At 63.6% G+C, this 56339-nt stretch carries 53 protein-coding genes (2 of these 53 cut by a window edge); 20 read left to right on the forward strand and 33 right to left on the reverse strand.

Annotated elements, in window-relative coordinates:
- The 3 genes in view from DNK49_RS07305 to DNK49_RS07315 are tightly spaced (at most 47 nt apart) and all read left to right on the forward strand, a layout consistent with a single transcriptional unit that may run on beyond the window.
- Positions 1–164, forward strand: the 3' end of a protein-coding gene (locus tag DNK49_RS07305) for a glycosyltransferase family 2 protein (RefSeq protein WP_207806914.1). 907 nt of this gene lie to the left of the window's left edge; only the last 164 of its 1071 coding nucleotides appear in the window; the start codon falls outside the window, past its left edge; its stop codon occupies positions 162–164.
- A gap of 47 nt (positions 165–211) precedes the next feature.
- Positions 212–1810, forward strand: coding sequence for a hypothetical protein (locus tag DNK49_RS07310; protein WP_110523688.1), 1599 nt, complete (start codon positions 212–214; stop codon positions 1808–1810).
- 2 nt (positions 1811–1812) lie between these two features.
- Positions 1813–2217 (forward strand): GtrA family protein, encoded by a 405-nt coding sequence (locus tag DNK49_RS07315; RefSeq protein WP_243632266.1) that lies wholly within the window; start codon positions 1813–1815, stop codon positions 2215–2217.
- Between the two features lie 213 nt (positions 2218–2430).
- Here the strand turns inward: DNK49_RS07315 and DNK49_RS07325 are convergent, their stop codons facing one another.
- From DNK49_RS07325 to DNK49_RS07345, 5 genes are all read right to left on the reverse strand, one after another.
- Positions 2431–4458, reverse strand: coding sequence for a methyl-accepting chemotaxis protein (locus DNK49_RS07325; protein WP_110523690.1), 2028 nt, complete (start codon positions 4456–4458; stop codon positions 2431–2433).
- Positions 4459–4621: 163 nt separating this feature from the next.
- The gene (locus DNK49_RS07330) at positions 4622–5266 is read right to left on the reverse strand and encodes a response regulator (RefSeq protein WP_110523691.1); all 645 of its coding nucleotides are present in this window, start codon (positions 5264–5266) and stop codon (positions 4622–4624) included.
- On the reverse strand, positions 5263–6684 hold the full coding sequence (locus tag DNK49_RS07335) for a HAMP domain-containing sensor histidine kinase (RefSeq protein ID WP_110523692.1): 1422 nt from the start codon (positions 6682–6684) through the stop codon (positions 5263–5265). The genes DNK49_RS07330 and DNK49_RS07335 overlap by 4 nt, the downstream gene beginning before the upstream one ends.
- A gap of 9 nt (positions 6685–6693) precedes the next feature.
- The gene (locus DNK49_RS07340; protein WP_110523693.1) at positions 6694–7647 is read right to left on the reverse strand and encodes a quinoprotein relay system zinc metallohydrolase 1; all 954 of its coding nucleotides are present in this window, start codon (positions 7645–7647) and stop codon (positions 6694–6696) included.
- Positions 7644–8423, reverse strand: coding sequence for a quinoprotein dehydrogenase-associated SoxYZ-like carrier (locus tag DNK49_RS07345; protein ID WP_110523694.1), 780 nt, complete (start codon positions 8421–8423; stop codon positions 7644–7646). The genes DNK49_RS07340 and DNK49_RS07345 overlap by 4 nt, the downstream gene beginning before the upstream one ends.
- A 479-nt stretch (positions 8424–8902) precedes the next feature.
- Here DNK49_RS07345 and DNK49_RS07350 point away from each other — a divergent pair, with 479 nt between their 5' ends.
- Positions 8903–10702 (forward strand): PQQ-dependent methanol/ethanol family dehydrogenase, encoded by a 1800-nt coding sequence (locus DNK49_RS07350; protein WP_110523695.1) that lies wholly within the window; start codon positions 8903–8905, stop codon positions 10700–10702.
- 113 nt (positions 10703–10815) lie between these two features.
- On the opposite strand, the gene DNK49_RS07355 is transcribed toward DNK49_RS07350, so the two are convergent.
- The 3 genes from DNK49_RS07355 to DNK49_RS07365 all read right to left on the reverse strand — a co-directional run bounded on the left by DNK49_RS07355 (position 10816) and on the right by DNK49_RS07365 (position 13895).
- Positions 10816–11310, reverse strand: a complete 495-nt coding sequence (locus DNK49_RS07355) for a c-type cytochrome (RefSeq protein ID WP_110523696.1) — start codon at positions 11308–11310, stop codon at positions 10816–10818.
- A 24-nt stretch (positions 11311–11334) separates the two neighbouring features.
- On the reverse strand, positions 11335–12006 hold the full coding sequence (locus tag DNK49_RS07360) for a pentapeptide repeat-containing protein (protein WP_243632267.1): 672 nt from the start codon (positions 12004–12006) through the stop codon (positions 11335–11337).
- A gap of 77 nt (positions 12007–12083) precedes the next feature.
- The gene (locus DNK49_RS07365; protein WP_243632283.1) at positions 12084–13895 is read right to left on the reverse strand and encodes a methanol/ethanol family PQQ-dependent dehydrogenase; all 1812 of its coding nucleotides are present in this window, start codon (positions 13893–13895) and stop codon (positions 12084–12086) included.
- A gap of 264 nt (positions 13896–14159) precedes the next feature.
- On the opposite strand from DNK49_RS07365, the gene DNK49_RS07370 reads away from it, so the two are divergent.
- The 3 genes from DNK49_RS07370 to DNK49_RS07380 are packed head-to-tail and all read left to right on the forward strand — an operon-like array spanning position 14160 to position 16562.
- Positions 14160–15506, forward strand: a complete 1347-nt coding sequence (locus DNK49_RS07370) for a sensor histidine kinase (RefSeq protein WP_165843288.1) — start codon at positions 14160–14162, stop codon at positions 15504–15506.
- Complete coding sequence (locus DNK49_RS07375; protein WP_207806915.1) at positions 15481–16128, forward strand: response regulator; 648 nt, start codon at positions 15481–15483, stop codon at positions 16126–16128. The genes DNK49_RS07370 and DNK49_RS07375 overlap by 26 nt, the downstream gene beginning before the upstream one ends.
- 50 nt (positions 16129–16178) lie before the next feature.
- A complete protein-coding gene (locus tag DNK49_RS07380; protein WP_110523699.1) occupies positions 16179–16562 on the forward strand; it encodes a c-type cytochrome in 384 nt (127 codons plus the stop codon).
- 70 nt (positions 16563–16632) lie between these two features.
- Here DNK49_RS07380 and DNK49_RS07385 read toward each other — a convergent pair whose 3' ends face one another.
- Positions 16633–17067, reverse strand: coding sequence for a CBS domain-containing protein (locus DNK49_RS07385; RefSeq protein ID WP_110523700.1), 435 nt, complete (start codon positions 17065–17067; stop codon positions 16633–16635).
- A gap of 440 nt (positions 17068–17507) precedes the next feature.
- Here DNK49_RS07385 and DNK49_RS07390 point away from each other — a divergent pair, with 440 nt between their 5' ends.
- Genes DNK49_RS07390 through dctP form a run of 3 tightly spaced genes read left to right on the forward strand, consistent with a single transcriptional unit; the run spans position 17508 to position 20349 of the window.
- Entirely contained in the window at positions 17508–18029 is a 522-nt protein-coding gene (locus DNK49_RS07390; protein WP_110523701.1) for a TRAP transporter small permease, read from the forward strand.
- A gap of 1 nt (position 18030) precedes the next feature.
- Entirely contained in the window at positions 18031–19347 is a 1317-nt protein-coding gene (locus DNK49_RS07395) for a TRAP transporter large permease (protein WP_110523702.1), read from the forward strand.
- Between the two features lie 30 nt (positions 19348–19377).
- Positions 19378–20349 carry a TRAP transporter substrate-binding protein DctP gene (gene dctP, locus DNK49_RS07400; protein ID WP_110523703.1) on the forward strand — a complete coding sequence of 324 codons (972 nt, stop codon included), beginning with the start codon at positions 19378–19380 and terminating at the stop codon, positions 20347–20349.
- A 75-nt stretch (positions 20350–20424) separates the two neighbouring features.
- On the opposite strand, the gene DNK49_RS07405 is transcribed toward dctP, so the two are convergent.
- The 6 genes from DNK49_RS07405 to DNK49_RS07430 all read right to left on the reverse strand — a co-directional run bounded on the left by DNK49_RS07405 (position 20425) and on the right by DNK49_RS07430 (position 27663).
- Positions 20425–21990 (reverse strand): MFS transporter, encoded by a 1566-nt coding sequence (locus DNK49_RS07405; RefSeq protein ID WP_110523704.1) that lies wholly within the window; start codon positions 21988–21990, stop codon positions 20425–20427.
- Between the two features lie 122 nt (positions 21991–22112).
- Entirely contained in the window at positions 22113–22763 is a 651-nt protein-coding gene (gene leuE, locus DNK49_RS07410) for a leucine efflux protein LeuE (protein WP_110523705.1), read from the reverse strand.
- A gap of 111 nt (positions 22764–22874) precedes the next feature.
- Entirely contained in the window at positions 22875–23546 is a 672-nt protein-coding gene (locus DNK49_RS07415; RefSeq protein ID WP_110523706.1) for a LutC/YkgG family protein, read from the reverse strand.
- The gene (locus DNK49_RS07420) at positions 23547–24986 is read right to left on the reverse strand and encodes a LutB/LldF family L-lactate oxidation iron-sulfur protein (protein ID WP_110523707.1); all 1440 of its coding nucleotides are present in this window, start codon (positions 24984–24986) and stop codon (positions 23547–23549) included.
- A complete protein-coding gene (locus tag DNK49_RS07425; RefSeq protein WP_110523708.1) occupies positions 24983–25825 on the reverse strand; it encodes a (Fe-S)-binding protein in 843 nt (280 codons plus the stop codon). The genes DNK49_RS07420 and DNK49_RS07425 overlap by 4 nt, the downstream gene beginning before the upstream one ends.
- A 140-nt stretch (positions 25826–25965) precedes the next feature.
- Positions 25966–27663 carry an L-lactate permease gene (locus DNK49_RS07430; protein ID WP_110523709.1) on the reverse strand — a complete coding sequence of 566 codons (1698 nt, stop codon included), beginning with the start codon at positions 27661–27663 and terminating at the stop codon, positions 25966–25968.
- 365 nt (positions 27664–28028) lie between these two features.
- On the opposite strand from DNK49_RS07430, the gene DNK49_RS07435 reads away from it, so the two are divergent.
- Entirely contained in the window at positions 28029–28799 is a 771-nt protein-coding gene (locus DNK49_RS07435) for a GntR family transcriptional regulator (protein ID WP_110523710.1), read from the forward strand.
- Between the two features lie 117 nt (positions 28800–28916).
- Entirely contained in the window at positions 28917–30047 is a 1131-nt protein-coding gene (locus tag DNK49_RS07440; RefSeq protein ID WP_110523711.1) for an aminotransferase class V-fold PLP-dependent enzyme, read from the forward strand.
- 187 nt (positions 30048–30234) lie between these two features.
- Here the strand turns inward: DNK49_RS07440 and DNK49_RS07445 are convergent, their stop codons facing one another.
- Both DNK49_RS07445 and DNK49_RS07450 read right to left on the reverse strand, forming a co-directional pair.
- Positions 30235–30747: a DUF4124 domain-containing protein gene (locus DNK49_RS07445; RefSeq protein WP_110523712.1), complete on the reverse strand. Its 513-nt coding sequence runs from the start codon at positions 30745–30747 to the stop codon at positions 30235–30237.
- Positions 30748–30824: 77 nt separating this feature from the next.
- Entirely contained in the window at positions 30825–31697 is an 873-nt protein-coding gene (locus DNK49_RS07450) for a LysR family transcriptional regulator (protein WP_243632268.1), read from the reverse strand.
- A gap of 165 nt (positions 31698–31862) precedes the next feature.
- On the opposite strand from DNK49_RS07450, the gene DNK49_RS07455 reads away from it, so the two are divergent.
- Positions 31863–33077: an MFS transporter gene (locus tag DNK49_RS07455; protein ID WP_110523714.1), complete on the forward strand. Its 1215-nt coding sequence runs from the start codon at positions 31863–31865 to the stop codon at positions 33075–33077.
- 53 nt (positions 33078–33130) lie between these two features.
- On the opposite strand, the gene DNK49_RS24080 is transcribed toward DNK49_RS07455, so the two are convergent.
- A complete protein-coding gene (locus tag DNK49_RS24080; RefSeq protein ID WP_165843289.1) occupies positions 33131–33280 on the reverse strand; it encodes an RSP_7527 family protein in 150 nt (49 codons plus the stop codon).
- 136 nt (positions 33281–33416) lie between these two features.
- Between DNK49_RS24080 and gcvA the strand changes: the two genes are divergently transcribed.
- Positions 33417–34382: a transcriptional regulator GcvA gene (gene gcvA, locus DNK49_RS07460; RefSeq protein WP_110523715.1), complete on the forward strand. Its 966-nt coding sequence runs from the start codon at positions 33417–33419 to the stop codon at positions 34380–34382.
- 10 nt (positions 34383–34392) lie between these two features.
- On the opposite strand, the gene DNK49_RS07465 is transcribed toward gcvA, so the two are convergent.
- The 11 genes from DNK49_RS07465 to DNK49_RS07515 all read right to left on the reverse strand — a co-directional run bounded on the left by DNK49_RS07465 (position 34393) and on the right by DNK49_RS07515 (position 47937).
- The gene (locus tag DNK49_RS07465) at positions 34393–34572 is read right to left on the reverse strand and encodes a hypothetical protein (RefSeq protein ID WP_110523716.1); all 180 of its coding nucleotides are present in this window, start codon (positions 34570–34572) and stop codon (positions 34393–34395) included.
- A gap of 141 nt (positions 34573–34713) precedes the next feature.
- A complete protein-coding gene (locus DNK49_RS07470) occupies positions 34714–37872 on the reverse strand; it encodes an efflux RND transporter permease subunit (RefSeq protein WP_110523717.1) in 3159 nt (1052 codons plus the stop codon).
- Between the two features lies 1 nt (position 37873).
- A complete protein-coding gene (locus tag DNK49_RS07475; protein ID WP_110523718.1) occupies positions 37874–39493 on the reverse strand; it encodes an efflux RND transporter periplasmic adaptor subunit in 1620 nt (539 codons plus the stop codon).
- On the reverse strand, positions 39490–40776 hold the full coding sequence (locus DNK49_RS07480) for a TolC family protein (RefSeq protein WP_110523719.1): 1287 nt from the start codon (positions 40774–40776) through the stop codon (positions 39490–39492). Before DNK49_RS07480 ends, DNK49_RS07475 begins: the two co-directional genes overlap by 4 nt.
- 129 nt (positions 40777–40905) lie before the next feature.
- Positions 40906–41253, reverse strand: coding sequence for a copper-binding protein (locus tag DNK49_RS07485; RefSeq protein WP_110523720.1), 348 nt, complete (start codon positions 41251–41253; stop codon positions 40906–40908).
- Positions 41254–41350: 97 nt separating this feature from the next.
- Complete coding sequence (locus tag DNK49_RS07490) at positions 41351–41839, reverse strand: cupredoxin domain-containing protein (protein ID WP_110523721.1); 489 nt, start codon at positions 41837–41839, stop codon at positions 41351–41353.
- 45 nt (positions 41840–41884) lie between these two features.
- Positions 41885–43273, reverse strand: coding sequence for a multicopper oxidase family protein (locus DNK49_RS07495; protein ID WP_110523722.1), 1389 nt, complete (start codon positions 43271–43273; stop codon positions 41885–41887).
- A gap of 4 nt (positions 43274–43277) precedes the next feature.
- The gene (locus tag DNK49_RS07500) at positions 43278–44594 is read right to left on the reverse strand and encodes a TolC family protein (protein WP_207806916.1); all 1317 of its coding nucleotides are present in this window, start codon (positions 44592–44594) and stop codon (positions 43278–43280) included.
- Positions 44595–44744: 150 nt separating this feature from the next.
- Positions 44745–45191, reverse strand: coding sequence for a Cu(I)-responsive transcriptional regulator (gene cueR / locus DNK49_RS07505; RefSeq protein ID WP_110523723.1), 447 nt, complete (start codon positions 45189–45191; stop codon positions 44745–44747).
- A 4-nt stretch (positions 45192–45195) separates the two neighbouring features.
- A complete protein-coding gene (locus DNK49_RS07510) occupies positions 45196–47667 on the reverse strand; it encodes a heavy metal translocating P-type ATPase (RefSeq protein WP_110523724.1) in 2472 nt (823 codons plus the stop codon).
- Between the two features lie 69 nt (positions 47668–47736).
- Positions 47737–47937, reverse strand: a complete 201-nt coding sequence (locus DNK49_RS07515; protein WP_110523725.1) for a heavy-metal-associated domain-containing protein — start codon at positions 47935–47937, stop codon at positions 47737–47739.
- A gap of 79 nt (positions 47938–48016) precedes the next feature.
- Between DNK49_RS07515 and ampC the strand changes: the two genes are divergently transcribed.
- The 6 genes from ampC to DNK49_RS07545 all read left to right on the forward strand — a co-directional run bounded on the left by ampC (position 48017) and on the right by DNK49_RS07545 (position 52598).
- On the forward strand, positions 48017–49228 hold the full coding sequence (gene ampC, locus DNK49_RS07520) for a class C beta-lactamase (protein WP_165843290.1): 1212 nt from the start codon (positions 48017–48019) through the stop codon (positions 49226–49228).
- 98 nt (positions 49229–49326) lie between these two features.
- A complete protein-coding gene (locus tag DNK49_RS07525) occupies positions 49327–50010 on the forward strand; it encodes a heavy metal response regulator transcription factor (RefSeq protein ID WP_110523727.1) in 684 nt (227 codons plus the stop codon).
- Positions 50007–51428, forward strand: coding sequence for a heavy metal sensor histidine kinase (locus DNK49_RS07530; protein ID WP_279386410.1), 1422 nt, complete (start codon positions 50007–50009; stop codon positions 51426–51428). Before DNK49_RS07525 ends, DNK49_RS07530 begins: the two co-directional genes overlap by 4 nt.
- A gap of 40 nt (positions 51429–51468) precedes the next feature.
- Positions 51469–51933, forward strand: coding sequence for a DUF411 domain-containing protein (locus DNK49_RS07535; RefSeq protein WP_110523728.1), 465 nt, complete (start codon positions 51469–51471; stop codon positions 51931–51933).
- A 142-nt stretch (positions 51934–52075) separates the two neighbouring features.
- Positions 52076–52363, forward strand: a complete 288-nt coding sequence (locus DNK49_RS07540; RefSeq protein ID WP_110523729.1) for a BrnT family toxin — start codon at positions 52076–52078, stop codon at positions 52361–52363.
- The gene (locus DNK49_RS07545) at positions 52353–52598 is read left to right on the forward strand and encodes a BrnA antitoxin family protein (RefSeq protein WP_243632269.1); all 246 of its coding nucleotides are present in this window, start codon (positions 52353–52355) and stop codon (positions 52596–52598) included. The genes DNK49_RS07540 and DNK49_RS07545 overlap by 11 nt, the downstream gene beginning before the upstream one ends.
- Positions 52599–52603: 5 nt before the next feature.
- On the opposite strand, the gene DNK49_RS07550 is transcribed toward DNK49_RS07545, so the two are convergent.
- From DNK49_RS07550 to DNK49_RS07565, 4 genes are all read right to left on the reverse strand, one after another.
- A complete protein-coding gene (locus tag DNK49_RS07550; RefSeq protein ID WP_110523731.1) occupies positions 52604–53344 on the reverse strand; it encodes a hypothetical protein in 741 nt (246 codons plus the stop codon).
- A gap of 188 nt (positions 53345–53532) precedes the next feature.
- The gene (locus DNK49_RS07555; protein ID WP_110523732.1) at positions 53533–54345 is read right to left on the reverse strand and encodes an ABC transporter permease; all 813 of its coding nucleotides are present in this window, start codon (positions 54343–54345) and stop codon (positions 53533–53535) included.
- Positions 54346–54379: 34 nt separating this feature from the next.
- Entirely contained in the window at positions 54380–55558 is a 1179-nt protein-coding gene (locus DNK49_RS07560) for an ABC transporter substrate-binding protein (protein WP_110523733.1), read from the reverse strand.
- 202 nt (positions 55559–55760) lie between these two features.
- Positions 55761–56339: the 3' portion of a PQQ-dependent catabolism-associated beta-propeller protein gene (locus tag DNK49_RS07565; RefSeq protein WP_110523734.1), read on the reverse strand. It continues 408 nt past the right edge of the window; only the last 579 of its 987 coding nucleotides appear in the window; its start codon lies beyond the right edge, outside the window; the stop codon is at positions 55761–55763.

A 56339-nucleotide genomic window follows, 5' to 3' on the forward strand; every position in this document is an offset into this window, starting at 1 on the left:
TCTCCATCATGGTCTCTGGCCTATTCCTGTCCGGAATACAGCTGATCAGTCTCGGGGTGTTGGGTGAGTACATTGGCCGGATCTTCACTGAGGTCAAGGGCAGGCCGTTGTTTCTGGTATCCGAGCGCATTGGCTTTGAGCGCGAGCCGGGGCCGCAGGGGTGAGCTTGTTGTCTTTGCTCCGTGGTCCTGGGTCAGTGGCAGATACGGACATGGCCGGCTGTGCGCAATGGGCTCGCTACCTTGCGGTGGTGGTGTTGCTGGCTGCCGGCTGCTATGTGCTGTTGAGTCATGCCGACCATGGCATCAGCAACGACGAGGAGGTCCAGCATGTATACGGCCGCCTTCTGTTCGATTTCTATCTGTCGGGCCTGACCGATCTGCGCGCATTTGCGTACAAGAATCTCTATCTTTACGGGGGGCTGTTCGATCTGATCGCCGCGAGCCTGGAGCGGCTCTTCGGGTTTGATCCGGATGGCGAGGCCGTCTGGACGATGCGGCACCTCTTGTCCGGCATCTTTGGTCTGGCTGGTTTGGCTGGCTGCTGGATGTTGGGGCGGCGTGTCGGAGGGGAGTGGGTAGGCTTGCTCGCATTGATCCTGCTGCTGATTACCGGGGCATGGACGGGAGCGATGTTCACGCATACCAAGGATATTCCGTTCGCAGCCGCAATGGTATGGGTGCTGTACTTTACGCTCGGGGTGTTGCGCGGCATGCCAACACCCGGTCTGGGAGAGCGGATCGGGCTTGGCGTTGCGCTTGGCTGCGCCTTTGGACTGCGTGTCGGCGCGGTGTTTGGAGTGTTCTACCTTGGCGTTGGCATACTCGTGACGGCTTGGTTGCGTGCTGAGGGTAACTGGCGGCTGTCAGCGGGCATGGTGGTGCGCTCAGCGCTGGCCTTGTGGCCTTCGGTGGTATTGGCCTTCGTCCTGATGGGCGTGTTCTGGCCATGGGCGGTCAGGTCTCCGGAAAACCTGTGGACCGCGATGACGACATTCTCGCACTTCTCATTCGAGCTCTATACCGTGCTCGATGGCAAGGTGATGGCCAACGGTGAGGTCCCTCCTTACTATCTGTTGGCGTATCTGCTGGTGCGTCTGCCAGAGGTTTTTCTGCTCGGTCTGGGGTGTGCGTGTGTGGCCGGGTTGTCTGCGCGGTGGCAGAAACATGACGTTCTGCGTCGACCTGACTGGTTGCCGCTTGTGTTGGCCGGCTGCTTTCCGGTTCTCTATACCTTGCTTGCCGCGCCCCCGCTTTACAACGGAATGCGGCACTTTACGTTCATTCTGCCTCCACTGGCTGTTCTGGCTGCGGCAGGATTGGTCGCAGGCTGGCGTGCGATGTCGAAATTCAACGGGGGGCGCCGGGTGGCGGCGCTGAGCTTGACCGTGCTGGTATCCCTCAGCCTTGTCGGGTTGGCGCGTCTTCATCCCTACGAGCACTTGGCTTACAACGCATTGATCGGCGGGGTGGAGGGGACGCCCGGCAAGTGGGAGCAGGATTACTGGGCGGACAGCCTGCGCGAAGCCAGATCCATGCTCGAGGCTCGCCATAAGCACGAACCGGAGCCCGTCCATCCATACAAGGTCGCCGTATGCGCCGAGTCCCTGCAGGTCGCGGTGGGTCTTGACCCGCGATTCGTTGTGACGCGCGACTGGCATGAGGCGGATTTCTTTCTTGCCGCGACCCATATGGCTTGCGATGAAGTGCTTGAGGGCGAGGTGATTGGCCGGGTCGAGCGTGCAGGGGTGACGCTTGCAGTGGTGAAGGATCGACGTAACCTGGTGGGCGAGGCGCGCAAGCCAAGATGAATGTGAAGGCACGATCCGGTTTTTCAAACCTGATGCGCTTTGCCGTCGTCGGTGTGGCAGGCACTTCAGCGCACTACGCGCTCTTGCTGAGTCTGGTGGAAGTGGCGGGGGTGGCTTACCTGTGGGCTGCCGGCGCCGGCTTTCTGCTGGGTGCGCTGGTCAACTATGTACTGAGTCGAATGTTCGTGTTTGCGTCTGATCGGCCTCACGTCGACGCCTTGCCCCGGTTTCTGCTTGTGGCCTTGTCGGGACTGCTGTTGACCGTGATGCTGATGGCCGGACTGGTCGATCTGCTCGGCGTGCATTACCTGCTGGCGCAGGTACTGACCACGGTGCTGCTGCTGTTCTGGCACTACCTTGGAAATGCATTGTGGACTTTTGGGCAGCAGCCACGCCCAGATGCGTGAAGGCATGTCGAGGTGGCGCCAGCGTGGACGGCCGGGTGCGACCGTCGGGCTGGAGGCGTGTGCGGAGTTCAACGTGCTGGGGTTGAGCTTTGATGTCGATTTCAACCGTCCAGCGCTACGCCTGCCTTCGATCGGACGTCTGGCGGAGGACAACCATGATCCCGTGCTTTGGGGAATGGCAGGGTCGTGGTGCAGGGGGAGGGCGGCGACGCCTCAGCGCGTGCGCCCATGGGTCAGATTACGCAGGGTGTCGGCCACAGTCCGGGTGTGGTCGGCGGCGAGCGAGGTCTGGCTGCTGAAGGATTCGATGGATTCGAGCATGCCGGACAGGCCTGAAACATCGTCGGATTGACGCTCGATCGCCTGGGCCACCTGGCCGATGTCGCCGGCCAGCGCAGAGATGTTGCTGCCGATCTCACCCGCGCTCACCCGCGATTTTTCGGCCAGTTTGCGGACTTCGTCGGCAACCACTGCGAAGCCGCGCCCGGCTTCGCCCGCGCGTGCGGCTTCGATGGCGGCGTTGAGCGCCAGCAAGTTGGTCTGGTCGGCGATCTGCTGGATGATCTGCACCACGCCCTGGATGCGGCCACTGGCCTGTGCCAGCTTGCGTGCGCTGTCGGCCACGTCACCGGCCTGGCGGGTCAGGGTGCCGACGGTACTGCCGGCGTCGCCGATCACGGTCTGCTGCTGTTCAAGTTGCAGGGTCAGGCTGTCGACCGAGGTGTACAGGTCAGTGGCGCAGGATTCGAGTTGGGCGGATGTGGCCTGGCGCAGTGCGTGGCTCTGCTGCAAGGTGGTGCCCAGATCGTTGAGGCCGCGTACCACCGGTGCATAGCTGCCGTCGAAGTCGGCAGGATCAAGCGGCTCGTCGAACTGTTCGGCCTTGTAACCTTCGATCTGTTGCAACATGACGCGTGACAGCCCAGCCAGTTTGCCGATCTGGCGACGCAGGAAGAAGGCCTTGAAGGCGCCATAGTGGGCAACGAAATTGTCCACGTACTCGTCGGCAAAGCGGCTGCCGGGGGGCACGCGGAAGAAGAAGACCGCCGCAAGCGTCTGGTTGAGGTTGAGCCCCAGGATCTCGCCAAAGGTCGAGAAACCTGCAATCTGGATGCCGGCGACCAGGCGGTCGATGCCACCCAGCTCGCGGCTGTTGTAGAGCCGCCGCAGGATGCAGTCGTTCATGATGCCGGCAATGGGGCGCCCTGGCTTGTTCTGCAGGAAGGCACGGAAGTCGCGCTCGGTCGCATCGACGAAGCCGGTCCGGCGCACCATCACGATCTCCTCGCCAGAGGAAATGTCGCAGTAGAAATGGACCAGGCTGGTCTGCAGGTCGATCTTCGAGATCGAACGCACGAACAGCTCCTCGCCGACCCGGATGGCAAACGAGTAGTCGGCCAGTTTCTGTTCGAGCTGTTCGGGGTTGCAGTGCAGGGCTTCGCTGAGCGCATCCACCATCGACATGATGCTGCCGGATTTGGTGATGACCTGGGCGACGTGGCGCTGCTCCAGCGAGGCGTGCAGGACGTGGAAGCTGAGTCCGGCAGGTTCGAAGTTCTGGCTCTTGAACACACCGAAGCGGACCGATGGCGCCATTTTCAGGAAGGCCACGACAACATGGTTCTGCAGCGAGCGCTTGCCATCATGCAGTTGGGTGATGCTGAAGTCGAGCTTGCCCCCGGCCGAGCCGCCAACAAACAGGCAAGGGAAGCGGCCAGATTCGTACAGCGCTTCCATGAAGAAGGATTCGGACGCCGACAGGCCGTCGAACAGGATGTAGGCCAGGGTGTCGCGGTGATCGATGTCGATGCTGCTGCGGGTGTTACGGATGTTGCCAATGAGCTTGCGCAGGCGCTCCTGCAGATCGGCAGGCTTGCCGCCGTTGCGCAGGTCTTCACTGGCCAGCGGAATCGCCACCACCTCGGCCTGCCCGATGATGCTGGCGTCGAAACACTGCACCACCACCCGGTCCCAGTGGTTGCCGGTCTCACAGTAGAGTGCGCCACCGCCCTCGCCACACAGCTCACCTGCTGTAGTGCACAGCGTCAGCGGTACATTGGGGAAGCGCCGGCTCAGCTTGCCGGCAACCTGATCGATGTCCACATGCGGGGAGACAAAGGCGGCGATGAAGCTGGGCTTGATCGACACCCGTCCGAGGGTGGCATCCAGATCGCCGGAGCGGCACTGAAAGGTGGTGACGCCGGCAGTGGCCGCACGTGTTTGCTTGCTGAACAGTCCCATGACGTTGTCGCTTATTGCAGGGGTGGTCGGGTGGGTTGGGCTTCATGCCGTTATCGGCAGGATTCAGGTTGACTTGACGCAATGCAGCGCCTGTCTGTGATGTAGTCGGCGCAGGGGCGCCTGCCGGTGGCGGTGCGATGACGGCCGGGCAGATGAAGTCGATTCAGGCATCCACCAGCCCGGCGCGTACCGCGATCAGGGCCAACTCTGCCGCGTTGCTGGCATTGAGTTTTTGCTTGATATGGTAAAGGTGGGTGCCGACGGTGCTGGTGCTCAGCTTCAGGGTTTCGGCGACCTCAGCGACCGAGCGCCCGCGGGCCAGTTGCAGGAATACGCTGAACTCCTTGCCGGTCAGGACATCGACCGGGTTCGTGCCGCCGCCCAGGCGCGCGAGCGCCAGCTTGGGGGCGAGCTCGGGGTCGAGGTAGCGCCGGCCGCTGGCGACATCGGCGATTGCGCGCAACAGGGTATCCGGGTGAGCGCGTTTGGACAGATAACCGGTCGCGCCCGCCTGCAGCGCACGGGCGGGAATCTGCGTGTCCTCGTGCGCAGACAGCATCAGCACCCGGGCTTGGGGGTGATGCGCCAGCAGGCGTTCCAGCGCCCCCAGACCACCGATGCCGGGCATCGAAACGTCCATGATCAGCACATCCGGACGGTGTTCGTTCCAGGCTGCGACCGCCGCCTCGCCACTGTCGGCCTCGGCCACGACATGCGCGCCTGCGCCTTCGACCAGCAGGCGAAAACCCATGCGCACGATGGCATGGTCGTCGGCGAGGACAATGCGCAGGGCGGCGAGCTGGATCATGCTGCTGACGCCTGCAGGTGATCCGCTTGCGCTCCGTGATGGATGTTGGATGCGAGCGGCAAAATGGCGCGGATGCTCAGGCCTCCGCCCGCCGGTGTTTCGAAATGCAGGTCGCCGCCGAGTGCCAGCACGCGTTCGTGCATCCCCACCAGGCCGAAGCGCGGTCGTTCGTCGGCCGGACCTGGGCGTGGAGACAAGCCCCGGCCGTTATCGGTAATCCTCAGTTCGAGTCGGCCCGCGTCACACTGAAGCACGACCTCCACCTGGGTGGCATCGGCATGACGGACGACGTTGGTCAGGCTTTCCTGCAGCAGCCGCTGCACGGTCACGACCTGGTCGCCGGAGAGCTCAGGGTCCAGGTCAGGAAGCCGGTGCTGCAGGCGGATGTTTGGGTAGAGCGCAGACCAGGCTGCGCACCAGTCGGCGATTGCGCCGCAGATGCCGCGTCCGCCCTCGGCTGCCGGGTCGCGCAGGCGGTGCAGGATGGCGCGTACGCCATCCTGCATCTGACCCGTCATGGCGATGATGGCCTGGGCACTGCCGTGGATGCCGGGCTGGTCGCCGCTGCGCTGTTGAATGGCGCCGGCAATGGCGCGTACTGCGGTGATGCCCTGGGCGAGTTCGTCATGCAGTTCGCGGGCGACGATGCGGCGCTCTTCTTCCAGCCGGATCTGGATGGTGCGCTGGAGACCTTGCTCGGCCTCGAGCTGGGCTTTATCCGCCAGAGAGTGGTCAAGACGCTCGGCCAACTGGTTGTAGCTGCGCGCGAGGCGGTCGAGCTCGCGTGCGCCGACCGTTGGCAGGCGGCGGTCGAAATATCCTTCCGCTCCGCGGGCAAACGCGGCATCGACTGCGCGTAGGGGTGCCAGAGCGCGCTGTAGTCCGATATGGCAGCCCAGCCACGCGAGCAACAGGCCGGCGACGCCCCAGCCTGCCATGCTGGTGAGGTCGTCCCACGCGTCCAGCACTGCACGCGAGGCGTCCGGGTACAGGCTGACCTGCACGCTCCCTGCATCAAAGTGGCGGATGGGGAGGTGGGGGGTCAGGCTTTGCGCAAACCATGCCGGTGCTTCACGTCCCGCTTTGTAGGTGGGGGCCGGAGACAGGTACAGGCGCTCGTTGCCGTTGGCGGTCACTTCAAGCGCGTGCGCCCGGATGCGTCCGACAGCCTGCAGCGCAGACATCAGCCGCTCGGCGCCGGCTTCCGGGTCGCGTCGGGTTTCATGCACCAGTACGTTGAGCCATTGTTCCGCCACCCGGCTGGCAGAGGTGATTTCCTCGTGAATGGCACTACGGGTCTCACGCAGCCAGAGTGCGGTGCCGGCAAGCAGTGCGACGGTCACGACCAGTGCCAGCATCAGGCTGAGGCGGGCGTGCAGGCTGGCAGTGAATGCCTTGGTGGGAAGCAGCTTGCGCATGGTCGGTACTCAGCGCCCGCGCTGCAGCGCGGCCTGCTCGGCGGCTGGGTAAAGGTGGGTGACCGAGCGCCGGAACTCGGTGCGTACTTCGGCCAGTCCGGCAAATTTATCGGGCACGGTCAACGCCAGCATTTCGGTCATGTCCAGACCTTGCTCGGCACCGTCGCGCAAGGTCTGATCCAGCCATTGAAGATATTGTCGGGTCTGCTCGATGGCGTCGGTGCCGGTGGTGACTTCGCCGTGGCCGGGGACCAGGCGGTTGAAGCGCAGTGCCTGCAACTGATCGAGCGACTGTAGCCAGCGCTTGATTTCGGCATGTGGCGTGGTCGGCGCGCGTTTGTTGAACACCAGGTCCGCCGCGAACAGCGTGCCGGTGGGGGTGTCGAGCACGGCCAGGTCGGCAACGGTATGCCCGCCCAGCGCGACCAGCTCGAGCTTGCGCCCGCCGGCTTCCAGTGGGCCGGCGGTCAGCGTGCGTCGCGGGATGGCGACTTCCGTATCGCGCATCCAGTCGCCATTGAGGCGGTACATGTTGTCGAGAAAGCCGGCGCCCTCGGCCTCGATCGCACGACGTGTGTCGGCCAGTGCGGCAAGGGTGTCCACGGCGAAAGCCTGGTTGCCCAGGAAGTGGTCGGGGTGATGGTGGGTGTTGATTACCAGCACGATGGGGAGCGGGGTGAGGCGTGCGATTGCTGCACGCATCTGCTCGCCGTAGCGTTTTGATGAGCCGGTATCGATGACGATGACGCCCTCACGACCGATGATGAAGCCGGTATTGACGATGTCGCCACCGTTGTCGAGCGAGAAGTCCTCGGTCTTGCCGATCAGCACGTACACGCCGTCGGCGACCTGCTGCGGGCTCAGGCGGTAGTCGAAGTCGCGCGTCTGGCCGAGTGCTGCGGTGCTCAGGGTGAGCAGCAGCATGCAGGCCAGTCTGCGCAAATTGTGGCTCAAGCCCTTCATGGTGCGATCTCCGCACGGATCGGGTTGCCGTTGTTGTCGCGGCCGGCAACGCGGATGGCACCCTGACCCAGTACGTCAGGCGGAATGTCGAGCGTGAACAGCGGATTCTCCGACACGGGCTCGGATGGCAGGATGCGCATCAGGCGCCGGCCATCCGCCGTGTCGATGTCCAGGGTGTCGATGTGGAACACCGGGATGCCGGCAGCCAGGCCAGTATCCATCGGATGGATGATCTGCAGGCGCAGGCGGGTGCCGCCGTCGATACGCGGCCAGCGTCGGGCGCTGACTTCGTTGAGCCGCTGCTGCCATTCGGGCGAGCCCGTGCCGGTGGAGGGCAGGGTACAGCCGCCACCCGTCGTATTGACCCAGGTGCCACCCACGTGCCAGCGCCCATCCGCGGTCCGGGCGGCGGCACGTACCGGGCTGGACTGTTGCAGCTTCAAGCGGAATGCCAGATTGGCACGGGCTTGTCCGGGTTCGTAGCTCAGCGCCTTGACGATGGGGTTGAAGTCGGCGAACACCAGCACTTCCTCGACGCCTTGCAGGCTGCCCAGGTCGATTGCCACCGGTACGTTGAGCGCGTCTTCTGCCGTGGTGGGCGCGCTGACGCGGACGCGATCGTCGAAGACGACTTCCGCGTCGCGGAAGAACATGCGCTGCATGTCCACCCAACGTGGAGAGGCGAGCGGGTCGCTGTCGGGTTGAGGGGCTGCTTGAAGGGGCAGGGCGAACAGCAGCAGGGTTGCCGCGTTCGCAAGTGTCCGGATGATGCGCATCGTGTCTCCTTGAGGCGCGGTGCATGCCGCGTCGTATTTGTACTGCCGAGTATGCAAGTGATGTGCCATTGGGGCAATCACCTGCTCGTCCTGGGTGTAGGTGCCGATGGTGTGCGACCAGGGAGCGCAAGGGGGTGTAGCAGCGATGCAGTCTGCTGAGCTCGCTGCAGCGTGTCGTCCTGGGGCTTTGGCTTGCGGCCGGTCATTGCGGTGCTATCGTGAAATCGGGGTGCGATACAGGGCTGCACGATGCTGTTGCCCGGGCGCGTGGTGGTGGAGCACCCTGGGCGCAGTGAAGGTGTTCCGTTTTGGAGCAGCTGCCTTGATTTGATACAGCATAAAGCGTGATGAAGGGCTTCAAGGCCTTGCTGGCGGTATGGCATGCGCCTTGCAAACCGGATTCCCGGGCTTGCGTTTCGCCCCTCAAGGCGATGCGGAAGCATCCATCACGTATACCGAGAGACCAAGGAGGAAACCGGATGAACAAAATCAGAACGAAGGCGCCGAGCGTGGTGCGACTGACCGCGGTCGCAGCAGCGATGATGCTGCTGGGAGCGGGTCAGGCCACGGCAAAAGGCGTAACCGATGCCGACATCGTCAACGATGCCACCATCACCACCCAGGTTGTCACCCATGGTCTCGGCACCAAGGGGCAGCGCTACAGCCCGCTGGTGCAGGTCAATGCACAGACGGTCAAGGATCTCGTGCCGGCATGGTCGTTCTCGTTCGGCGGCGAGAAGCAGCGCGGTCAGCAGTCGCAGCCGCTGGTGTTCGACGGCAAGATGTACGTGACCGGCTCCTACAGCCGGATCTACGCACTTGACGTCAAGACCGGCGCCAAGCTGTGGAAGTACGAGCATCGTCTGCCCGACGGCATCATGCCGTGTTGTGACGTGATCAACCGCGGCGCGGCGATCTACGACAACCTGGTGATCTTCGGCACGCTCGATGCCAAGCTGGTGGCGCTCGACAAGGACACCGGCAAGGTGGTGTGGCGCGAGACCATCGAGGACTACAAGGCGGGTTACTCTTTTACCGCCGCGCCCCAGATCGTCAAGGGCATGGTCATCACCGGCAACTCTGGCGGCGAGTTCGGTATCGTTGGTCGCGTTGATGCCCGTGATGCCAAGACCGGCAAGCTGATCTGGAGCCGCCCGACGGTCGAAGGTCACATGGGTCACAAGTACGACGCCGAAGGCAAGCCGGTGGACAACGGCATCTCCGGCAAGACCAACGCGACCTGGCCGGGCGACCTGTGGAAGACCGGTGGTGCTGCGCCGTGGCAGGCTGCCTACTACGATCCGGATGTCGATCTGATCTTCATCGGGACCGGCAACCCGGCGCCGTGGAACAGTTGGCTGCGTCCGGGCGACAACCTGTACTCGTCCTCGACCCTGGCGATCAGCCCCGACACCGGCAAGATCGTCTGGCACTTCCAGAACACGCCGCACGACGGTTGGGACTTCGACGGGGTGAATGAATTCATCTCCTTCGAGTACAACGACCCGAAGACCGGCAAGATGGTCAAGGCAGGCGGCAAGGCGGACCGTAACGGTTTCTTCTTCGTCAACGACCGCACCAATGGCAAGCTGCTCAACGCCTTCCCCTTCGTTAACCGCATCGACTGGGCCAAGGGTTTCGACCTGAAGACCGGTCGTCCGATCACCAATCCGGAAAACCGTCCGGGCAACCCGTTCGCGGATGCTGGCGGCGATGGCAAGAAGGGCAAGGATGTGTTCGTGGCGCCGTCCTTCCTGGGTGGCAAGAACCAGATGCCGATGGCCTTCAGCCCGAAGTCCGGTCTGTTCTACGTGCCGGCCAACGAGTGGGGCATGGACATCTGGAACGAGCCGGTGTCCTACAAGCGCGGTGCGGCCTACCTGGGTGCGGGCTTCACCATCAAGCCGCTGCACGAGGATTACATCGGCTCGTTGCGCGCAGTCGATCCGGTGTCCGGCAAGATCGTGTGGGAAGCCAAGAACAACGCGCCGCTGTGGGGTGGCGTCCTGGCAACCGCGGGTGATCTGGTGTTCTACGGTACGCCCGAGGGCTACCTGAAGGCCGTGCATGCCCAGACCGGTGAAGAGCTGTGGAAATTCCAGACCGGTTCGGGCGTGATTGCCCCGCCGATCACCTGGGAAGACGACGGCAAGCAGTACCTGGCCGTGGTGTCCGGCTGGGGCGGTGCGGTGCCGCTGTGGGGTGGCGATGTGGCCAAGCGGGTGAACTACCTCGAGCAAGGTGGCTCGGTCTGGGTGTTCAAGCTGCACGGCAATTGATCCCCTGCCTGTCCGACGCAGCGCGTCGGACAGCTTGAGGTGACGAACGGCATCTGCGTCAGCGCGCAGGTGCCGTTTTTTCGTCGACAGGGAGGGTGTCACCGGCGTCATGGTCAGCGCTTGCCCGCAGTCTCGACATAGCTGCGGATGGACCACAGGACCTGAGGATCGAGTACGCCTTCCCAGGCGGGCATGTGCTCGATGCCGAGCTTGATCTTGCCCTTTAGCACTGACTGGCGGAAGTAATAGTCGGCGTCCTCGGTGCAGCGCTGTTTCAGCGCAGCGTCGGCGACACGGTTGCAGCTGCGACCGATGCGGCGCAGATCGGGGGCCGGTGCGCGTGAGCCATCCGCATCCGGGCCGTGGCAACGCGCACAGGACTGGTTGTAGGCACTGCGTCCGATGTCGAGGGCTGCGGCGTTGCCGCGCAGGGGGTTGCTTGCATCCCAGGCCTTGCCGATTGCGGGCAGGGAGGATGTATCGACCTGCGGCGGGATGGGGGGTGCCTGATTTGCAGCCAGTGCGGGCAAGCTGACGCCCAGCATCAGTGTCAGCAGCAACATGTGCATCGGGCGGGGCGGGGCGGGGTGTGTCTGGGTCGGGTTCATCGCGTTTCCTGAGGACATGGACGCTTACCAGCCGCTGGGGCAGCCGCGGCAGTTTTCCAGCGATGAGTCGGAAAAGATGGCGAAGCGGGTGACGCACGCTTCCATCACGGCGTCGTTCAGGTTGACCGAAACGAACTTGGTTTCCTGCAGATTGGTGGCAACGAATTTCGCGCCGACGAACCAGGCGAAGTTTGGACGGGCAAACTCCAGGCTGGCGGCAGTGAAGTCCGCGCCGGAAAAGTCCGAGCGCATCAGGCGGGCGGCTTCCAGATCTGCGCCGACCAGGCGCGCATTGCGGAAATTGGTGCTGGCGGCGGTGGCCTTCTGCAGCCGGGCAGCGGTCAGGTTTGCGCCTTCGAGGTTGGCGCCTGCGAGATTGGCCCCGCGCAGGTCGGCACGGCTGAGATCGGCTCCACGGAGATCGGCGCCGGCCAGGTTCTTTCCGGCAAGGCTGGCGTGACGCAGGTCGGCCCCCGGGCACCGGGTGTAGGGCCAGATCGGGCACCCATTGATGACCAGCGTTTCATCTTCCGCAGTGCTGCCTTCATCGGGCGTATTGTCCGCGGCATGGGTGATCGTGGCGAGGCTTGCGCCCAACGCCAGACCGATCGCCATACGGCGCAACATGAGCGAAATCACATCAAGCTCCTTCAACTGGGGCGGGATTGCGTCCTGCCGGAGGACCTGCCGTCGCATCCGGCCGTCTCCTGGGGGTAAGGCCCGCGGATACGGGGGACAGAACCCACCGTATCCGCGGGCGGATGACGCAGTACTCAGTTGCTGGCAAGCTGCTTGGGCAGCTTGAACACCCACATCGAACCGCCCTGAGACACCTGCTTGGTCAGGTCGGCAAGGTCGCCGCCCCATAGCGGCACTGCGCCACCGTAGCCCGACTGGATGGCGATGTACTGTTCGCCATCCATCTCCCAGGTGACCGGGACGGACACGATTCCGGAGCCGGTCTGGAACTTCCACAGTTCCTTGCCGTTCTTGGCGTCGAAGGCTTTCAGGTAGCCGTCCGAGGTGCCGGTGAAGATCAGACCGCCTGCGGTGGTCAGCGTGCCGGCCCACAGCGGGAAGGTCTCCTTGTGCTCCCAGGCGATCTTGCCGGTCACCGGATCGATGGCGCGCAGGATGCCGACGTGGTCGTCAAACAGCTTCTTGATGCGGAAACCCTGACCAAGATAGGCGGAGCCCGCCTTGTAATGCACCTGCTCGGTCCAGTAATCCATGGCCCAGTGGTTGGCCGGGATGTAGAACAGGCCGGTGTCCGGGCTGTAGGACATCGGATGCCAATTGGTGCCGCCAAGGAAAGGCGGCGAGACGAAGATCGATTCGCCCTTGTCCGCCCCATCCTTGGGCAGCGGCGGGCGGTTGCCCTTTTCGACCGGGCGGCCCGTCTTCAGGTCGAAGCCCGATGCCCAGGTGATGCCATCGACAAAGGGCCAGGCACCGATCAGCGAGGTCGGCTTGTTGGGATAGCCGGCGCCCTTGGCCAGCATGTCGCGGTCGTTGACGAAGAAGAAGCCGTTGCGGTCGGCGTGGGCCGAGGCGTTCACCATCTTGCCGGTCTTCGGGTCCTTGTACTCGAACAGCACGATCGAGTTGTTGCCCGAGAAGTCCCAGGCGTCGTTCGGGGTGTGCTGATAGAAGCCCTTCAGCTCGCCGGTGCTGGCATCGACGTAGGCCTGGCCGGAGGTGAACAGGCTGTCCCAGTTCTGTGGGTCGTCACCGGGTGCGGTGCGTGCCCAGGTGTTCCAGGGCGCAGGGTTGCCTGCGCCGATGACGATGGTGTTGTTTTCCACGTCGAAACTGGCGGTCTGCCAGGGGGCGCCGCCGCCGTGGCTCCAGGCCTCGACCTTGCCGGTGGGTGAGTTGGGGTCGTTGGGCCAGCTCGGGGCCTTGGCGTCACCGGTGGTGGTGCTGTCCTTGCCGTTCAACCGACCCATATGACCTTCGACCAGCGGACGTGCCCACACTTCCTTGCCGGTGTCGGGGTCACGGGCATACAACCAGCCGACCACACCGAATTCATCGCCCGACGAGCCGTGCACCAGCAGCATCTTGCCGGTCTTCTGATCCTTCACGATGAAGGGAGCCCCGGTCATGGTGTAGCCGACCTTGTGATCGGCGAACTTCTCGCGCCACACGACCTTGCCAGTCTTGCGGTCGAGCGCGACCATGGCAGCATCCAGGGTGCCGAAGAACACCTTGTCGCCATAGATCGCAGGGCCGCGGTTGACGACGTCGCAGCACGGCCGGATGTCGTCGGGCAGGCGGTGGTTGTATTCCCACAGACGCTTGCCGGTGCGCGCATCGATGGCGAAGAAGCGCGAGTAGGAGGCCGTGGCGTAGATCACCCCGTCGTGCACCAGCACCTGACCTTCCTGACCCCGCTGTTTCTCACCGCCGAAGGAGAAACTCCAGGCCGGCACCAGGCCGGCTACGTTGCGGGTGTTGATCGTCTTCAGCGGGCTGTGACGCTGGGCCTTCAGGCCCAGGCCATAGGAGAGCACGTCGCTGGTGGTCTTGTGATCGTTGGCGATGTCTTCCCAAGTCACATTGGTCACCGCCGCTGCCGGCATGGCGAGGGTTGCCGAGATTGCAAGGGCAATGGCGTGTGGCTTGAATCGGGAAATCTTCAGTTTTTTCATTGTGTACTCCTGGCCTCCTGGGTAGAACGTCTGCCCTCCCACTTCGCGGGTCCGGCTGACGGTGAGCGCAGTATCGAGGCGAGGGCGCTGCCCGGTCGCGGGAGCGCGGCACCGCGATGCCGGGAAAAATTCCCGGTCGGCATCGGGTGTGGCATGTCACTTGCACCAGATCGAACGTTGATCGGGGGAATTGCCGTGGATCTGAGAGTGCGTTTGCTGAGCTTTCTGCTCGGTGTTTCGTGTGCACTCGTGCTTGCAGCGTGCGTCGTTGTTGCACTGAGCCTGCGTGAGGACGTCGCGGAGGAACTCGACGCCTCTGCGCGACTGGTCGAGTTGATGCTGCAAGTCGGTGAGGCGCCGACGAAGGGGGCTGATGCCGTCGAGGCCTTGCTGGGCGAGGAAGGGCTGAGGCATATCCAGGTCGGACTGGATCGTTCAAATCTGGAACAGGTGCTCCATTCCGGAGCAAAAGGTCCGCTGGCACAGCTGGCCTACCGTATTGCCGGCGTGGACCGGATGAGTCTGCAGACGCATCAGATCGTGCTGGGCGATGGCAGCAGGCTGCTGATGCGCGCGGACCCCAGTAGCGAGATCGATGAGATCCTGCAGGATGCTGTCCGGATGATCGTTGTGCTGGTGCTGTTCTCCGGCGTCGCGATTGCTGCTGCATGGTGGGCCGCGGACCGGGCGCTAAGGCCTGTCCGTGCCCTGGAGCGGGGGCTGGCGCGATTGGCCGAAGGCGATGCCCGTCCGCAACTGCCGCCGCTGCAGCTACGGGAATATCAACAGGTCGCCGCAGCGATCGAGCAGCTGGCCGACAGCCTGGCGCGGGCAAGAGCCAATGAGCGGCAGTTGGCGCGCCAGTTGATGGCCTTGCAGGAGTCGGAGCGCCGCGAGCTGGCACGTGAGTTGCACGACGAGTTTGGTCAGTCCCTCAGTGCGATCAATGCGGCTGCTGCATTTGTCGAGCGGCATGCCGGCAGTGCCCGTGGAGAGGCCTTGGTTGAGTGTGCGCAGGACATCCGGCAAGAGGCGGCACGGATGACGCGGCAGGTCAGGACCATGCTGAGCCAGTTGCGACCTTACGGGCTCGAAGGCATCGGGATGCGTGCGGCGATCGTCGAACTGGTGGAGAGCTGGCGTCAGCGCAGTGAGGGCGTGACGATTGCGCTTGAAATGCCGCCGACGTTGCCGGCGCTGGACGCTGCAGCGGGACTGGCGCTGTACCGGACCTTGCAGGAGGCCTTGACCAATGTATTTCGTCATGCGGGGGCAAAGCAGGTCCGCATTGCGCTGGAGGCGCACGAGGACGCGCAGGTGCAGCTTAAGGTTGCTGATGATGGCTGTGGGAAGGCGGCGTTCGTGATGGAGAATGCCCATGGCGGAGTGATGGGCATGCGGGAGCGCGCGGAGATGGCAGGCGGCGAACTGGTACTCGGGGCGTCGTCGCTGGGCGGGCTGGAGGTGAGGCTGGCGTTGCCCTTATCGCGCAACGATGACAATGGAGACGATAACAATGATACGGGTCCTGTTGCTGGATGATCATGCCGTGGTTCGCACCGGTTACCGGCGCCTGATCGATGCCGAAGACGACTTCCGCGTGGTGGCCGAGGCCGCGACTGCGGATGAGGCCTATGCGCGTCTGCAGGTCATGGATATCGATGTTGCCGTCGTTGATCTGAGCTTGCGCGGAGCCAGTGGCATCGAAGCCATCCGGCGCATGCTGGCACGTGATCCGCGACTGAAGGTGCTGGTACTGTCGATGCACGACAGTCCCGGTTTCGTGACCCAGGCAATGCGCGCAGGTGCATTGGGCTACATCACCAAGAGCAGCGAGCCGGCCGAGATGCTCGATGCCATCCGCGCGGTGGCCAGCGGTCGCCGGGTGCTGTCGTCCGATATCGCCCAGACCCTGGCGACCGCTTCGCTCGATGGCGAGCAGATCATGGCGCGACTGACGCCCCGCGAGTTCGAAGTCCTGCGCATGGCGGCAAGTGGCGAGCCTGCCAGTCTGATTGCCTCGCAGATGCATCTGAGCCAGAAGACGATTTCCAACCATTTGTCGGCCATCCGGCAGAAACTCGATGTCGATAGCGACTTCAAGCTGTTGCGCCTTGCGATGCGCCACGGCCTGGTCGATTTCGCCGCCGAAATGCAGTGCTGAAAACACCAACGAAGGTTCCTTTGCGAACCCATTCATCAAGGAGTTCCATCATGTCTTACATACGCGTTCTGGCCTGTGTCGCGTTGTCCGCGTCGGCTTTGCAGGTTCATGCCGGTGACCCCAAGACCGACGCCGAGATGGCCAAGCTGGCGTCCACCAGCGGTTGCCTGACCTGCCATAGCATCGAAGCGGGCAAGCCGGGACCCAATGGCATGGCCCCGATCGGGCCGTCCTGGGAAGAAGTGGGCAAGCAATATGCGGGTAAGCCGGGCGCAAGCGAGTTTCTGACCCGGATCGTGCTGGAGGGCTCAAGCCCATACAGCAGCCACTGGAAGGGTAAGGTCAGCGGCCTGTCGATGCCGCCCAACGCCGTTGCGATCACCGAGGCGAATGCCCGCCGTCTGGTCGACTGGATTCTGGCGCTCGGCAAGTAAGGCACTGCAGACAAGCGCCGGAAGCGCGGTTTGGACCGCAGCTTCCGGTGCAGGGCAGGAGGCGTCCTGCTCAGAGGATGACGGTGATCTCTTCGCGGCGCAGCAGTTCGTCGCCGAAGGCAATCGCATCCAGCCCGAGGGCATCGTGCGCGGTAACGATGCCGACTGGCCGTCCGTCCGGCGTGATCACCGGAACGTGACGGAAGCCGCCTTCGAACATCATGTGCAAGGCATGACCGAAGGGTTTGTCTTCGGTAATGGTCTGTGGATTGTGGGTCAACACTGCACCCACCGGGGTCAGGTCGGCATCCAGCCCAGCGGCCAGCACACGGAACGTGGCATCACGCTCGGTGAAGATGCCCGTCAGCACACCGTGCTCGGTGACCAGTGCGGCGCTTTGATGCGCTTGCAGCAGGCGACGGGTGACCTCGCGTACTGGCATGTCGAAAGGTACGCAGACGAATTCCCGCTCGGCAATGACCTCATGGATGGGACGGCTCGGCATGATGTGTCTCCTGTGGTTGTGGTCGTGAACTCGAGAATCGGTCCCGCGCCATGCTGCTTGTACTGATTGCTGATGCTGCAGTGCTTTGACGATGTCCTGCGATGCAGCGGTGGTCGGGAGGGATGTCTGGTTTCAAGCGTCAATCGTGCCATTCCCGGGAGTGCTGGCCGGAATCTTCCCAAGGATATGTTTTATATGGTTTTTACGCCTGACGGGTCGCCGGGTCAGGCGCACGCGTGTTCAGTAACTCCGACCCGTGATGGTGCATTTCCGATGAGGCTGCATTGATCTGGTGCTCGTGCAGTGCACCATTCGGACGAGCCTGGCGCATGTCCTTGTCTTCAAAGATGTCGACGACATTTTCTGCCTGTTTTACTGGCGTGGACAGAAATTTTTACTGCTGATATGTTTAGTTCTAAATAAACAGCAGGAGCGACCTCATGGCCGCGCAATCTTCACCCGTGTCGTATCGCTCGCCGGGAAATCGTGCCTACCACCTGTTGATGTCCGGCTGTGGCGTGGTGTCGGCACTGCTGTTCGGCGCCATGGGTTTGCTGGTGTGTGCCGACGTCTTCATCCGCAACCTGGGCCTGGGCTCGATTACCTGGAGTGTGGAGATGACCGAGTACATGCTGATGGTCGCGACCTTTGTGGCTGCGCCCTGGCTGCTGTATGTCGGTGATCACATCCGTATCGATGTGGTGTTGCGTGCGGTCTCTCCGATTGGGCGCTGGTGGCTTGAACTGCTGACGGATGTACTGGGTTTCGTCATCTGTGCAGTGCTGGCCTGGCAGTGCATTGCGGTGGCAATCGATGCTGCCGAGCAGGGCGGCATGGTGTTCAAGGTGCTGATCTTTGCCGAGTGGTGGCTGAACCTGCCGATGGCCTTTGCGTGTGTGTTGCTCGCGATCGAGTTTGCACGACGGCTCAAGCTGGCGCTGGGTCGCGGGGAGGTGCGCTGACATGGAATGGCAAGCTGCACTTGCCCTGATGCTGGGCAGTCTGTTCGTACTGATGTTGATCGGCGTGCCGGTCGCGTTTGCGTTTCTCGGCGTCAACCTCATCGGTGCCTGGGTGTTTCTGGGGGGGGAGGCCGGGCTGGGACAGCTGGTGCGCAACTCGGTAGGCTCCATCAGCAGTTTCTCACTGACGCCAATCCCCCTGTTCGTGCTGATGGGCGAGGTCCTGTTCCATACCGGGCTGGCCTATCGGGCGATCGAGGCGATCGAACGCCTGATCTCCCGCGTACCTGGGCGTTTGTCGCTGGTGTCGGTGCTGGGCGGCACGACGTTTGCGACCCTGTCCGGCTCGACCATTGCCAATACCGCGATGATGGGCGGTACGCTGCTACCGGAGATGCTGCGCCGGGGGTATCACCCGACGCTGGCCATGGGGCCGATCATGGCGGTGGGCGGCATTGCGATGCTGATCCCGCCTTCGGCGCTGGCGGTCATGCTGGGCAGCCTTGCAGGCATTTCGATCGCGCAGTTGCTGATCGGCGGCATTCTGCCCGGGCTGGTGATGTCGATTGGTTTTCTGGGCTATGTCGTGCTGCGTTGCCGTGCCGATCCCAGCCTGGCGCCAGCGGATGAGAATGCGGCGGAGTATCAGGGCTGGGCGCGCTGGTGGCCCTTCATGCGGGATGTGGTGCCGCTGCTGGGTATCTTCGTGGCGGTGGTCGGCAGCATGCTGGCGGGTTGGGCATCGCCGACCGAATCGGCCGCAATCGGCGCGCTTGCCGCGGTGATCGCCACCATGGCTTACCGTGTGCTGACCCTGCACGCGCTCTACAAGGCCTTGATGGAAACGGCGCGAATCTCGGTCATCATCCTGTTCGTGCTGGTGGCTTCGACAACCTTCTCTCAGTTGCTGAGCTTTTCCGGAGCAACCTCGGGTCTGCTTGGCCTGATCACCGAACTGGAGGTGTCGCCACTGATGCTGGTGGTCGGCATGCTGTTGCTGTTGCTGGTGCTGGGCTGCGTCATCGATCAGGTCAGCATGATGATGATCACCTTGCCCTTCTTCATGCCGCTGGCCACCGCGGCCGGCATCGATCCGGTGTGGCTGGGGGTGATGATGCTGATCGCCATGGAGATGGGCTTGCTCACGCCGCCATTTGGCTTGCTGCTGATGGTGATGCAGAGCGTGGCCCCGTCCAGTATCCGGCTGCCCCAGATCTACGCGGCCGCGGTCCCCTTTCTCGCCATCGAGCTTGTCGTTCTGGCACTGATCCTGTTCGTCCCCTGGCTGGCGGTTGGACTGCCCCGGTTGATGAGCTGATTTTCACCCCGCACCCCATGGAGAACAACGATGCATAAGACAAGTACCCGGCTCGCGGCCGGCGTCCTCTTCGCCCTGGTGGCTTCGACCTCGCACGGCGCCGAAATCACGCTGAAGGCGGTGACGGCGTTTGGCAAGGACACCTTTTTCGCCAAGCGCTTCAACGCCTTTGTCGAAAAGGTCAACGCCGAGGGTAAGGGCGTGATGAAGATCCAGGTCGTCGGTGGCCCCGAGTCGATGCCACCGTTCGAGGTCGGTAATGCCTTGCGCGCCGGTGTGGTCGATTTTGCCAACAGCACCGGCGTGTTCCACGCCAATCTGGTGCCGGAGGCGCTGGCGATGACTCTGGCAGAGAAGCCGATGGCCGAGCTGCGCGCCAATGGCGGCCATGCCTTGCTCGACAAGATTCATCGCGAAAAAGCCAATATGGTCTGGCTGGCGCGGGTGTCGGATGGGCTGGAGTATCACATCTACACCAGCAAGAAGCCCACCGGCAGCGATTTCAGCGGCTACAAGCTGCGTAGCGTGCCGGTGTATCGTGCCTTCTTCCAGGCCATCGGGGCTGCGCCGCTGCAGGTGCCGCCGGGTGAGGTCTACACCGCGCTCGAGCGTGGGGTGGTCGATGGTTATGGCTGGCCGTCGATGGGCATCTTCGACCTTGGTTGGCAGGAAAAGACCAAGTACCGCGTTGATCCGGGCTTTTACAACGTCGAGGTGAGCTTCTTCATGAACCAGAACACCTGGAAGAAGCTTGACGCAAGCCAGCGCGCCTTCCTCGAGAAGCAGATTGCCTGGGTCGAGGCACAGACCGCAGAAGACCTGAAGGCAGCCGAGGACGAGAAGGCCAGGCAGGCCAAGGCGGGCATCGAAACCTTCGAACTGCCGGCCTCCGAGGTCAACCTGTTCCGCGCCAAGGCTTATGAGGCGGGCTGGAAGGGTGTGGAGCAGGCCAGTCCGCAACATGCGGCACAGCTGAAAACCCTGTTCAGCAACGGTCGTTGAGATCCGTCTGGCGAAGGCCGAGGGGCCTTCGCCGCATTATCCGGACGCGGCTGATGGTGCCGCATCCAGCAGGATTCAGGTGTCGAGTGAGCGGTTGCGGATCTCCGGCAGGAACAGCACGCCGATCACCGTGGCCATGATCAGCAGGCCCCCCGGGTACCACAGGCCGCTCAGCGCGTCGCCTGAGCGCACACTCAGCCAGGTCACCATGAATGGAGACATCCCTCCGATCCAGCCTGCCGACAGGTTGTGCGGTAGCGCGACCGCCGAGTAGCGCGTGCGGGCCGGAAACAGCTCGGCCAGTGTCGCTGTCTGAGGCCCGGTGATGGCAGCAAGTGCCACCACCAGCACCAGTAGCAGGCCGACGATGGCCGCATGATTGACGGCTGCGGGGTCGGCGGCCAGTGGTCGGCCCGCTGCTGCCAGCGCGGCCTGTACGGCGTCCGGCTGATAGCCGTCGATGGCCTGCTCTCCGATGCTCACCCGCAGCTCACCTTCGGTCCGGGTGTGCAATACACCCAGACGGGCGAACAGTTCCTGGTAGCGCTCGCAGTCGTTGCGCACGCCGGAGAAGGGGTCGTACTGGCAGGAGGGCCCGCTCAACACCACCGGTACTTCGCGGTTGAAGCGCTCCAGTGCCGGGTTGCCGAAAGCGAGCAGGCCATGAAATACCGGCAGCACGGCGACGCAGCCCAGTGCGAGTCCGGCCAGCAGCACCGGCCGCCGGCCAATGCGATCGGACAGCCAGCCACACCAGATCGTCAGCGGAAACAGGACCAGGGTGGCGACCATCACCAGCGCGCTGGCGGTTGCGGCATCGAGCTTGACAACGTTCTTCAGGAATACCGTGGTGTAGACCTGCGACGAGAAGAACAGCAAGGAGCCGCCGGCCGAGATGCAGAAGAACAGCAGGCCCATCCGCCCCAGGGTGTGGCGGTCGGTAAAGCATTCGCGCAACGGCGTCTTCGACAGGCCGTTGCGGGCACGCAGCTGGGTGAATACCGGCGACTCGTGCAGATTCAGCCGGCTCTTGATCGAGATTGCCAGCAGCACGATGGAGATCAGGAACGGCACCCGCCAGCCCCACTCGCGGAAGTCGGCATCGGACAGGAAGTATTGCAGCGCGACGATCTGTGCAGTCGATGCCAGCATGCCGAGTGGTCCCATCAACTGCAGCACGCTGGTATAGACGCCACGCTTGCCCTCGGGGGCGTGTTCGGTCAGATAGACGGCAGCACCGCCAATTTCGCCGCCGACCGACAAGCCCTGCAGCATGCGCAGCACAAGCAGCAGGATCGGCGCCGCGATACCGATCTGGGCATAGGTTGGCAACAGGCCGACGCAGAAGGTCGCGCCACCCATCAGCACGATGGTGACGAGAAAGATCGTCCGACGCCCATACCGGTCGCCCAGCGAGCCGAACAGCGCGGCCCCCAGCGGGCGCACGATCATGCCCACGCCAAAGGTCCCCAGGCTGGCGAGCAGCGCGGTGACCGGATCGTCAGGCGGAAAGAACAGAATGCTGAAATAGGTTGCCAGCGTGGCAAAGGTCAGGAAGTCGTACCACTCCAGAAAGGTGCCGAAGCAGGCGGCGACGGCGACCTTGCGCTGGATGTTGCGGTCTTGGGGTTTGTCGGACATGAAGGCGGGGCACTGGCCAGATGAGGTCGCGCATTATCGCGGATTCGCCGGCAGACGGGCATGGTGATGCAGCAGTACGGCGCGGAAGATTCAAATCCGCCGACGGGTCAAGCCCGGCCCGCTCAGCCCAGTGTGGCACCTGCCAGCTTGACGCCGAAGCCGATGAACAGTCCGCCCACACTACCGGTGGCGCCTGCTGCGAGCTTGCGCCGGCGGCGGAAGGCGCGTGCCAGGTGAGCGCCGCCGAAGATCAGCATCGACAGGTACAGCACGCTGCACACTTGCACGATGATGCCAAGGATGATGAAGGACAGCCCCGGGTGGGCGTAGCCTGGGTCAACGAACTGGATGAAGAAGGACACGAAGAACAGGATCGCCTTGGGATTCATCAGGCTGATCAGCAGGGCGGTGCGGAAGGGGCGGGCAGTGTCGGTCATTGGCACCTGATCGACGGCTTCTTCGGGGTCGCTGCGCCAGTGCCTGATCGCACCGCGTACCAGGCTCAGACCAATCCACGCCAGGTATGCTGCGCCTGCATACTTGATCGCCATGAACAGTTCGGGATTGGCCTTGAGTACCGATGCCGCACCGGTTGCCGCCAGGACCATCAGGATCAGGTCGCCGACAAAGATGCCACACGCCCCCCGATATCCCGCCGCCACTCCCCAGCGCGAGGCCACCGACATCACATAAAGTGAGTTCGGCCCCGGTAGCAGCACAATGAAGATGGTGCCGAGGATGAAGGTGGTGAGATCGGTGATGCCGTAGACCATGACACTGCTCCTGCGCTGCTGCATCCGACGGAGCGGGATGCGAGCGCGCATATTAGCAAGTCGTCACGCAGGCGGCATCACCCGTGAAACAGGAGGGCGCAGGATGGCCTCTCAGGCGTCCTGCAGCACCATCACGATCAGCTCCTTCGGCCCGTGTGCGCCGTAGGCCAGGGTCTGCTGGATGTCGGCGGTCTTGGAGGGGCCGGAGATCAGCAGGGCGTTGGTCGGCAGGCGTTCGGCCCAGCGCTGGGTCTGCATGATCTGGTACAGATTGTCGACCACTTCGCTGGCCTTGAGCAGGGCGATGTGCAGGGGGGGGACCAGGCTCATCAGGCGCGGCTCGGCGGGGGTGGGCCAGACGACCAGGCTGCCGGTGGCTGCAATGCCGCCGAGGGTGCCGGTGAGGCTGGCCGGCGTGGAGAAGAAGAGTTCGTCCTTCCACTGCTCCACCGGCCGGTCGTATGCTTTCAGCCGGGTGACGAGGCCATTCAGCGCCAGGTATCCGGCAAACTGCTGGCCGTGCGCGGTGGCGGGCGAGATCAGCAGTTCGTCGATCCCGCGGCTGGCCAGTGCCTCACTGACGCGTGCCGGCCACTCGGCGGCAGTGGTCAGTACCGTTTCGCCATGTACGGCTTGCAGCAGGCTGCACAGGCGGGTGACGCGGTGTTCGGCCGGGTAGGACCACGGTGCGGTCAGCAGGGCATCGTCGTAGTCGTCGGCGATGGGGGTGGTGCCGGCAAGGCTTTGCTTGAGCTTGCCGAGGATACGGTCCCGGGCGTTCATTCAGTCTTCTCCCAGATGGTCGCGGGCCAGTTCGTGCAGGGTGCGTGCGGCGGGCTTCGGCGCGCTGCGGTGTTCGGTCCAGGGGCCGATGTCGGCCGGTATCAGGCCGGACAAGCGGGTGGCGGCGAGGCCGAACAGGCGGTATAGCCGTGGCGAGGTGTTGAGCGTGCGCCAGGCTTTCCAGGTGTAACGCTCGCGGCGGGAATACTTGCTACCCTGGCCGCGCATGTGATGCGGCTCGGCAGCGGGCGGGCGCACGTTTTCCTCGCGCAGCCGGCGCAGGATCGCGGGGATGGGTATCTTGACCGGGCAGACTTCGCCACAGGCACCGCACAGCGACGATGCGCTCGGCAGATCCCGGGTGGCTTCCAGTCCGAGCATGTGCGGGGTGACGATCTTGCCGATCGGGCCGGGGTAGACCGTGCCATAGGCATGGCCACCGATGCGGGTATAGACCGGGCAGTGGTTCATGCATGCACCGCAGCGGATGCAGTTGAGCGTCTGGCGCAGCTCGCTGTCGGCAAAAGCCTGGCTGCGGCCATTGTCGAGCAGCACCAGATGGACTTCCTGCGGACCGTCCAGTTCGTCCGCCTTGCGCGGGCCTGAGATTACATTTACATAGGTGGTGATGGGCTGACCGGTGGCGGAGCGGGTCAGCAGCGACAGCAGCGGCACGACGTCGCGCAGGTTCTCGACCACTTTCTCGATACCGGTGACGGCGATATGCACCGGTGGCACCGTGGTCGACATGCGGCCGTTGCCTTCGTTTTCCACCAGCAACAGCGAGCCGGTTTCGGCGATGGCGAAGTTGACTCCGGAGACCCCGATGTCGGCTTCAAAGAACTTGCGCCGCAAGGTTTCGCGCCCGATCTGGATCAGGCGGTCAACGTCCTCGGTGTAATCGACCTCGAGCTTGTCGTGAAACAGGCTGGCAACCTGGCCGGCATTGAGGTGGATGGCCGGCATGATGATGTGCGAGGGCTTCTCGTTGCCGAGCTGGACGATGAACTCGCCCATGTCCGACTCCAGGCAATCGACGCCGTGCCCTTCGAGGTAATGGTTCATCTCCATCTCCTCGCTGACCATGGACTTGCCCTTGATTACCTGTTTCGCTTCATGGGCGGCAACGATCTGATGCACGATGGCATTGGCTTCGTCCACCGTTTCGGCCCAGTGCACCTTGACCCCGTTTCGGGTCAGGTTGGCTTCCAGGCGCTGCAGCAGATCCGGCAGCTTCGACAGCGCGCGGGCTCGCACGCGGTTGCCGAAGGCACGCAAGCGTTCAAGTTCATCGCCGTCCGGAAACTGGGCGGCGCGCTTGGCCATCAGAAAGTCCATTGCCCCGCGGAAGTTCTTGCGCAGCTGGGCGTCATGTACAGCGTCATGCGCGCGGCGCTTGAAGCTGATGGGGATGGCAGGGGTGTCGGCGTGGGCGCTCATGACTGGACTCCGTCAGACTTGCCGCCGGTGCGTCGCAGCAGGAAGCTGGCCAGATGCTCGCCGCGCAGCGACTGCTGTTGCTTCTCGAACGCACCGTTGATGTTCAGCAGGCAGCCACAGTCGGCGCTGACCACGGCGTCTGCGCCAGCGCCGGCCAGTGCAGCGGTCTTGTCGCGCACCATGGCACCCGAGATGTCGGGCATGCGCACGCAGAAGGTGCCGCCAAAGCCACAGCACTCGCTCTCGTGGTCGTGGTCTACCCGTTCGACTTGCCCAAGCTGGCTCAACAGGCTGCGGCCGTGAACATGGGTGCCCATCTCACGCCGTGCAGAACAGGACGTGTGCAGGGCGACCTTGATCGGGCTGCCGCGGTCATCGAGCTGGATGCGACAGACCTCCAGCAGGAACTCCGCCAGTTCGTAGGTGCGTGCGGCCAGCGCCTCGACCTGGCGCAAGGTGGCGGGTTCGTCGTGAAAGAGTTCGGCATAGTGGTGGCGGAACATGCCGGCGCAGGAGCCCGATGGCACCACGACCGGCCAGTCGTGGCTGAACAGTGCGAGCTGGGCGCGTGCAACCTCGCGCGCTTCGTCGGTGTAGCCCGAGGTGTAGGCGGGCTGGCCACAGCAGCTCTGGCCCTGGGGGAAATGTACCCGGATGCCTTCACGCTCGAGCAGGCGGATGGCGTCCATGCCCGCCTCGGGGAAGAACAGGTCGAGCACGCAGGTGCCAAACAAATAGACCTCGGCCGGTTTCTGGGCCGGGTAGTTGCGTGCGCCGGCGAGCGGTGGCGCGAGCCGGGTCGCCTGCGGGGTGGCAACACTGGAGTGAGGTGATGACATGGAAGAAGCGCTCCGGATGTTCTTTTTCGTCAGGTGTTCACTATGGCGCCGACGCCGGCCGGTCGCACATGGGGTTTCCCCGCATCAACGACAATGCCCGCCCGGGTCAGCGGGGCGGGCACAGGGTGGCGCAGGCGTGATCAGCGGGGGACCAGGGGGTCGGTGACGCCAAACACGGTGATGGCCAGCAACGCGATGATGCCGGTAGCCAGCACGTAATACAGTGTCGGCCAGATCGTCTTGCGCAGGGTGGTGCCTTCGCGGCCAAGCAGGCCGACGGTTGCCGAGGCCGCCACCACATTATGAATGGCCACCATGTTGCCGGCTGCAGCACCAATTGCCTGCACCGCCACGATCAAGGCGCCCGAGATGCCCAGGCTGCTGGCCACGCCGAACTGGAACTGGCTCAACATCATGTTGCTGACGGTGTTCGAGCCGGCGATGAAGGCGCCCAGTGCGCCGACACTGGGGGCTAGCAGCGGATAGACGTTGCCCACGCTGTCGGCCACCCACTGTGCCATCGCGATCGGCATGCTCGGCAGTGCAGCGGCGTTGACCCCGGAGTTGATCAGGATGCGTACCATCGGCACGGTAAATAGCAGCACGAAACCGGCTCCCAGCAACACTCTGGACGATTCGCCGACTGCCTTGACCAACGAGCGCGCATGCATGCGATGCAGGAACACGGTGATCAGCACGACCGTGACCAGGATGCCGCCAGGCAGGTAGAGCGGCATGAAGTCAGCACGGATGCCCTTCTCGCCGAGCAGGTCCGGAAACACCAGCACCACGGATTTGAGCGCACTGCCCACTTCCGGAAACACCCGGCTGATCACCAGCAGGGCACCAACCAGCACGTAGGGCAGCCAGGCACGGATTGCGCCGATCTGCTGGTGACGCGGAAGCTGGTCGAGTTTCATCTCGATACTGCCCAGCCATTCGTTTGGCCACTCTTTCGGGTCGGCGAAGTTCCATGTCTTCTTCGGTACCAGAAAACCGGCCCGTGCGGCCGCGGTGACAATGGCCAGACCGACCAGACCGCCCAGCAATGACGGAAACTCGGGGCCGAGGAAGATGCCGGTCGCCGCATAGGGCAGGGTGAAGGCCAGCCCGCCGAAGAGGGCGAAGGGCAGCACTTCAAAGCCGGCTTTCCAGCTCTTCTCCTTGCCGAAGAAGCGGGTCAGCATCAGCACCATGATCAGCGGCATCACGGTACCGACAATGGCATGAATGATGGCGACATTACTGGTGATCAACTGCAGGTATTGCGCCCAACTGCTGCCCTGCGCGCTGAGTTGCGCCCCGATCGTGGCGGTATCCAGGCCGCTGTTGACGCCGATGATGATGGGGGTGCCGACTGCGCCAAACGACACTGGCGTGCTCTGCACCAGCATGCCCAGGATCACTGCGGCAAGCGCGGGAAAACCGATCGCCACCAGCAGCGGCGCGGCAATCGCTGCCGGGGTACCGAAACCGGAGGCGCCCTCGATGAAGCAGCCGAACAGCCAGGCAATGATGATGGCCTGAATGCGCCGATCCGGGCTGATGGTGGCAAAGCCACGACGGATGGTGGCAATGCCACCCGAGTACTTCAGCGTGTTCAGCAGCAGGATGGCGCCGAAGATGATCCACAGCACGCCAACGGTGATGATCAGGCCTTGCAGGGTTGAGGCGAGGACACGGTTGAAGCTCATGTCCCACGCGAACAACGCAATGCCGGCGGTCAGCAGATACACCACCGGCATCGCACGTTTGGCGGGCAAGCGCAGGCCAACCAGCAGGATGGCCGCGAGCAGGATGGGGGAAAAGGCCAGGAAGGCGAGGGAACCAGCTTGCATGGAGGGTCTCCGCTCAGTTCTGTCGCGTGAGTAACGCGGCAGGATTTGAATTGATCTGTAGCGAAATCTGCATGAACTGTCTCCTCGATTGTCGATGGCGGGTCTTTGGTTGTATAGTGGTCTTACCACTTTACAAGGTGGTGAGTAGCCTAAAAGAGACTCCGCGCTGCTGTCAATTGCAGGCAAACCCGTATTCGTGGTCGGGTGACTGAGGGGTTGTGTCCTGGCTGCGTGAGCACCAGGGCACGCCCGGCATTCGCACCGCGGGATGGGCGTGCTGATCGCGGGCTTGCAGCCCGGTGCTTGCACCGGTAGATTGCGGCGCAAACCTTGATCCGGCAGCGCAGTAAGACAGGAGTGCATCAATGAACGCGGGGCCCTTGCAGCAACGTCGCTTGTCCGACGACATCGTCGATCGGCTGGAGGCCATGATCCTGGAGGGGTCGTTGCAGGCTGGCGAGCGTCTGCCGGCAGAACGGGCGCTGGCGGAGGAGTTCGGCGTGTCGCGCCCGTCGGTGCGCGAAGCGATCCAGAAGCTGGCCGCCCGTGGTCTGCTCAGCAGCCGCCACGGCGGTGGCACTTATGTGACCGATGCGCTGGGCGCCGCGTTTCGTGACCCCTTGCTGGATCTGCTGGAGAAGCACCCCGAGTCGCAACGCGATCTGCTGGAATTTCGGCACACGCTCGAAGGCGCCTGCGCCTACTATGCAGCCAGACGTGCCACCGAACCCGACCGCGAGCGTCTGACCGCGGCATTTGACCGCCTGGTTGCGGTCTATGCGGGTGAACAGCGTGGCGGGCGGGCCGAGGAGGGTGATGCCGATGCGCGTTTCCACCTGGCGATTGCCGAGGCCAGCCACAACGCGGTTCTGCTGCACACCATCCGCAGCCTGTTCGATCTGCTCAAGCGCAATGTGGTGACCAATATCGGCGGCATGTATCCGAAGAGCAGTGAAGTGCGTGGCATGCTGATGCGCCAGCACACCGATTTGTACCGCGCCATCATCGAAGGCCGTGCGGAAGACGCCCGTAACTGCGCCTGCGACCATCTCGACTATGTTCAGCAAGTGCTGGCCGAGGCTCAGCTCGAGGAGACTCGGGTGGCAAGGGCCAGGCGGCGACAGGCCTTGGCCTGATTTCCGCGTCATCGCTGACGCCGCTACAATCCAGACCTTGACGGTGCGCGGGAGAATGCCCATGCCGTTTCCCCCACGTCACCCGCAACAAACACAATACCCATCCAGGAGATACCCATGCCCGCCCTGCTGCCCAATGTCGATCCCGACGGCCTGCTCGAATACTCGGTGGTCTACACCGACCGCGCGCTCAACCACATGTCCAAGTCGTTCCAGGGCGTCATGCGCGATCTGTCGGCCGGGCTCAAGCGCGCTTACAACGCCCACGCGGTGGCCATCGTGCCGGGGAGTGGCACCTTTGGCATGGAGGCCGTGGCGCGCCAGTTCGCTACCGGCAAGCGTGTGCTGGTGATCCGCAATGGCTGGTTCAGCTATCGGTGGACGCAGATCTTCGATATGGGTCGCATCCCGGAGGAAGCGGTCGTACTCAAGGCGCGTCCGGTCAGCACGGGTCCGCAGGCGCCGTTTGCCCCGGCGCCCATCGAGGACGTGGTGGCTGCCATCCAGCATCATCGCCCCGAGGTCGTGTTCGCTCCCCATGTCGAAACGTCGGCCGGCATGATGCTGCCGGACGACTATCTGAAGGCCGTGGCTGACGCCGTGCATGCGGTCGGTGGTTTGTTCGTGCTCGACTGCATTGCTTCCGGCACCGTCTGGGTGGACATGGTCGAATGCGGAGTCGACGTGCTGATCAGCGCACCGCAGAAGGGCTGGAGCGCATCACCGTGCTGCGCCATGGTGATGTTCAGCCCGCTTGCCCGCGAACGCATCGAAGCCACGACCAGCACCAGCTTTGCCGCCGACCTCAAGAAGTGGCTGCAGATCATGGAGGCCTACGAGGGCGGTGGCCATGCGTATCACGCCACCATGCCCACTGACGGTCTGGTGCGCCTGCGTGACGTGCTTCAGGAGACCGAGGCCTATGGCCTGGCAAAGGTCAAGGCCGAGCAACTGGAGCTGGGCGCCCGCGTGCGTCAACTGCTGGAAGCACGTGGCTTCCCCAGTGTCGCTGCAGAAGGTTTTCAGGCGCCTGGCGTGGTGGTGAGTTACACCGAGGACGATGGTATCCGCACTGGCGCCAAGTTCATCGCCGCCGGCCTGCAGACCGCCGCAGGCGTGCCCTTGCAATGCGACGAGCCCGCCGACTTCAAGACCTTCCGCATCGGCCTGTTCGGGCTGGACAAGCTGCATCAGGTCGAACGTACCGTGGACAGCTTGCGGCAGGCACTCGACCGCCTGAATGCCTGATCAAAAAGTACTGTCTTTCGCCGCTTGGTCTGACTGAAACCATGCCAAGCGGCCGTGGTAAGCGAGTTCGAGCTTCATACGATCCTAAGTTCGTCGTACAAACAAGGGCCCTGCGGAAGGTCGTGTCGATGTTCATGCCGCTGGGTTTCCTCTGTCCGGTCGGCGTAGCATCATGACTCGCTTGAGCTCAGCGACAAACTAGTTGTTGCCCGACCCGCCAACAATTCCCGGCAGGGGAGATGGTGTTGTTAATTTCAACCTTGTCGGGTTCTTGCATTCCGCATGCACCATACATTGCTGCTCGTTTTGACTCGATGGCAGCCTTGTTCTGCTTGAGGGAGCCCGCTTCGATATCATAAGAGCGCCTAGCTTGCTCGCATGCCCTGCTATCGATCCGTTCAGCCTGCAAGTCGGCTTGTGACCGGTTGGATGCAGAGGCGCTGCTCTTGTGAACCCTTAGTTCATCGCGCAATGCATCAATCTCCTTCTTCAGGGCTTGCTCACGACTGCCTGAAGCATCAATGACATTGGGCTCGGTGTTTACGGCTTGGGTTCTTGCGCTGATTGAACATGGGATGTCCGAGTATGCTGTTTCGCCGGTTTTTTGATCCAGGCACTTGTACACTTGTGCTTGGGCAAGCGGAGCTGCTAGCGCGAAATGTGTGGCGATTGCAGCACACTGGAGGAAAAGTTTGTACATGACGTTTTGATTCCGGTTGTCGTGAGTTCATGTTAGCAAACGGAGGTGTGCGTCCGTGTGAGCGAACTCACGCCAGCTTAGCCAGATTCATGGAGAACGCTCCAGGGAGGCATGGGCTGAAACAGGTTTTCAAGTGCTTCCAGAAATACGCGCACCTTGGGTAGGCGGACGCGGCTGGGGGTGTAGCAGGCGTAAAGGTGGCGGCCGAAGACCGAGTCGAGGGTGTAGTCGTCCAGGACGGTGAGCAGCCGCCCGTCTGCCAGTGCCTCTCCGCAGACATAGGTGGGCAGGATGGCCAGGCCATGACCTTGCAGGACGGCCTCCAGGATGCAGTCGCTGTTATTGTGCTGAAAGCGGGCACGGACCGGGATGTCGGTTTCCTGACCGTCGCGGCTGCGTAGCCGCCAGATCCCTTGATCACGGGTCAGGTAGCTGAAGCACTGGTGATGGAGCAGGTCCTGAGGGGTCAGTGGCAGGCCCTGGCGTGCCACGTAGGCTGGTGCGCCGCAGATGACGCGCTCCAGGTCGCAGAGCTTGCGGGCGATGGCGTCTTCCGGTGGCGCCTTGGTCATGCGCAGGGCGAGGTCGATGTTGTCCTCGGAGAGATCGACCAGATCGTCGTTGAGGATCAGTTCGCACTCCAGTTCGGGGTGGCGGGCGACGATATCCGGCAGCAATGGTGCAATGTAGCGGCGTCCAAAGCCGACTGCAGCGCTGATGCGCAGGGTGCCGCGAGGTGCGTCGCCAAGGTTGCGCACGGCCAGTTCGGTACGCTGGACTTCCTCCAGCGCGCGTCGCGCATGCTGCAGAAAGATCTCGCCAGCCGGCGTCAGATGCAGTTTGCGGCTATTGCGCTCGATCAGGCGGGCACCGAAAACGCGCTCCAGCTCACCAACTTGCTTGCTGATCTGTGCCCGGGTGCAACCTAGCAGGCGCGCAGCCGCGGCCATGCTGCCGCATTCGACGACCCTTATGAAACTCTCCCAACTGCTTAACCAAGCCATATGTCAATGATCCGTTGACGTGATGCATCGCATTATGGGCTTTTCGGTATCGGTTACGGCAACTATGCTCCAGTTCTCGATCCTGAATTGTCATATTTCCGGCAGACCCTCATGTTTCATGTATTGCGCAGACCCGATGTCCTCTTCATCACCCTTGCTGCAGCCGGCCTGCTGGCGATCACCATGGGGGTGCGTCAGTCCCAGGGTTTGTTCGTCAGTCCGCTGAACACCACCACCGGATTGGGCATTGCCACCATCAGCTTTGCGCTGGCGATCGGTCAGTTCGTCTGGGGCGCGGTACAACCGCTGGCCGGTATGGCTGCCGACCGCTACGGCCCCGGCGCGGTGCTGATTGCCGGCATTGTGTTGCTGGCGTTGGGTGGCGCGGTGACGCCCTTCATCGAGTCGGGTTTCGGGCTGATGTTTACGATGGGGCTGCTGATGGCGATGGGCTCGGGGGTTGCCAGCTTCTCGGTGCTGATGGGGGCGGCAGCACAGCGCCTGCCGCCGGAGGCACGCGGTGCGGCCTCGGGGGTGATCAACGCCGGGGGCTCATTCGGGCAGTTCGTGTTTGCGCCGATTGCACAAAAGCTGATCCAGACCCTGGGCTGGATGGGGGCGATGTGGTCGATGGCCGCGCTGACGCTGCTGGCCCTGCCACTGGTGCGCAAGGTGGCCGGGCCGAAAAAGGCGGCAGTCGTGCACCATGACGGAGACGGCGGGGTGATGCAGGCATTGCGCAATGCGGTCAAGGATCGCAGCTATCTGTTGCTGCATGCCGGCTTCTTCACCTGCGGTTTTCACATCGCGTTTCTGGTAACCCATCTGCCGGGCGAAGTGGATCTGTGCGGTCTGCCACCTTCGGTGGCAAGCTGGTCGCTGGCGATCATTGGCCTGGCCAACATCTTTGGCAGCCTGTACGCCGGATCCTGTGTCGGCAAGTACCGCAGCAAGCATGTGCTGGCAGCCATGTATGGCTCTCGCGCGGTGCTGATCGCCTTGTACCTGCTTGCACCAAAGACAGATCTGACCTTTTACCTGTTTGCTGCCGGCCTGGGGTTTACCTGGCTGGCAACCGTGCCTCCAACAGCGACCATTGTCGGCAAGCTGTTCGGCATTCGCTACCTGGCCACGCTGTTCGGCCTGACGCTGCTGTCACATCAGATCGGGGGGTTTCTGGGCGCCTGGCTCGGTGGTCTGGCGGTGACCGCACACGGTGATTTCACCTGGATGTGGTACGCAGACATGGCGCTGGCACTGTTCGCAGCGGTGGTGAATCTACCCATCCGCGAGGCGCCCGTGGTGCCGGCAAGGGCGGCTGCCTGAGGTGTGACCGGGGGAACGAGCTGGCTTGCCGCTTGCCCGGCCGGGCTGACGTTTCAGCGATGAGCCAGCGTGCCGGCGGTGGACGTGCGATGCGTGATTCTGGCGCTGATCCAGCGCCACAGGCGGAAGGCGGTCGTTCTGATATAGCGGGCGCGTAGCGCATGAGCTTCGCGCAGGATTTCGTTTTCGGACAGCTGATTCATTTGGTGACTCCTGGCTGCGGGTGGCATATGTTTGGAGATGTGCACCCATTCTGTGGATGTAGTGCTACTGTAACGGGCATGTTGCAATGCAACAAACGACGTTTTGTCACCTGTCAGATAAGAATTACTCATCCATATGTCGGTTCATCTGCCTCCGCTCAATGCACTCCGGGCCTTCGAAGCCGCCGCGCGTCATCTGAGCTTCAAGCGTGCGGCCGAAGAGCTGTCGGTGACGCCAACGGCGATCAGCCACCAGATCCGTGGTCTGGAGGGACATCTCGGCGTGAGCCTGTTTCATCGTCTGCCGCGCGCGCTTGAACTGACCGCCGAGGGCGAGGCGATGTTGCCCAAGCTGCGCGAGGGCATGGACTGCTTCAAGTCGGCAGTGGCTGCAGTGCGCAGCCTGGGGCCGGCACGCAGGCTGGCGGTGGTGGCACCGCCGTCCTTTGCTTCGCACTGGCTGCTGCCGCGGTTGCAGGCGTTCTCCAGCCAACATCCCCATATCGAGTTGCTGCTCTCGGGTTCGCTGCGCACCATCGACGGCAGTACCCTGGGAGCCGGGGTGGGAGAGGACAGGCATGCGTCGGCCGACATGCCCGAGATCTGGGTCCGCTACGGTACCGGCAAGTATCCCGGCCACCGCGTGGAGTTGCTGTTTACGCCGGATTTCACCCCGATGTGCAGCCCGGCCTTGCTGCGGGCCAAGCTCCCCCTGCGTGAACCTGCACACCTGCGTTATCACACCCTGATTCACGACCACACGATCCAGAATGTGCGTGAGCGCCCGAGTTGGGCGGAGTGGTTGCGCCTGGCTGGCGTGAGCGGAGTGGATGCAGCAGCGGGGCCCTATTTTGCGCATTCGGGTCTGGCCATCACCGCTGCGCTCGACGGCCTTGGGGTGGCCTTGCTGTCACGACCGCTGGTGTCGTCCGAGGTCGCTGCAGGGCGGTTGGTGGCGCCGTTCGAACGGTCGATCACCCACCACTACGCCTACTATCTGGTGACGCCCGAGACCGTTGCCGATCGACCGGAAGTCGCCGCATTCCGCGCCTGGATGCTGGAGCAAGCGGCTGCCAGTGTCTGTCCGGCAGCACCAGCCTGATGACGCTGGCTCAGTTATGTGCGGCGTGGCCGTGGCCGGCACGGACGCCGTCGCGCACGCTCTTGCCCAGGCTGGCCAGCCACTTGACGGTGGCCTGAAGTGCGCTGACCAGCAAGGGGCCGGTTTCCTGGCTGCGACGCTGACGGGCGTTTTCGATCACGGTTTCGATCTGTTCTCGATTCTGTTCCATGGTGCGCTTCCTCGCGTTGTCCCCGTGCATCGGGGGTGTTGTTACTGTAGCGAGGATGCTGCAATGCAACAAACGATCAAATATCATCTGATGGGTGAGTAAATCTCACTCGTCGATGACTGCGGCGTCAAGCTTGCTCGGTCAGGCAGTACGCGATGACGTTGAGGGCGTGATACCGGGCTCACGACGCAATTCCCATTGCTTCACGAGGGCATAAAGTGCAGGAATCACTGCCAGGGTCAGGATGGTTGATGAGAGCATGCCGCCGACCATGGGTGCTGCGATGCGGCTCATGACCTCGCTGCCGGTTCCGGTGCTCCACATGATGGGCAGCAGGCCCGCCATGATGGTGACCACAGTCATCATTTTCGGGCGTACACGCTCGACCGCACCCTCCATGACCGCCTCGTACAGCTCACCGGTCGTCGGCGAGCGGCCTGCTTGAGCGCACCGGGCCCTGACCGCTGCCCACGCGTGATCGAGATAGATCAACATGATGACTCCGGTCTCTGCCGCGACACCCGCCAGTGCGATGAAACCGACTGCCACGGCCACGCTCATCTGATAGTCCAGCCACCACATCAGCCAGATACCGCCGATCAGTGCGAAAGGCACCGACAACATGACGATCAGTGTTTCGGGCAGACGCCGGAAGTTGAGGTAAAGGAGTACGAAGATCAGCGCCAGCGTGAGGGGTAGCACGATTTGTAGTCTCTCGCGGGCGCGCTCCATGTTTTCGAACTGACCGCTCCATGTCGTGTAGTAGCCCGGCGGGAAGCGCACTTCCCCAGCCACGGCCGCCTGTGCGGCACGCACGAAGCGGCCGATGTCGGGTTCGCGGGTGTCGACATAGACGTAGGCGGCGAGCAGGGCGTTTTCGGTGCGGATGGCGGGGGCACCGCGCTGCAGGCTGATGTTGGTGAGCTGGCCCAGCGGAATCGCGCCGCTGGTGGTGGGCACATAGACTTCGCTCGCGATGCGCTGGGGATCCTCGCGCAAGCCACGCGGATAGCGCACGGTGACGTTATAGCGTTCCAGACCCTCTACCGTTGTGGTCACCCGGTCACCGCCGAGCGCGGTGGCGACCACATCCAGTACCTGATCCACGGAAAGCCCATAGCGTGCGAGCTGGTCACGGCGCGGCTCGATGTCGAGGTAGTAGCCCCCGGCAACGCGTTCGGCGTAGGCGCTGGAGGTGCCGGGAACAGCGCGCACCACGGATTCCACGTCCTTGGCGACTTTCTCGAGGGTTTCCAGGTCCTTACCGAACACCTTGACACCGACCGGGGTGCGGATGCCGGTGGACAGCATGTCGATGCGTGCCTTGATCGGCATGGTCCAGGAGTTGGCCAGACCAGGAAACTTGAGCGCCGCATCCATTTCGGCGATCAGCGCGTCGACCGTCAGTCCGGGGCGCCACTCGGATCGTGGCTTGAGGTTGATCACCGTCTCGAACATCTCCAGGGGAGCTGGGTCGGTGGCGGTGTTTGCCCGGCCGGCCTTGCCATAAACGGATTCCACTTCGGGAAAGGTCTTGATGATGCGATTGGTCGTGGCGAGCAGACGCCCCGCTTCGGTCACCGACATGCCCGGTAGTGCAGCTGGCATGTAAAAAATGGCGCCCTCGTCGAGTGTGGGCATGAACTCCGACCCGATCTGACGCGCCGGGATGATCGTAAGAACAAGGGCAACCAGCGCCAGCAATATGGTCATCAGCTTGTGCTGCATCACGCCGCGGATCAAGGGCCGGTAAGCCTGCATCAGCGCGCGGTTCACCGGGTTGCGGTTTTCCGGAACGATGCGACCGCGCACGAAGAAGAGCATCAGCACCGGGATCAGCGTGACCGACAGCATGGCCGCCCCTGCCATCGCGAAGGTTTTGGTGTAGGCCAGCGGGGAAAACAGCCTGCCCTCCTGGCCTTCCAGCGTAAACACCGGCAGAAAGGACACCATGATGATCAGCAGCGAAAAGAACAGGGCGGGTCCGACTTCCTTGCAGGCGTGGATCAGCGTGTCCCGGCGCTGGGCGGCGCTGGCGTCGGCAGGCAGGCGTTCGAGACGCTTGTGCGCGTTCTCGACCATGACGATGCCGGCATCGACCATGGTGCCGATCGCGATGGCGATGCCGCCCAGGCTCATGATGTTCGACCCCAGATCCATCGCACGCATGGCGATGAAGGCGATCAGGATGCCCAGCGGCAGGGTCACCACGGCCACCAGGGCGCTACGCACGTGGAGCAGGAAGATCGCACAGACGACCGCGACGATCAGACTTTCCTCGAGCAGGGTCCATTTCAGGTTGTCGATCGCTCGTTCGATCAGTGTCGAGCGGTCGTATACCGGCACGATCTCGGCCCCCTCGGGCAAACCAGGCGTGATCTCGGCAATCTTGTCCTTGATCCCGGCGATCACGTCGAGCGCGTTCTGGCCGAAGCGTGCCATGACGATACCGGAGGCGACTTCTCCTTCGCCATTGAGCTCGGCAATGCCGCGGCGTTCGGCAGGCACCAGTTCGACCCGTCCGATGTCGGCGATGCGTACGGGTGTCCCGTTCGTACTTCTCAGCACCAGGTCGCCAATGTCGGCCGCGCTGCGCAGATAACCCCGACCGCGCACCATGAACTCGCGTTCCGCCATTTCGACGACCCGTCCGCCGACATCGCGGTTAGCCTCTCGAATCGCCTTGCCGACCTCGTCAAGCCCGATGCCGTAGCCCGCCAGGCGACGCGGATCGACGGTGACCTGGTACTCGCGGACGAAGCCTCCAATGCTGGCGACTTCGGACACGCCCTCGGCCTGAGTCAGCTGGTAGCGCACGAACCAGTCCTGCAGGCTACGGGTGTCGGCAAGTGACATTCCTTGGCCGGTGATCGCGTATTGGAAGACCCAGCCGACGCCAGTGGCGTCCGGACCGATCTGTGGTGCCACCCCGGCAGGCAGGCGCCCGGCGGCGGTGCTGAGGTACTCGAGCACACGCGAGCGTGCCCAGTAGATATCGGTGCCGTCCTCGAAAATCACATAGACATAGGACGCACCGAACATCGAGAAGCCGCGGACTACCTTGGCTCGTGGCACGGCCAGCATCGATGTGGTGAGCGGATAGGTGACCTGATCCTCGACGACTTGCGGCGCCTGGCCGGGATAGTCGGTATAGACAATCACCTGCACATCGGAAAGATCGGGCAGGGCGTCCAGCGGCGTATGCTTGACCGCGTATAGCCCCCCGCCGATCAGGAACAAGGTTCCCAGTACCACGAGAAAGACGTTGCGCGCAGACCAGTCGATGATGCGACCCAGCATCTCAGTGGCCTCCGTGCGCGTCGGGACGTGGGCTGGCTGGTGGGGGCGTCCTGTCAGGACTTGAGGCGGCGCGTGCTGGTAGCGCGTCGGCGCTGGTCTCCCTCGCCTCGATACGGGTGACGATGTATTCACCCGGTTCACCCGCCTGGAACGTGAAATGGATTTTGCTTCCCGGTGCGAATCCGGCTGCGACCTCCGGAGCCGCGAGCCTGAACTCCATGGTCATTTCCGGCCATTGCAGCTCGGGGATGGCTTCGTGGGCCAGGGTGACGGTGCCGGCAGCTTCATCGTAGGCGTCGAATGTGCCGCGGGTACGATAGGTCGGTGAGGGCGCCGCTTCGGCGGAGACCAGGTTTGCCAGGGCGGCGCGCAGACTGCTCTCCGAATCAATCAGGAAGTTGGCGGAGACCACCACGCGATCGCCAGCCTCGAGTCCCTCGAGTATCTCGACGTCGTTTCTGCCGCGCTGACCCAACTTGACCGCTTGTGGCTTGAACCGACCCTCATCAAGCGCGAGCAGCACGACTTGACGATCACCGTCATCGATCACCGCCGAACCCGGCACCAGCAGGCGTGCTCTGGCTGGGCCGGTGTCCAGTTCGACGTGGGCGAACATGCCGGGGCGCAGGGCGCCGTCCCGGTTGTCCAGCTCCAGGCGCAATGCGGTGCTGCGGCTTGTGATGCTGACGGTGGGATAGAGATACGCAACTTTGGCGGTGAAATGGCGACCTGGAAAGGCATCGACGGAGACGCTTGCCGACTGCCCGACATGGACGCGGCCAAGGTCCTGCTCGAAGATGTCGGCAATGACCCATACGGTAGAGAGATCGGCAATGCGGTAAAGCGCGTCACCTGGCATGAAACGCGAGCCCTGCACGATGTTCTTTTCCAGCACGAAGCCGTTCGCCGGGGCGTGGAAGGTCTGGCGCGCGGGGGCGGCGTCTCCGCTGCTGTTGCGTGGAGCGGGAGCTTCCCAGTTGCGCAGGCGTTCTCGTGCGGCATCTGCCAGCCGTGCCGCCGCATCTGCAGTCATGGGATCGCCAGCCGTACCATTTGCCGAACTGTCGCGGCGCAGGCGCTCGGCAATGCGCAGGTCCTCGTTTGCGGATTGCAATTCGGGGCTGTAAGTGGTGAACAGTGCTTGTCCCCGGCGCACTGGATCGCCTACTGCATTCACATGGAGGCGCTCGACCCAGCCTTCGAAACGGGGTGCAACATCGACAACCGAGCGTTCGTTGAGCTCGATACGCCCGACTGCGCGTAGCGGGGCGTCGAGCGGGCCTTGTTCGGCGATAGCAGTCTTGACGCCCAGCAACTGCACTCGCGCTGGACTGACGCTGACCACGCCACGATCATCTGGCGTATCGTCGGCATAGACCGGGATGTAGTCCATGCCCATTGAGTCTTTCTTGGGTATCGGCGAAGTGTCGGGCAAGCCCATGGGATTCCGATAGTAAAGGACAGGGCGTTCGTCCTGTGACGCCGCTGTGCCCGTTGGCAGTGTGCTGCCGAGACTTCCCGAGACCGGCTCGTGGCGCTGGCCGGATCCGATCCAGTAGCCACTGGCGACCGCCAGGATCAGCGCTATCGCTGCGATGAAGTGCCTTACCGGGGGTTTCACTGCAGTTCTCCCACGATTTTTTCGAGTTCTACCAGTGCCAGCCGGGTGGCGACTTCGGTTTCGAGTATCTGAATCCGGGTGGCGATCAACTGTTCTTCCGCCTCCAGAACCGTATCGAAGTCGACCCGGTTGTTGGCGAAGGCGTTGCGCGCTGCATCCCGGGTTGCCGTCGCTTGTGGCAGCAGGCTTGCCATGAGCAGGTTCAGGCTTTCGCGTCCCGCCAGATAGGCGGCGTGGGCCCGGCCGAGTTCGCCTTCCAGGCTTGCCATTGCGGCCGTACGACGGGCATCGGCGGCGTCCAGCAGGTGTGCGGCCTCACGCTCGCGGGCGCGGCGTGCGGACTGCTGCAGGGGAATCATCATCTCCAGCATCAGATCCCATGAAGCGTCACCCCCCCTGGGTTGGTTGTTGGTGAGGCCGATGCTGAAGTCGGGGTAGCGATCGCGTCGGGTGCGGTCGCGTTCAAGCTGTGCAACTTCAACGGCGTGGGCTTCGGCCGCCAATGCAGGACTGGTGGCCCGCGCGATGTCCAGCAGGCCGGCGTAGGGCTGAAGCCTGGGCAGTGCCGGCGGGTCGAGCGGCAAAGCCAGGGCACTGCTGGCTGGGCGGGATAGCAGTGCGTTGAGCGCGGCTTGTGCGGCTTGACGTCGTTGCGCGATGGTGATGCTGGCCAGACGTCGACCGGTGATCTCACGCTGCGTGCGCAGCACCGCTTGCTGCGGTGCCAGACCCAGGCGATAGCGCGTCAGCGTGGTGTCCTCCAGTGCTTGCAGCAGCGCCAATGCATCGTCATTCAACATCTGTTCGCGGTCGGCAGCGTAGTAGCGCAGCCATGCGGTCTTGATCTCTGCGGCCAGATTCAACCAGGTTTGCGCCTGGGTCGCCTCCGCGCGCTCGGCGCGGGTCTGTGCTGCGCGACTGTCGAGTTCGCGCTTGCCCCAGGCGGGCAGGGGCTGGACGATGCGGTAGCGGGTTTCGCCGACCTGACCCGGTAGTATCGTGGTACCGCCTCCGCGCATCGAGTTGGTGACATCCATCAACTCGATCTGGAAGCTCGGATCGGGCAGCGTTCCAGCGGCTTCTGCGCGTGCATGTGTGGCCTCGGTTTCCGCACGCTCGGCGGCCAGCGCCGGATTGTGCTGGCGGGCGTAGCTGAGCAACTCGGGCAGCGAAGCGCCAAGCGCGACCTCGGCTTGTGCTGGACTGCTACTCAGCGTCAGCAGGAGAACGCAGACTTGGGCCAATCGGCGGGAGACGGCGCTGTATCCGGCGCAGTGCTTCATCGCAGCCACCTCGGGGCATATTGTTGTTTTGGAGACGCCCGCAGGTGTCGTTTGTGGCGGGGGTCTGGCAGTTGCCTGGTGGCGACCCGGGAGGTGGTCGAGCCTTGTCAGGCAGGCGGGGTGACAGGCTCAGGGCGCGAGTTCCAGCACCGTTACCGTATACACGCCGCCAATGCGATCCGCCGCGAACCGGATCTTGTCGCCACTTTTGAGCGTGTCCAGCATTGCCGGGTCTGCAGCGCGGAACACCATGGTCATCGGCGGCATGTCGAGTGCAGCGATCGGGCCATGACTGATGGTGATCTTGCCCGCACCCTTGTCGACCTTCTTTACCGTACCCTCGGCTAGTGCCGAACTGGCAGGTGCACTGTTGGCGGCGGGAGCATGGTGTCCGGCATGACTGTCGGTGGCGAGGGCAGCGTGACTGGTGAATGCAGCCAGAGCCGCGAGCAGGGAGAGGGTGTGGCGAGTGCGCATGTGAGTAGCCTCGTGTTCGCTGGGTGTGCGTTGAAGTATGGTTCAGGGAGGGAAACGGCAAGCTGACGTACGGATGACATTGGTGTCATCTGCGGGTTTATCTGACGATCAGCTGTCCTACCATGCCTGCCTGAAAATGTCCTGGAATCAGGCAGGCAAACTCGAACTCGCCGATGCGGTTGAAGGTCCAGATGATCTCGCCGGTGCCGCCCGGTTCGACATGCGCCATCCACGGTTCGTCATGTTCCATGCCGGGAAACTTGAGCATCATCTCTGCATGTTCGGCAAGGGCCGCCTGGGTGCCGATCACCATCTCGTGCATGACTTTGCCGGTGTTGTTGTGAACGAAGCGGATGGTCTCGCCCAAACGGATCTCGACTCGATCGGGTTCAAACCGCATGGCATCGGTCATCCTGATGGGAATTTCACGCTGGACCTCAGTTGCATCGCCGGCAATTCCCCACGGTTGTTGTTCCCTGATCAGGGGTTTCTGGGCGTGTGACGCGGGGCCGTGCGCCAGCAGGCTCTGACTGGTCAAGGTGAGGCCGAGGGTGAGGCATTGAATGAAAAAGAGACGTCGGCTCATGCTGGTGTGCTCGCGAAGGGGGTAAGGACGGTCTGCGCGTCCTGCTCAGTGCCCATGATGTCCATGCGTATCCGGCTTGCGGACGTCGAGCTCCGTTGCCGGCTGAGCTGGTTTGCCATCGGTGTCCTTGCGTGCGGGTTCGCCGATCGCCCCGTGCCACTCATGCGCCACGGTGCCGGCGGGGTGCTTGAACCAGCCCGGGTCGGAATAGTCGCCCGGTTTCTGGTCTCGCCTGACCTTCAGCACGGTAAACATGCCGCCCATCTCGATTGCACCAAACGGCCCCTGGCCGGTCATCATCGGCAGGGTCTGTTCGGGCAGGGGCATTTCCATTTCGCCCATGTCAGCCATGCCGCGCTCGCCCATTACCATGTATTCGGGTTCCGCCTGATGGATGCGGCCGACCAGACCACGATGGTCGATGCCGATCAGGGTGGGGACGTCATGACCCATCGGGTTCATGGTGTGGTGTGACTTGTGGCAATGCATTGCCCAGTCGCCTTCCTCGTCGGCAATGAATTCGATCTGGCGCATCTGGCCGACCGCGATGTCGGTGGTGACTTCCGGCCAGCGCGACTCTGGCCGCGTGGGCCCACCATCGGTACCGGTAACCTCGAACTCGTGGCCGTGGATATGGATGGGATGATTGGTCATGGTCAGGTTGCCGACCCGAACCCTTACGCGGTCACCCTTGCGTACGTTCAGGGTGTCGATACCGGGAAAGGCCCGGCTGTTCCAGGTCCACAGGTTGAAGTCGGTCATTGTGTTGACCTTCGGCACCAGGCTGCCCGGATCGATATCGAAGGCGTTGAGGAGGAAGCAGAAATCCCGATCGGCATCGCTGATGTGGGGGTGACGCTGGCGTGGATGGGTGACCCAGAAGCCCATCATGCCCATGGCCATCTGAACCATCTCGTCGGCGTGCGGGTGATACATGAAGGTGCCGGGCCGGCGGGCGGTGAATTCATAGACGAAGGTTTTGCCCGGCGGAATCTGGGGTTGAGTCAGGCCGCCAACGCCGTCCATGCCGTTGGGCAGGCGCTGGCCATGCCAGTGCACCGAGGTGTGCTCGGGCAGGCGGTTGGTGACAAATAGGCGTACCCGGTCGCCTTCGACCACTTCGATGGTGGGACCGGGCGATTGACCGTTGTAGCCCCAAAGGCGCGCCACCATGCCCGGTGCAATCTCGCGTTCGACGGGTTCGGCGACAAGGTGAAACTCCTTGACGCCCTGGTTCATGCGCCACGGTGCCGTCCAGCCATTGAGCGTGACGACCGGGTTGTAGGGGCGGCCGCTGGGGGGTGTCAGCGGCGGGGCAGTTTGCGCCGAGTGCTGGATCGCCGGTTCGGGCAGGGCGGCTATTGCAACCCTGCTGACACTGGCTGCGGCGACGGCGCCGAGGGTGGCATGGCCGAGGAATCGACGTCTGTCCATGGGTTCAGTGACCTCCGGCCGAAGCGTTGGTGGATTTTCCGGCGCTGCCGACGGCGTCGGCACCTGTGTAGTTGCCGCCAGCCAGCACGGCCTGGAGCTGGGCGTGCGCGCGCCAGAAGTCGCGTTGCGCCATGATTGCGGCAGCCTCGCTGGCGAGTCGTGCGCGCGCGGCGATAAGCAGGTCCCAGGTGCTTTTGAGCATGCCGTTGTAGCGCAGCAGGGTCTCTTCCTGAGCCGCACGGGCAAGGCGGTGAGCGTCCGCGGCGGCCAGCGCGAGTTCGTGGGTAAGGCGATACTGGTGATAGGCCTCGCGGACCTGCGAGCGGATGGTCACCGCAAGGGTGTGGGCTTCTGCGTCGAGTCGTGCTGCCCGCTCGGCGTCGTGGCTGAAAACGGTATGGCGTCGGTCAAGCACGGGGGCGGTGAGGGCTCGGGGCCCAGCGTGTCCCGGGTCATCTGTATCGGGAGCCAAGGCGCCCAGTGCGGCCTCGACGGCTTGCTTCCAGTCGTCGCGGGCACGTTGGCTCAGGCCACGCGCGGCCTGCTCGCTGGCATAGCGGCTCAGGCTGAGTTGCGGGTGCTGACGCAGTGCGCGGGCTTCGAGATCGGCTTCAGGCGGCGTGGCAAGGGGCGGTGCGGGCAGACTGTCCGGCAAGGTCGGTGCCGCGTTCTCTCCCCAGCTGCCGAGCCACCGGATCAGGGCCTCGGTGGCCGAGTTGTCTGCCTGGCGCGCGCGCGCCAGTGCCTGTCCGGCCTCGTGTTGTGCGAGCTGTTCGCGCAGCAGACGGTCCTGTCCCCAGTTGCCCACCTGCACCATGCGTAGTGCCAGTTCGGCCGCAACGCCGGCAATATCCACTTCCCTTGTTGCCAGTGCCAGTGCCTGCCGCGCAGCAATGGCGTCGATCCACGCCAGTTCCAGATCGCGGGCAAACTCCACCACGGCGATGTCGGCGCGGGCGCGCTCGATCGTGTTCAAGTCGATGCTGGCAAAGAGCGCCGGGCGGTTGCTCAATGCACTGCGCAACAGGTCGCGGAACGCTGCGGGTTGCCCAGGTGCTGGAGCTGCTGTCGAGGGGGGCTGGTTGGCGGCCTCCCACTTGAGAATGTCGATATGGCCGCGGGACATGGCGCCGACCTGATCGTTCGCGTCGCGCCAGCCACGTTCGCCCAGCACTGCCGGTGGGGCAACACGCTGGGGCAGTGGCGTGTAGAAAGGGGGCGGCACCGGCACATCCGGATCGTATGCCACGTTGGCGCCGGCCGCTGCGGGGGGCAGCAGCCCGGCGAGGGTCAGGGCTGCGAGGGCGACGGATCTGTTCAAGGGCGGCTCCTGTTGCAGGCGACGGCAACGGTGTCAATCCGTCGCAGCGATCATGGTGCCGCCATCTTGCAGCGAAGCCCCTTACCGCATGCTGAGGCGGGGATTACAAGCTTGTAATCTGGCGCTTGTACTTCGTCCGGAGCCCGTGCCTCAGGGCTTGCCGAAGCGGCGTCTCGCTGGAGCAGGATGGCACTCTGGACAGCTTGGGGCGGGGGCGTCGAGGTCGGCCAGAATCGGGCAGTCGGGCCGGTCGTCGCCGTGGCAGCGTTCGGCCAGGGTGCGCAGGGTGGCAACCATGCCTTGAAGTTCGGCGATCTTGCGCTCAAGCACTTGAACGTGATTTAGCGCAATGCGCTTGACGTCTGCGCTTGCCCGACCCTGATCCCGCCATAGGGCGAGCAGTTCGCCAATGTGCTCGACGGCAAAGCCGAGATCGCGGGCGCGGCGGATGAACTGCAGCACGTGGACGTCGTCGTCGGTATAGTCGCGATAGCCTGAGGCGGTGCGATGTGCCGCAGGAATCAGGCCGATCGACTCGTAGTAGCGGATCATCTTGGCCGATACGCCTGAGGCGTCGGCCGCTTTGCCGATGTTCATCGGGTCAGGCCTCCCTTGCGTCGAAGTAGCGCAGGCGCAAGGCGTTGCCGAGCACGAACACGCTCGACATCGACATGGCTGCGGCAGCAAACACCGGTGACAGCAGGGCGCCGTAGGCCGGGTAGAAGACACCGGCAGCCAGCGGAATCAGCGCGGTGTTGTAGGCGAAGGCCCAGAACAGGTTCTGGCGGATATTGCGCATCGTTGCCCGAGACAGCGCGATGGCGCGTGCCACGCCTTTGAGGTCGCCGGACATCAGCACCACATCGGCACTCTCGATGGCGACATCGGTGCCGGTACCAATGGCGATTCCCACATCGGCTTCGGCCAGGGCGGGCGCATCGTTGATGCCGTCGCCGACAAAGGCGACACGGCGGGTGGCCTGTTGGCGCAACTGTTGCAGCGCGGCCACCTTGCCATCCGGCAGCACTTGCGCAATCACCTCGTCGATCCCGGCCTGGCGGGCAATGGCTTGCGCGGTGCGGGCATTGTCGCCGGTGATCATCGCCACTTTCAGTCCCATTGCATGCAGTGCCCGTACCGCCTCGACCGAGGTCGGCTTGAGCGGGTCGGCAACCGCGATGATGGCGGCCAGCCGGCCGTCGATTGCGGCATACAGTGGGCTCTTGCCTTCGTCGCCCAGGCGCTCGGCGGTGGCGGCAAATACGCCCAGATCCAGCCCGAGCTGCTGCATCAGGCGGTCGGCGCCGATCTCGACCCGGCGCCCGCCAACAATGGCGCGCACACCGTACCCTGCGCTGGCCTCGAAGCCGTCTGCCTCATCCAGCTCGAGACCCGTCGCTGCGGCTGCGGCAACGATGGCCTCGGCGATCGGGTGCTCGGAGCGGCGTTCGACCGCCGCAATCAGGGCCAGCACCTGATTGCGGCTGAAGCCATCCGTGGTGTCCAGGTCGGTCAGCGTCGGCCGCCCCAGCGTCAGGGTGCCGGTCTTGTCCAGTGCCACCACGCCCGCGTCACGCAGCAACTGCAGGGCGTTGCCCTGGCGAAACAGAATGCCCAGCTGTGCTGCACGGCCGGTGGCAACCATGATCGAGGTCGGCGTGGCGAGCCCCATGGCGCACGGGCAGGCGACGATCAGCACCGCAACCGCATTGACCAGTGCGAAACTGAGCGCCGGGGCCGGCCCAGACACCAGCCAGATGAGAAACGTCAGCAGGGCAACGCCCATCACCACCGGTACGAATACCATGGTCACCTTGTCGACCAGGGCCTGGATCGGCAGTTTGGCGCCCTGAGCCGCTTCCACCATGTGGATGATCTGCGCCAGCACCGTGTCGCCGCCGACCTGGGTGGCTCGGAAACGGAAGGCGCCGCGGCTGTTCAGGGTGCCACCGACGACGCGGCTGCCCGTGGATTTTTCGACCGGCAAGGGCTCGCCAGTGATCATCGACTCGTCAACGAAGGACGTGCCCTCAGTGACCTCTCCATCGACCGCGATCTTGTCACCGGGGCGGACATCCAGGATGTCGCCGACCACGATCTGCTCGATGGGCAGTTCGGCAGGGGGGGCATCGCGCACCACCCGCGCGGTACGCGGCTGGATGCGCATCAGCCGCTGGATGGCCTCGCTGGTGCGGCCCCGGGCACGTGCTTCGAGCAGGCGACCAATCAGGATCAGGGTGACGATGACGGCGGCCGCCTCGTAATAGACATTGACCGTGCCCTCGGGCAGCACGCCGGGCAGAAAGGTGGCGACGACCGAGTATCCCCACGCGGCGCTGGTGCCCATGGCCACCAGCGCGTTCATGTCGGGGGCGCCGCGCAGCAGCGCGGGCACGCCCTTCTTGAAAAAGCGCAGGCCGGGACCGAACAGCACGGCTGAAGTCAGCACGAACTGCAGCCATTGGCTTTCGCGGTGACCGATATGGTGCATGACCCAGTCGTGCATGCCCGGAATCAGGTGCGAGCCCATCTCCAGCACGAACACCGGCAGGGTCAGCAGGGCTGCGATCCATACCGCCCGCTGCAGTTGTGCGCGCTCTGCCGCAGCGTCTGCCGCACGCCGGTCCTCACTGACTTCTGCGCTTGGGCGGGCACCAAAGCCGGCCTTGGCGATGCTGGCAACCAGGGACGCGACCGGTACCTTGCCAATGGTCTGGATCGTGGCACGGTGCGCCGCCAGATTGACATTGGCGTCGATCACCCCCGGAACCCGGCGCAGCACCCGCTCCACCCGACCGACACAGGCCGCGCAGCTCATGCCCTCGATGTCCAGGGTCAGGGTGTCGCGTCGTACCGTATAGCCGGCCTTCTCAACCGCTTCGGCCAGCACGGCAAAGCCGACCTCGGGGGCCGCGGTGACGGTTGCGGTTTCGCTGGCGAGATTGACACTGGCGGAACTGACGCCGCTGACCTTCAGCAGTGCCTTTTCGACATGGGCGACGCAGGATGCGCAGCTCATGCCTCCAACCTGCAGTGCCCACACCTTGCCGGCTGCCGGGGCGATCGCATTCATGGAAATGACCTCAGGACGATGGTGGACAATTGAAGCTTAGACCTTCCTGTCATTGGAAGGTCAAGCGTGTCATGCATGGGGGGTGGCTGGATAACCGGCTTCGCCAATGATGTGGATGAGCGCGTCCGCCACCAGGCCGGATTCGACGGTAAGCTTGCCGGCCGAAATGTCGATCTCCACCATGGCCGACGGATCGGCGGCCTTGATCCGATCGACGATCTTGCTCGCGCAGCCGCCACAGCGTACGCCCCGAACCTGAAACACCTGCATGATGCTCTCCTTGCGAAATGACCGGTACCGCACCGGCTGCTACAGTCTCTTCCTTGCCATGATGGGAAGGTCAACAGCAATGAATGCAGGTCTCAGCAAGTGCTTCAGCGGGTTTGCGTTGATGCTCTGTCTTGCCCCGGTGTGTGCCGGCCAATTTGCGGCTGTGGGCACGCCTGATGTCACCGAACGGCTCGCAGGCGTTGTCGACGGCGTGGTTCGTCCGCTGATGCAGGCCCATGATGTACCCGGTGTCGCTGTTGCGGTGAGCGTGGCGGGGCAGCAGTACTACTTCAACCATGGTGTGACGGCGCTCGAGGGCGGGGCTGCGGTTTCCGAACACACCTTGTTCGAGATCGGTTCGCTGAGCAAGACCTTCACTGCCACCTTGGTTGCGCTGGCTGCCGAAGAGGCGGCGCTGGAGCTCGAGGATCCGGCCAGCCGGCATCTACCGGCCCTGGCGGGAAGTCGCTTTGACCATATCACCGTGCTCCAGCTTGGTACCTACACGGCAGGTGGCCTGCCCCTGCAGTTCCCGGACGAGGTCAAGGACGAGGCGGGGATGGTCCGCTACTATCGCGGCTGGCAGGCGAGCTACGAACCTGGCTCCCATCGCTTGTACTCCAACCCCAGCCTCGGCTTGTTCGGACACCTGGCGGCACAAAGTCTGGGGCAGGCGTTTGAGGATGCGATGATGCAGCGGGTGTTTGCTCCGCTGGCGATGAAGGACAGCCATTACGCTGTTCCGGTCGATCGTCTGGCCGATTACGCCTGGGGCCACGACAGGGAGGGCCGTCCCTTGCGGGTCCGTCCTGGCGTGTTCGATGCCGAAGCCTATGGTGTGAAGTCCAGCGCTGCCGACCTGCTGCGCTTTGTCGATGCCCAACTGGGCAATATCGAGGTGGATGCCGCGCTGGTACGCGCAATGCGCGCCACCCGAATGGGCTATGTTCAGATCGAAGCGATGACCCAGGGGCTGGGCTGGGAGCACTATCCTTATCCGGTGTCGCTGGCACAACTGCAGGCGGGGAATGCCGCCCAGATCGTGCTGGAGGCACAGCCTGCCGTCCGTCTGCAGCCGCCATCGCCGGCTGCGGAGGATCGTCTGTTCAACAAGACTGGGGCGACGAACGGGTTTGGTGCTTACGTCGTGTTTGTGCCCGCGCAGCGTACAGGCGTGGTCTTCCTGGCCAATCGAAACCTGCCCACGCCGGTTCGTGTACAGGCGGTGCACACCATCCTGCAGGCGCTCCATGGCGTGGATGCGAGGGCTGCGGCCCCGACGCCACGCTGACGGCCGGATTACATCTCTGTCAGCTTGACCAAGGGCAGGCAGCAGTGGGCGTGGAGGGTGGCAGAATGTGGGGATATCCTCATTCCTGATCCCGTGCCATGAAGATCCTCATCGTCGAAGATGAACCGAAGACGGGCGACTACCTGCGTCAGGGGCTGGCCGAAGCGGGCTTTGTCGTCGATCTGGTACGCGATGGTCTCGACGGGCTGCATCACGCGCTGGGTGGTGAGTACGACTTGCTGGTGCTCGATGTCATGCTGCCTGCGCTCGATGGCTGGGGCATCCTGCAAACGGTACGCCGCCAGGGGCTGGAAATGCCGGTGCTGTTTCTGACCGCGCGCGACCAGGTGGAAGATCGCGTACGGGGGCTGGAACTGGGTGCGGATGACTACCTGGTCAAGCCCTTTGCCTTTGCCGAGTTACTTGCGCGTGTGCGGACCCTGCTGCGCCGGGGCAAGAGCAAGGAACCCGAGGTGCTGCGCGCGGCCGACCTCGAGCTCGACCTGCTGCGCCGCCGGGTGTTGCGTGCCGGTGTCCGGGTGGACCTGACCGCCAAGGAGTTCGCCCTGCTCGAACTGTTGTTGCGCCGTCAGGGCGAGGTGCTGCCGCGCTCCTTGATCGCCTCCCAGGTCTGGGACATGAACTTCGATAGCGACACCAACGTCATCGAAGTCGCGGTGCGGCGCCTGCGTGCCAAGGTGGATGAGCCATTCGAGCCCAAGCTGATCCGTACGGTACGGGGCATGGGCTATGTGCTCGAGGCCCCGGAGGCGATGGGGTGAGGATCAAGGCGCTTCCGCGGTGGCCGACTGCGTCGCTGACGGCCCGGCTGGCACTGCTTTTTGCGGCAATGACTGCGAGCCTGCTGATCGTGGTTGGCTTGGTCATGGGGCGCGCAGTGGATGCCCATTTCCGTGAGCTGGACGACCATGAACTGAGCGGCAAGCTCAACCTCATCGGCAATCTGCTGCAGCGTGCTGACAGCCCGCAGGCCTGGGCGGCGTTACCGCAGCGGCTGGATGATGCGTTCGTCGGTCACGATACCGTCGGGGTATTGGTGCGCGATGCCGAGGGCAGCGTGATTTACGCCGTGCATGTCGACCATTTCGATGCAGCGCATGCGGCCGGTGACGCACTGCCCGCGACCGGGGCCATGTGGCAGAAGGGCTCCCGCCATTTCATCGGTCGCGAGACCCTCTTGCATCGGCCTGCCGTTGCCGATGCTCCGGGTGAGCCCCTGCGCGTGCTGCTCAGCCTGGATATCTCGCACCATGTGCATTTCCTGGAGCAGGTACGTGTCCGCCTGTGGCTGGGCATTGCGCTGTCGGCCGTGGTGTCGGCGTTGCTGGGCTGGCTGGCGGCGCACAAGGGGCTGGCACCGCTGCGGCAGGTCACCGATACCGCCAGGCAGTTGTCTGCCGGGCAGCTTGGCGTACGCCTTGTCGAGGGTGACGCGCCGGCTGAGGTTCGTGAACTGGTGGAGGCCTTCAATGGCATGCTGGCGCGTCTTGAGGGAGATTTCCGCCGCCTGTCGGAGTTCTCCGCCGACATTGCCCACGAGCTGCGTACGCCGATTTCCAATCTGATGACACAGACTTCGGTGGCCCTGTCCCAGACGCGCACGGCCGACGATTACCGCGAGGTATTGGCATCCAATCTGGAGGAGTATCAGCGTATCGCCCGCATGGTGAGCGACATGCTCTTTCTGGCCCAGGCCGAGAATGGCCGCCTGCCCCGCCCTGAAGAGGCGGTGATGCTGGCGGACGAGTTGCGGGCGCTGGTCGAGTTTTACGAGGCACTGGCCGAGGCGCAGCAGGTCACGATGACGGTGCAGGGCGCGGCGACGGTCACCGGCGACCGTCTGATGTTGCGTCGTGCGGTGTCCAACCTGTTGTCCAATGCGTTGCGGCACACCGCGCCGGGCGGTCGCATCGACATCCGGCTGGACTGCCGGGCCGGGCGTGTGTGCTTGAGCGTCAGCAATCCTGGCGAACCCATTCCACCCGATCAACTGGCCCGCATCTTCGAGCGCTTTCACCGTGCCGGCGCCGAGCGTAGCCGACATGGGGAGGGCGCAGGGTTGGGCCTGGCCATCACCCGGTCCATTGTCGAGACGCATGGTGGCCGGATCACCGTGCAATCCGCCGATGGGTTGACCACCTTCTGCATCGACCTGCCGCAGCGGCTGACCGGTGCCTGAACCTGCCTGTACCCAGGCGAACCTAACTGGAGCAAGGATCATGCATATTCCCTCATCCGCAGCCACCGGCATCCGTCACAGACTGATCGTTGCCGCTCTGGCCGCGATTACCGCACTGCCCGCCTGGGCCAGTGGGGAAGAAGTCGTCATGTACAAGGACCCGAACTGCGGCTGCTGTGGCAAGTGGGCGGAACACATGCGTACCAACGGCTTCACCGTGAAGGAGATCGCGACCTCGAAGATGAGTCAGATCAAGCGCGATGCCGGTGTGCCGCAGGCGCTGGGTTCCTGCCATACCGCGCAGGTGGGCGGTTATGTGGTGGAGGGGCATGTGCCTGCCGCCGACGTCCGGCGCATGCTTGCCGAGCGTCCGGCCATTACCGGCCTGTCTGCTCCCGGCATGCCACTTGGCTCGCCCGGCATGGAAGGCCCCTATCCGGCCGAGCGCTATGAAGTGGTGAGTTTTGACCGTGACGGACGGACCACGGTGTTTGCACGTCACTGAGTGTTGCGTTCGCCCCTGGGCAGCATCCGCCAGCAGTGGGACGGGCCGTAAGCGGGTATTGGGCTGCGGTTGCAACGGGGCGAAATCCTTATCTGGGCGCACCGACTTGATCGCTTGATATATTGTGCATACAATAAATCGTATGGACATCACCTATGACCCTGCAAAGAATGCACGAAACATCGAGCAATGCGGTTTGTCATTTGATTTGGTGGAGGCGTTCGATTTCGAGACGGCCTTGTTCTGGATGGACCACCGCAAGGCCAATCCGGAAGAGCGGGTCTCCGCGCTTGGACTGATTGACGGGCGTGTCCATGCATTGGTGTTCACCGAAACCGTGACCGGGATTCGGATCATCAGTTTTCGCAAGGCTAACAAGCGTGAGGCCCATCGGTATGAGCAAGAGACCCAACCCAGAGATGATCGATGAAGACAATCCGGAGTGGACGGACGAACAGGTTCGGCAAGCTGTTCGTCTGGATGCCCTGCCCGAGTCCCTGCAACTCCGGTTGAGGGGGCGGCCGAGAGCAGCTGTCACCAAGGAGCGTATTACCATTCGGCTTTCGCCGGACGTGCTGCAAGCGTTTCGCGCGACAGGTGACGGTTGGCAAACCCGCATGGATGCGGCGTTGAAGGACTGGCTGAAGAGTCACTCACCTGCCTGAGACAATCAACGCGGTGCCTTGCGCATCATGTTTGCCGGCAGCAGACCGCGCTCGCCGTTGTCGAGGGTGACGTTGTAGGCCAGTTCCGGACCGTTGGCGCCAGGGACACGGCTGATGGCGGTGACCTTGCCGCGTATCCAGGCCGGGCCGTAGCGGGCATAGACGACTTCGCCCACGGCATAGCTTGCCGCACTGGCGGGTGGAGCAGCTGGGGGCGGGGGCGGCTTGCGGGGGGCGTCGCTGGCGCGTGGCGGCGGGGCTGCACGTGGGCTGGCGCCGGCTGGGCATAGCACCTCCCATTGCTGCGAGATGCCGAGTCCGCCGCTGGCATTGTCCCTGCCGACGATGCGCCCGGCAGCATCACGCCACCGGCTGCGGCCGCCGCCGATGTCGCTGTTGTCCCAGCGTCCGGCCAGGGTATAGGTGTTGCCATCGACCGTGGTGATGCGGCCGGCAACGCAGTCGGCACTGGCGCGGTAAATCTTGCGGGCTTCGGGGCTGGCCATCTCGCGATTGACGCAGTCGCGGTCGCCAGGCGCCCAGTTCTCACACCAGGCCTTGACGCTTTCACGCATCACGCGCGCCTCGGCCACGGCGTTTGCGGTGCCGATGCCGGATTTTGACACGACGGTTGGCGACCAGTGCTTGGAGCCCAGGGAAAGCCACTCCTGCTGGGCGTGGAGTGGAAGGCTGACCGCCATCGTCAGGGCTGCTGCCAGTGTCAGGTGTCGGGCATGGACGGACATCACGGGCTCCTGTAACGGATGTGCTGACCTCGGCGCGGTGAATGAATCCAGACGAGCAGGTCGGTTGCCACGTCGCTCATTCGCCAGCGCGCAGCTCTCGACCCGTTCGCCACGATGTCTTCACCGGTTTTCAGTGTAGATCAGGCGGCCCGATTTGCTTGCGCCTGCGATACCTCAATCGTGTGTGTTCAGCTTCCAGGTCGGCCACTGCGCTTGAGCATGCCGCGTTGTGGGTCATAGCCGTGGGCGGCGAGGCTGAAGAACACCAGTAGACAAGCGATGACGATGGCGAGCGAAGCGGGCGCGAGCTGGCCGTAGAGCGCAAAGCGCACCGCCTCGACCGCGTGAGTGAAGGGGTTCCAGGTGGCGAGGAAGTGGATCACCGTGGCGCCGGACTCCTCCAGCTTCCAGAGCGGGTAGAGTGCCGGCGACAGGAAGAACATCGGGAAGATGACGAAGTTCATCGTGCCGGCGAAGTTCTCCAGCTGTTTGACATGTACCGACAGCAGCAGGCCGAGCGCGCCCAGCATCATGCCGGACAGCACCAGCACCGGCAGGGCATACAGCCAGCCCGACCAGGGAACGCCAACATCGAACAGTGCGGCGATGGCCAGGAAGACATAAGCCTGCAGCACCGACAGCATCGTTCCTGCCAGCAGCTTGGCCAGCAGCAGGTACCAGCGCGGCAGCGGAGCGGTCAGCAGCAGGCGCATCACCCCCATCTCGCGGTCATACACCATGGCCAGCGAAGACTGCATGCCGTTGAACAGCAGGACCATGCCGAGCAGGCCGGGCACGATGTAAGTCTGGTAGGGAATGTAGGTGTCGTAAGGGGGAATGATAGACACCCCGAACACGTTCTGGAAGCCGGCCGCAAACACCACCAGCCACAGCAGCGGCCGCACCAGGGCGGAGGCAAGGCGGCCGCCCTGATGAACAAACTTGACCACCTCGCGATGGGTGACGGCCTGGAGGGCGAGCAGGGCGTGGCGGGCTTTCATCGGTGAAGGTCCGTTGCAGTAGGCTGGGGGGCGGTCAGAACTTGCACTGGCTGTCGCGCTGGTCGAAACCCAGCGTGTCCATATTGTTGTGCTGGTGCAGGAAACCGTCGATCGGTGCGCGCTCGATCACGGCGTTGTGGGTGGCGATCAGCAGCGGCTGGCGCAGCTGGCGGTCCCACGGACGAAAACCCAGGCGATTGCCCTTGAAGCCATCCAGCGTGATGTCCTCACCGGCAAGATAGGCGACCAGTTTGGGGAAGGGGGCGTTTTCGGTACGGACCACGGCTTCCACGACCGCTTTCACCGCCATCCAGGCCGCCCAGTCGGCGCTGCCGGGGTGGCGGTCGGCCTGTTTGATCATTCGGCTGGTCAGCTGGGGGGCGCCATGGCGTTCCCAGGCCCAGTGCCAGGCTTCCGCCACCAGACCTTCACTGCCGACCACTGGCCGCGGGCGCACGCTGCGATAAGGGACGCCGCGGGCAAATTCGCCATCGCTGTCGGCGACAAAGATTGCGTCGTAGTCGCTGCCAGCAGTCAGCAGGCCGACATTGCCCTGATTGCGTTGGCGTGGGTCATTGCTGAGCACGAAGCTGCGCTTGTCCGTGATCTTCAAGCCGAAACGTTTGGCTGCACGTTCGAAGGCGGTGGCGATCAGTTTGTCCTCGGCCAGCGGCCCCTCCAGCAGCAGGATGGAGCGCCATTTGTTCGACACCAGGAACTGCGCGATCGCGTCGGCCTGCATTGCATGGTTGGGCAGGGTATGGAAGACATGGGGCTGGCACTGTGCCTGGCGGAGCGCATCGTCCGCGGCCGATACATTGAACAGCAGTAATTCCTTGCCACGGGTGGCCCGGCCAAGTTCGGCCTGGACGGCGGCGGGGGCGTCGACCAGGAAATAGCGCACCCCTTCGGCATGGAGCCGGTCGAGTTGGGCGAGCAGCGCGCTGGTATCGGCACCGGTGGCGCGGTCGAGCTTGAAGTCGATCTTCAGCGCCTGGCCGACGAAACGTGACTCGCGCATCGCCACTTCGGCGCCGGCATAGGGGTTGCCAGGGGGCTGTGACAAGGTGCGGAAGAATGTGCGCTTGTCGTCATAGCGTACATCCTTGTCAAGCGCGAGCCAGGCAAAACGGACGGTGTCGGCCAGCGCCGGCGTGAGTGGCAGCAGACCGGCAAGCAGGGCGAAGGCGAAGCGGATCAGGTTCAGGTGCATGGCGGGATTCCGGCGGGCGGTAAGGCTGGTCACGCCGTGGGCGTGGCCGCGAGGGCTCAGAACTTGTGAATAAATCTACTGCGCGGGTCGATTGCTGCGTTGCTCACTCGCTCACTCCTCGCCTATCCATTTGATATTTCTCGTCATTCGCATCGATCGCGCCTTGCACTCGACCCGCTCGCTACGAATTCTTCGCAAGTTCTCAGTCGTCGATCACGGCAGTATGCGGTACCCGCCCGACCGGCACCGAACGCAGCACCTTCAGGGTCTTGGTGTCCACCACCGACACATCGTCCGATAGACCATTGACCACGTACAGCAGGCTGTCGTCGCGGTTCAGCGTCGCACCCCAGGCACGCTGCCCGACCAGCACGTATTGCTTGACCGCACGGCTGGCGACGTCGACAACGGCGAAGTGGTTGGCACGCCCAAGGGTCACGTAGGCGGTCTTGCCGTCACGGGTCATCACGATGCCCACCGGGGTGACGTCGTCGGCACGAAAGCCTTTGGGGGCGAAGGCCACCGTTCCCTTGATCTGGTTGTTGCGTCCGTCGATGACGGTGACCGAGCCACCCAGTTCGTTGGTGACCCAGATCTCGCTGCCATCGGGTGTGGCGGCAAAGCGGCGCGGACGGTTGCCGACAACGATGTTGGCCAGGATCGCGTTGCTGGCGGTGTCGATCACATGGACCATGTTGGCGACTTCCGAGGTGACGTACAGGCGCTTGCCGTCGGGGCTGACCATGATGCCTTCCGGCTCCTCGCCCACCTCTATCTCGGC

The organism is Parazoarcus communis SWub3 = DSM 12120, from assembly GCF_003226565.1.
GTDB classification, from domain to species: Bacteria; Pseudomonadota; Gammaproteobacteria; order Burkholderiales; family Rhodocyclaceae; genus Parazoarcus; species Parazoarcus communis.

Bases quoted from the DNA above. Each gene is read 5' to 3' on its own strand.
- DNK49_RS07540 (WP_110523729.1), top strand. From the start codon at position 52,076: ATGGACATCACCTATGACCCTGCAAAGAATGCACGAAACATCGAGCAA.
- DNK49_RS07445 (WP_110523712.1), bottom strand. From the start codon at position 30,747: ATGTACAAACTTTTCCTCCAGTGTGCTGCAATCGCCACACATTTCGCG.
- DNK49_RS07490 (WP_110523721.1), bottom strand. From the start codon at position 41,839: ATGAGCCGACGTCTCTTTTTCATTCAATGCCTCACCCTCGGCCTCACC.
- DNK49_RS07405 (WP_110523704.1), bottom strand. From the start codon at position 21,990: ATGTCCGACAAACCCCAAGACCGCAACATCCAGCGCAAGGTCGCCGTC.
- DNK49_RS07340 (WP_110523693.1), bottom strand. From the start codon at position 7,647: ATGAAGGGCTTGAGCCACAATTTGCGCAGACTGGCCTGCATGCTGCTG.
- DNK49_RS07435 (WP_110523710.1), top strand. From the start codon at position 28,029: ATGAACGCGGGGCCCTTGCAGCAACGTCGCTTGTCCGACGACATCGTC.
- DNK49_RS07560 (WP_110523733.1), bottom strand. From the start codon at position 55,558: ATGCACCTGAACCTGATCCGCTTCGCCTTCGCCCTGCTTGCCGGTCTG.
- DNK49_RS07455 (WP_110523714.1), top strand. From the start codon at position 31,863: ATGTTTCATGTATTGCGCAGACCCGATGTCCTCTTCATCACCCTTGCT.
- DNK49_RS07525 (WP_110523727.1), top strand. From the start codon at position 49,327: ATGAAGATCCTCATCGTCGAAGATGAACCGAAGACGGGCGACTACCTG.
- DNK49_RS07375 (WP_207806915.1), top strand. From the start codon at position 15,481: ATGATACGGGTCCTGTTGCTGGATGATCATGCCGTGGTTCGCACCGGT.
- gcvA (WP_110523715.1), top strand. From the start codon at position 33,417: ATGTCGGTTCATCTGCCTCCGCTCAATGCACTCCGGGCCTTCGAAGCC.
- DNK49_RS07495 (WP_110523722.1), bottom strand. From the start codon at position 43,273: ATGGACAGACGTCGATTCCTCGGCCATGCCACCCTCGGCGCCGTCGCC.
- DNK49_RS07360 (WP_243632267.1), bottom strand. From the start codon at position 12,006: ATGCGACGGCAGGTCCTCCGGCAGGACGCAATCCCGCCCCAGTTGAAG.
- DNK49_RS07480 (WP_110523719.1), bottom strand. From the start codon at position 40,776: ATGAAGCACTGCGCCGGATACAGCGCCGTCTCCCGCCGATTGGCCCAA.
- DNK49_RS07380 (WP_110523699.1), top strand. From the start codon at position 16,179: ATGTCTTACATACGCGTTCTGGCCTGTGTCGCGTTGTCCGCGTCGGCT.
- DNK49_RS07440 (WP_110523711.1), top strand. From the start codon at position 28,917: ATGCCCGCCCTGCTGCCCAATGTCGATCCCGACGGCCTGCTCGAATAC.
- DNK49_RS07470 (WP_110523717.1), bottom strand. From the start codon at position 37,872: ATGCTGGGTCGCATCATCGACTGGTCTGCGCGCAACGTCTTTCTCGTG.
- DNK49_RS07430 (WP_110523709.1), bottom strand. From the start codon at position 27,663: ATGCAAGCTGGTTCCCTCGCCTTCCTGGCCTTTTCCCCCATCCTGCTC.
- DNK49_RS07330 (WP_110523691.1), bottom strand. From the start codon at position 5,266: ATGATCCAGCTCGCCGCCCTGCGCATTGTCCTCGCCGACGACCATGCC.
- DNK49_RS07465 (WP_110523716.1), bottom strand. From the start codon at position 34,572: ATGGAACAGAATCGAGAACAGATCGAAACCGTGATCGAAAACGCCCGT.
- cueR (WP_110523723.1), bottom strand. From the start codon at position 45,191: ATGAACATCGGCAAAGCGGCCGACGCCTCAGGCGTATCGGCCAAGATG.
- DNK49_RS07550 (WP_110523731.1), bottom strand. From the start codon at position 53,344: ATGTCCGTCCATGCCCGACACCTGACACTGGCAGCAGCCCTGACGATG.
- leuE (WP_110523705.1), bottom strand. From the start codon at position 22,763: ATGGTCTACGGCATCACCGATCTCACCACCTTCATCCTCGGCACCATC.
- DNK49_RS07385 (WP_110523700.1), bottom strand. From the start codon at position 17,067: ATGCCGAGCCGTCCCATCCATGAGGTCATTGCCGAGCGGGAATTCGTC.
- DNK49_RS07350 (WP_110523695.1), top strand. From the start codon at position 8,903: ATGAACAAAATCAGAACGAAGGCGCCGAGCGTGGTGCGACTGACCGCG.
- DNK49_RS07335 (WP_110523692.1), bottom strand. From the start codon at position 6,684: ATGCGCAAGCTGCTTCCCACCAAGGCATTCACTGCCAGCCTGCACGCC.
- DNK49_RS07390 (WP_110523701.1), top strand. From the start codon at position 17,508: ATGGCCGCGCAATCTTCACCCGTGTCGTATCGCTCGCCGGGAAATCGT.
- DNK49_RS07535 (WP_110523728.1), top strand. From the start codon at position 51,469: ATGCATATTCCCTCATCCGCAGCCACCGGCATCCGTCACAGACTGATC.
- DNK49_RS07425 (WP_110523708.1), bottom strand. From the start codon at position 25,825: ATGTCATCACCTCACTCCAGTGTTGCCACCCCGCAGGCGACCCGGCTC.
- DNK49_RS07555 (WP_110523732.1), bottom strand. From the start codon at position 54,345: ATGAAAGCCCGCCACGCCCTGCTCGCCCTCCAGGCCGTCACCCATCGC.
- DNK49_RS07510 (WP_110523724.1), bottom strand. From the start codon at position 47,667: ATGAATGCGATCGCCCCGGCAGCCGGCAAGGTGTGGGCACTGCAGGTT.
- DNK49_RS07310 (WP_110523688.1), top strand. From the start codon at position 212: ATGGCCGGCTGTGCGCAATGGGCTCGCTACCTTGCGGTGGTGGTGTTG.
- DNK49_RS07415 (WP_110523706.1), bottom strand. From the start codon at position 23,546: ATGAACGCCCGGGACCGTATCCTCGGCAAGCTCAAGCAAAGCCTTGCC.
- DNK49_RS07325 (WP_110523690.1), bottom strand. From the start codon at position 4,458: ATGGGACTGTTCAGCAAGCAAACACGTGCGGCCACTGCCGGCGTCACC.
- dctP (WP_110523703.1), top strand. From the start codon at position 19,378: ATGCATAAGACAAGTACCCGGCTCGCGGCCGGCGTCCTCTTCGCCCTG.
- DNK49_RS07450 (WP_243632268.1), bottom strand. From the start codon at position 31,697: ATGGCCGCGGCTGCGCGCCTGCTAGGTTGCACCCGGGCACAGATCAGC.
- DNK49_RS07345 (WP_110523694.1), bottom strand. From the start codon at position 8,423: ATGCGCATCATCCGGACACTTGCGAACGCGGCAACCCTGCTGCTGTTC.
- DNK49_RS07515 (WP_110523725.1), bottom strand. From the start codon at position 47,937: ATGCAGGTGTTTCAGGTTCGGGGCGTACGCTGTGGCGGCTGCGCGAGC.
- DNK49_RS07420 (WP_110523707.1), bottom strand. From the start codon at position 24,986: ATGAGCGCCCACGCCGACACCCCTGCCATCCCCATCAGCTTCAAGCGC.
- DNK49_RS07365 (WP_243632283.1), bottom strand. From the start codon at position 13,895: ATGCCGGCAGCGGCGGTGACCAATGTGACTTGGGAAGACATCGCCAAC.
- DNK49_RS07395 (WP_110523702.1), top strand. From the start codon at position 18,031: ATGGAATGGCAAGCTGCACTTGCCCTGATGCTGGGCAGTCTGTTCGTA.
- ampC (WP_165843290.1), top strand. From the start codon at position 48,017: ATGAATGCAGGTCTCAGCAAGTGCTTCAGCGGGTTTGCGTTGATGCTC.
- DNK49_RS07485 (WP_110523720.1), bottom strand. From the start codon at position 41,253: ATGCGCACTCGCCACACCCTCTCCCTGCTCGCGGCTCTGGCTGCATTC.
- DNK49_RS07355 (WP_110523696.1), bottom strand. From the start codon at position 11,310: ATGAACCCGACCCAGACACACCCCGCCCCGCCCCGCCCGATGCACATG.
- DNK49_RS24080 (WP_165843289.1), bottom strand. From the start codon at position 33,280: ATGAATCAGCTGTCCGAAAACGAAATCCTGCGCGAAGCTCATGCGCTA.
- DNK49_RS07545 (WP_243632269.1), top strand. From the start codon at position 52,353: ATGATCGATGAAGACAATCCGGAGTGGACGGACGAACAGGTTCGGCAA.